This window comes from Candidatus Allofournierella merdipullorum, assembly GCF_048426865.1.
Taxonomy (GTDB): Bacteria; Bacillota; Clostridia; order Oscillospirales; family Ruminococcaceae; genus Allofournierella_A; species Allofournierella_A merdipullorum.
This window is the reverse complement of the sequence record NZ_DBFNWJ010000047.1, coordinates 1-55851: the sequence shown is the minus strand read 5'-3', so window position 1 is coordinate 55851 and position 55851 is coordinate 1. Positions and strand designations below refer to the sequence as shown.

Here is a 55851-nt window from a genome sequence, read left to right as displayed (position 1 = left end):
GGCACCGCGGCAAAAATGACGTCCACGTCCTTGGCCAGCAGCTTGTTGGTCACGCCGGGGAAGGCGTTCTGCTCGTGGATGGCGGTGCGGATGTCCATTTTCGCGGCACAGCGCACCACCGGCCCGCTGACATAGCCGCCGCAGCCGATGACCAGGTCGGGCTTGAGCTCCCGCAGCATCTTTTTCGCCCGGGGCCCCGCCAGCGCCAGATGATACACCGCCTGCACGTTGCGGGCGATGTTCTTGGGGGTGAGTTTTCGCTGGATGCCGTTGACCTCGATGTGGTGGAAGGGATAGCCCGCCTTGGTGACCAGGCGGTATTCCATGCCTTCCCTGCGGCCGGCAAAGTGGATCTCGGCGTCCGGCCGGTGGGCCTTGATGGCACCCGCGATGGCAAGCGCCGGGTTGATGTGGCCGGCGGTGCCGCCGGCGGCAATGAGCACGCGCATGACTTTCTCTCCTTTGGGGTCAGGTTTTGTCCGCCCGGAACACATGAGCCTCCTGGCGGGCCTTCTCTTCGGCTTCGCGCGCCTTGCGCTCGGCCCTGGCCTGGTTTGCCGCCCGGCTCACACTGAAGACCACGCCCATTTCGCCCAGCAGCAGCAAAAGGCTGGTGCCGCCGGAGGAGAAGAAGGGCAGGCTGATGCCGGTGTTGGGAATGGTGTTGGTGACCACCGCGATGTTGAAGAAGAACTGGAAGCCGATTTGGGCCATGATGCCCACCACCAGCAGGCTGCCCGCCCGGTCGGGAGCGTTCACGGCCACATAGATGCCCTGGGCAACGAGCAGCGCGAAGAGGGCGATGCACAAAAGCGCGCCCACAAAGCCCAGCTCCTCGCCCAGAATGGCGAAGATAAAGTCGTTCTGCGCCTCCGAGAGCCACAGGTGCTTCTGGGTGGAGTTGCCCAGCCCCACGCCGAACCAGCCGCCGGAGCCGATGGTGTAAAGGCCCTGGGCGGTCTGCATGGTGGAATCCAGCACGTCGGAGAAGGGGTCCAGCCAACCGGAGAGGCGCTCCTGCACATAGCCCTTACTGGTGATGAGCAGCAGAGCGATACCGCCCGCCGCCGCGCCGCCGCCGATGGCGAACCACATGAGGTTCGCGCCGCCCACGAACATCAGCGTGGCCGTGATGCAGCACATCAGGATCATGGCGCTGTTGTGAGGCTCCAGGCGCAGAAGCACAAGCATGGGCACCAGCAGCACGCCGGGCAGCAAAATGCCCTGGCGGAAATTGTGCATGCGGCTGCGGTTTTTCTCGAACAGCGTCGCCAGCAGCAGCACGATGGAAAACTTGGCGATCTCGCCCACCTGCACGGTGGGCAGGCCCTTGATGTTGATCCAGCGGTGCACGTTGTTGATGGGAGGCATGAACAACACTGCCACCAGCAGGATGAGCGTTACCCAGTAGAGCGGCCAGGCAAAGCGCAGCAGCAGGCGGTAATCCACCCGGCTGATGACGAGCATCGCCGCAAAGCCCACCAGCGCGTAGAGGGCCTGGCTGCGGATGTAGTGATAGCTGTCGCCGAATTTGTAGTAGGCGATGGCGTAGCTGGCGCTGAACAGCACGATCAGCCCGAAGGCCAGCAGCACCACCAGGTTCGCCAAAAGGCCCATGCTGATGGGGCCCTGGCGCTTGAACAGCGACTGGATCAGCGCTTTGAGCAGCGGTTCCTTTTTGGCCTGGTTCGCTACAGGGCGCATACGGCCGCTGCGCGGCGCAGGCCGAGGCGCGGGCACAGGCTCAGGCCGCACCGGCACGGAACGGGCCGTGCCGGAAACGGGCGGGCGGCGCAGCGGCCGTCCGGACATATCTCTTGTGGACACGGCGGCACCGCCCCCTTTCAAAAGTTATCTCTCACAGGTAATAAACGTAGGCAAACAGAACGCCCAGCGCGGCAACGGAAAAAGCGATGAAGCTGAAGACGCAGTCGATCTTCACTTCGCTCCAGCCGCGCATCTCAAAAGAGTGATGGATGGGAGTCATCTTGAACAGGCGCTTGCCGTGGGTCAGCTTGAAGTAGGTGACCTGAACGACCACCGTGGTGGCCTCCCAGATGTACACCGCGCCGAAGAAGAAAATCAGTTCCGGCCGGCCCATGGCGTAGGCGATGCCCGCCACCGCGCCGCCCAGGAACATGCTGCCGGTGTCGCCCATGAAGGTCTTGGCCGGGTAGAAGTTCCAAAACAGGAAACCGGTGAGCGCGCCCGCCATGGCGGCGGCAAAGATGCTGAGGTTGAACTCGCCCAACAGGCTGGTGAGGGTCAGAAAGCCCAGCATGGCCACAAAGGTGACGCAGCTGCACAGGCCGTCGATGCCGTCGGTGAGGTTCACCGCGTTGACGATGCCGATGATGAGGCCGTAGGACAGCGGGTAGTACAAAAGCCCCAGATCCACATAGCCCACCATGGGCAGCGTGACCCAGGTGGTGAGGGTGCCGTTCATGTGCAGCGCGAAGAGCAGCGCGGTGGTGATGAGCAGCTGCGCCACGATCTTCTGCATGGCGCGCAGGCCCAGATTGCGCTTTTTGACCACCTTGATGAAGTCATCCAGAAAGCCCACCATGCCAAAGGCGAAAGCCGAGAACATGGCAATGTACAGGCTGCGGGCGGTGGGGCCGCCCAGCATGTCCGGCGCGCCGTTCAGCAGGCTCAGCGTGGCCAGAGCCACCGCCACCGTGCCCGCGAAGATGAAGCACAGGCCGCCCATGGTGGGCGTGCCCTGTTTTTTGTTGTGCCAGGTGGGGCCGATCTCCTTGATGGTCTGCCCGAAGTGCAGCTTGTGCAAAAAGGGTACGATCACAAAGCCGGAAACCTCCGACAGGACGAATCCGGCAAAAGCCGCAAGGATCAGCGCATAGCGTGCCATAGTTTGAAAACTCCCTCTCACTCTGGCCGGCTCCCGGCCGGCGTGATGACGCTCCGCAAAGAGCGCCGCAAAAGATCCGCTTTGACGCAGCGCCGCCCGGGCCGTAAACCCAGGCCGCGCGCCGCCGCCCCCTTATTTTATTGCAAAGTTTCCTCGCCGTAAAGAGCTTTCAGGATATTTTCCAGCTTCATGCCCCGGCTGGCCTTGGCCAAAAGCGCGTCTCCGGGCTTCAAGAGGCTTTTCAGAGCCTCCAGCGCGGCGGCGGGGGTGTCGCAGTGCACCGCCGCAAGGCCCGCCTTTTCCGCTTCCTCGGCCATCACTTTGCTCTCGGCACCGAGGGCCACCAGACCCGCAAGGTGCGCTTCGGCGGCCCAGCGGCCCACCTGGCGGTGGGCTTCTTCGGAAATGGCGCCGAGCTCCAGCATATCTCCCAGCAGGGCGTATTTTTTGCCGGAACCTGCGTCGAAGGCGCTGAACATGGACAGGCTGGCCTTCATGCTGTCCGGGCTGGCGTTGTAGCAGTCCTCCACCACGGTGAGGCCCGCTTTCTTCACCACATGCTGGCGCATGCCGGTGGCCTCGTAGTTCGCCAGGGCCGCGGCGCATTTCGCCTTGTCCAGCCCCAGCCGGCTGGCGGCGGCGTAGGCCGCCAGCGCGTTGTAGACATTGTGCCGCCCCATGGCGGGGATGCAGACTTCAAAGCGCTCATCGCCGTCCGCCAGGGTGAACCGCTCGCCCTCGGAGCTGCTCTCGATGGCCTCGGCCCGCACGTCGGCCCAGGGAGCCTCGACGCCGTACCACACCGGGCGCAGGCGGGCGGGGATGAGGCCCTGCTCCTTCGCTTTGCACAGGTACTCGTCGTCGGCGTTCAGCGCCAGCGGCGCGCCGTCCGGCAGGCCGGCGCAAATTTCCAGTTTCGCTTTGAGGATGTTCTCCCGGCTGCCCAGGCTCTCCATGTGGGACACACCGATGCAGGTGATGAGGCCCGCCGACGGCCGTGCAGCCCGGCTGAGCCGCTCGATCTCGCCCAGGGCGCTCATGCCCATCTCCACCACAGCGTACTGGGTGGTGGGCGCAAGGCGGAAGAGGGTGTTGGGCATGCCGATCTCGTTGTTCTGGTTTCCCTCGGTCTTGATTGCCTCGCCAAAGGCGGAAAGGACGGCATAGCAGAACTCCTTGGTGGTGGTCTTGCCCACGCTGCCGGTGACGCCGATCATTTTGGGCGCAAAGAGCATGCGGTAGTTTGCCCCCATGCGCACCATGGCCTTGTGGCTGCTGGGCGTCAGCACCAGTTTTTCCGCCGGAACGCCCTCCACCGGGTGCTCCGCCACCACGCAGAGCGCACCGCCCTCGATGGCGGCGGCAGCGTAGTCATGGCCGTCCACCCGCTGGCCGGGAAAGCAAACGAACACGCAGCCCGGCTGTACCTTGCGGCTGTCGGTGACGACGGCGGTGACCGCTTCGCCGCCCAGACTGCCCGCCTGAGCAAGGCCCGCAAGAAGCTGATTCAGTGGGATGGGATACATGGCAAAAACCTCCCTCACAGGGCGCCGCAGCGCCCTTCTTGTCCTTTTTTACTACTGTATGCGGCCGTCGGCCGGAGAATGTGTACAGGCCTTTACCCTTCCGCGCCGGTGACGGTGAGGGTGATGACCGAGCCCATCTTGACCTCGGTGTTCTCCGCCGCGCTCTGGGCCGTCACGGTGCCCTCCTCTGCCGACAGCGAAGCGTTCAGCCCCGCCGCGGTGAGGATCTGTTTTGCCAGCGCGGCGCTCTTGCCCACCACGTTGGGCACAGGCACGTTGGGAATGTCGGCGCTGTCGGTGAACAGGTAGACGGTGGAGCCGGCCGGCACCTTTTCGCCCGCCGCGGGGCTCTGGGCCAGCACCAGATCACCGGTGCCCACTCTGCGGTGGGCAAAGCCCTTCTTGTTCAGTTCCACCTGGGCCATATCCCACTGCTGGTAGCTGGGGTTCGCCGGGCTGACCAGATTGGGAACGGTCACGTTGCCGGTGGGCAGCAGGGCGGGGTCGGTCTCGATGCCCAGATAGGGGGCCACTTCGCTGATGATGTTGCCCACCAGGGGAGCGCTCAGCATGGAGCCGAACTCCGTCTCGGCGTGAGGCTCGTCCACGAACGCCAGCACCAGGATCTCCGGGTCGTCGATGGGCACCACGCCCACGAAGCTGGAGACCTTCTCGTAGCTGGTGGGGTCGTCGGCCTTGGGGCGGTCCAGCTTTTCACTGGTGCCGGACTTGCCGCCAATGTGATAGCCCGCCACATAGGCGTTGCGGCCGGCTGCGCCGTCGGCGCCGTTGTCCACCACGCCCTCCATCATCACCCGCAGAGCGGCGCTGGTCTCCTCACTGATGACCTGGCGCTTGGCGGAGGGCTCAAATTCCTCCACCACGTTGCCGTCGTTGTCCACGATCTTGCTCACGATGTGGGGCTGCACAAGATAGCCGCCGTTCACCACTGCGCAGACGGCGGTGGCCATCTGGATGGGGGTGACCTTCTGGGCCTGGCCGAAGCTGGTGGAGGCCAGGTCGATGAGCGACATATCCTCCTCGGGATAGTAGGAAATGCCCTCATAGGGATACTGCTCCGCCGGCAGGTCGATGCCCGTGGTCTCGGTGAAGCCGAAGGCGGTGTAGTAGTCGGAAAAGACCTCCTTGCCCATGAGCAGGGCTTCCTGGATGGTAGCCTGGTTGCAGCTGTTGGCCAGAACGTCGGCGGGGGTCTGCCAGCCATGGACGCCGAGGACGCCGTAGCCGTTGTCAGCACACTGATAAGGCTTTGTGCCGGGCAGCACGGTGTAGCCGCCGGCGACGCAGTTGAAGCTGGAATTCACGGTGCCCGCGCCGGAGTCCAGCAGAGCGCTGGTGGTGACGAGTTTGAACACCGAGCCGGGGGTGTACAGGTCGGTGATGGTCTTATTCTTCCACTGGCGCTGGCGTTCCTCGCCCTGCACCCGGGTGTATTCCTCCCCTTCCAGGCCTTCCAGCAACGCGGCCCGTTCGGGGTCGTAGATGGTCATGGGGTCGTTGGGGTCGAAGTCCGGCTTGGTGGCCATGGCCAGAATGGCGCCGGTGTTCACGTCCATCACGATCACCACGCCGCGCTCGGTCACGTTGTTCACCTTGACCGAGTTCTCCAGGTATTTTTCCGCGATGGCCTGGATCTCCGCGTCCAGCGTGAGGACGAGGTTGTCGCCGTCCTTGGCCTCATAGAGCACGCGGTCGTCGTTGGCCACCTCGCCGCCGTTGGGGGTGCGCTGGCTCACCAGACGGCCCGGCGTGCCGGCCAGCACATCCTCATAGTATTGTTCCAGGCCGTAGAAGCCGTATCCATCGGCGTGCATGAAGCCCAGCACGCTGGCCGCAAAGGCGCCAAAGGGGTATTCCCGCTTGGTGTCCTGGGAAACGATGATGGTGAGTTTGTTCTCCGAGGCGTACTGGGAGATCTGGTCCGCCACAGGCTTGTCTACCTGTTTTGCCAGCAGAACGTACTGCTTGGAGTCGTCAATGAGCTTGTCGTAGATCTCCTGGGCGTCCATGCTCAGAATCGACGCCAGGTCCTGGCTGATGGTCTGCACCCGGGCAGCCCGGCGCTGGGCCTTGGATTCATCGCTCTCCGTGCCGCCCATGGCTTCCAGCTCCGCCTTGGTGAGGCTGGGCGCCTTGATCTGGCTGGGGTCGGCGGTGATGGTCCACACGATGCTGCTCTTTGCCAGCACCTTGCCGGTGGCGTCGTAGATCTGGCCCCGCTGGGGGGTGATGGTCATGTCCTTCATCTGCTGGCTGGCAGCGGCGTTCAGCATCTCGTCGTGGCGGACGATCTGCCAGGTGTACAGCCGCCAGACGAGCAGCCCGCACCCCAGGACCAGGAACAGCCCCAGCAGCACGAAGCTGCGGATCTTCAGCGAGCGGCTGGGCCCGCCCTGCGGCTCGTTTGTCTGTTTGTTCATGCTTTATGTTCCCTCTTGCGGAGCCCGCGGCCCCGGGTAAAATGCAAACTCGTGAGCCCTCCCCCGCCGCCCGCTGGGGGCGACGCGCAGGGGCTGGCTCACGGGTTCAGATACTCCATCAGGCTGAGCAGGCTGGTGCTCAGAAATTCGGTCAATTTTTGGGCGGTGGTCTCGGGCCGGTTGATGACGCTCTCGCTTTCCAGCGAGAAGTAGGTCACCTGGCTGCGGTCCACCTTGACCAGGCCCAGCTCTCCGGCGGCGACCTGTTCCACATTCCGCAGGCTGGTCTTGGAGTCCAGCACGCCGGACAGGTAGTTGTAGGTGCTCTGTTCGCTCACCAGATTGCTCTGGACGCTCTGAATGTCCACCGTGAGCTCAGTGATGGTGGCCTGGCTGTAGAGGAAGCCCACCACGAGGGCAGCCATCACCACCGTGAGCGCCACCGTTTTCACGGTTTGCAGGTTCAGGCGGGAGGCCTTCTTTTTGCCCTTGACGGCCCGGACTTTCGGGCGGGGCCGCTGGGCGCGGTTTTCAAACAGTTCAAGATCGTATGCGGGCTGGGCCACGGCAGCCACCTCCTTTCCGGGCAGGAAGGGCGGCGGCCCTGCCTGCGTTGTTTACAGTTTTTCGATGACCCGCAGCTTTGCGGAGCGGCTGCGGCGGTTATTCTCCAATTCATCGGGCGCGGCCTCGATGGGCTTGCGGGTGATGAGCTTGGCTTTTGCTTTGCCGCCGCACACGCACACCGGATATTCCGGGGGGCAGGTGCAGGCGGTGGCCCACTGGCGGAAACGGTTCTTCACCAGCCGGTCTTCCAGGGAGTGGAAGGTGATGATGGCGAAGCGTCCGCCGGGGGCCAGCAGATCGAAAATCTCGTCCAGGCCTTCGCTCAAAGCGTCCATCTCGCCGTTCACCGCGATGCGGATGGCCTGGAAGCTTCGGCGGGAGGGGTTTTTGTCCTTGCGGCGCACCGCCGGGGGCAGCGCCGAGGCGATGGCGTCGGCCAGTTCCAGGGTGGTGGCGAAGGGTTTCTGTTCCCGCTGGCGGACGATGCGGCCGGCGATGGCCCAGGCGTAAGGTTCCTCGCCATACTCCCGCAGGATGCGGGCCAGTTCCTCCCGGTTTTCGCTGTTCACCAGGTCCGCGGCGGTGGGACCCGACTGGCTCATGCGCATGTCCAGCGGCGCGTCCTGCCGGTAGGAGAAGCCCCGCTCGCCGTCGTCCAGCTGGTGGGAAGAGACCCCCAGGTCCAGCAGCGCGCCGTTGATGGCGGTCACACCCAGGTCGGCCAGCGCGCGGCGGGCGAAACGGAAGTTCGTCCTCACCACCGTGGCGGGCAGGCCCTTAAGTCTCTCGGTGGCGGCTGCCACCGCATCCGGGTCCTGGTCCAGGCTGATGAGGCGCCCGGTGGTCAGGCGCCGGGCGATCTCGCTGGAGTGCCCGCCGCCGCCGGCCGTGCCGTCAAGATAAGTTCCCGCGGGGTCGATGGCAAGGCCCTCCAGGCACTCGTTCAAAAGCACCGGCACATGACTGAATTCCATGCCTGCCATCCCCCTTTCGGTCGTGTTTCAAAGAATCAGAAGTCCAGTTCCTCCATGGCTGCCTCGATGTCGGCGCCGGAGAGGCTCTGCTGTTTGCGCTGCCAGGCGGCGGTGTCCCAGATCTCGGCGTAATTGCCCACGCCGATGACCGTGACCTCCTTCTGCAGCCCCGCGTGGGTGCGCAGCGCGGATTCCAAGAGGATGCGGCCCTGCTTGTCCGGCGTGACTTCCTGGGCCGCGGCGAAGAGGAAGCGCTGGATGTCCCGCGTTTTGACCATGCTCTTGGAGCGCAGGATGTCGGTGATGCGCTGCCATTCCGCCTCGGGGAAGGCCACCAGGCAGTCGTCCAGCCAGCGGGTGACCACGAACTGCCCGCCCATCTTCTCGCGGAACTTTGCGGGGAAGTTCAGACGGCCCTTTTCGTCGATGGTGTAGTTGTATTCGCCCATCAGCATTTTGGCCGCCCCCTTCCGGGAAGAACAGGCGGCGGAGAGCCGTTCCCCACTTTGACCCACTCTTACCCACTTTTGATTACAATTATACGGGATAAGGCCCCAAAATGCAAGATGCGGGACGTATAAATACAGGGCGTTTGCGCCGGATTTTTTGGCGTTGTTTTGGCGAAAGGTACAAAAAAACGGGCCGTGAACAAAGGTTCACGGCCCGTTGGACGATATGGGAGAAAAACGGCGGAAAATCAGCCGTTTTTGGCGCTCTGGCGCAGGTTGGCGCGCACGGTCTTGACCTCGGCGGCGCTGCGGGCCAGCTGCTCCTCGGTGGTGCGCAGCATGTTCTCGCAGTAGTCAGTGACGGTGGTGCGCATGGTGCGCGCCTGGGTCTGGGCGGAGGAGACGATCTCGGCGGCGCGCTGCTGGGCGGCCTTGACCACTTCCTGCTCGCTCACCAGCACCCGGGCGCGGTCCTCGGCCTTCTTCACGATGGCCTCGGCCTCGCGCTTTGCGTCGGCCACGATCTCGGCCCGGTCGTTCACGATGGCCTTGGCCTGGCGGATCTCGGTGGGCAGATTGAGGCGCACCTCGTCGATGATGTCCTGCATGCGGTCGGCGTCCACCACCCGCTTGCCGCCCGCGAAGGGCAGGCCGGTGGCTTCCTCCAGCATCTCTTCCATCATATTCAGCAATTCATCGATGTTCATTCCGCTCGCTCCTTTTCATAACGGGTCACCAGCACCTTGCCGTACCGGTATTGTTTTTTCTTGTGCAGACCGCCGCACTCGTCCGGCAGGTCGGCAGCCAGCTCGCTCTCGCAGAGCACGGTGCCGCCGGGGGCGACCACCTTCGCCACCGCCGGCAGGATGGCCGCCAGCGTGCCTTGGTGATAAGGCGGGTCCAGCAGCACGATGTGGAAGGTGTCCTTGGTGGCAGAAAGGAAGCTCTCCGCCTCGCCCTGGGCCACACGGCACCGGTCAAACACGCCCGCCGCCTTGCAGTTGTGGGTGATGATCTCCACCGCGCGGCGGTTACGGTCCAGAAAGACGCAGCCGGCGGCGCCGCGGCTGATGGCCTCGATGCCCAGCTGGCCGCTGCCGGCGAACAGGTCCAGCACCCGCGCGCCGGGCAGGCTGAACTGCAATGCGCTGAACATGGCCTCCTTCACCCGGTCAATGGTGGGCCGGGTGACTTCCTCCCCGGGCAGCGTTTCCAATTTTGTGCCCCGGGCATCTCCGGCGATCACGCGCATATCCTTCCCTGCCTTTCACGGTGCGGCCGCTGGGCCGCGCTTGAGTTTATGGTTCATTATCCCCTGTTCCGTGGGCTTTGTCAAGGGCCGCGCCGCCGTGGAACCAGTCGAAGATACGCCGGGCGGCGGCCGCGCCCACGCCCTTTGCCTGCTCCAGTTCCTCGGCGGAAGCTTCCCGCACCGCCGTCACCGTTTTGAAGTGGGCCAGCAGCGCCTTTGCGGTGGCCGGGCCCACGCCGGGAATGGCGGTGAGGCTGGAAGCGTAGGACTTTTTCTTCTGGCTGGCCCGCTGGTACTCAATGGAGAAACGGTGCACTTCCTCCTGGATGTTGGACAGGAAGGTGAACACGCCCCGGTGCATGCTGACGGCGATCTCGCCGCCGTCGGCGGTGACGATGGCCCGGGTGCGGTGGTGGTCGTCCTTGACCATGCCGAAGAGGGGCACCGCCGCCAAAGCCGTGCCCGCCAGGGCGGCTTTCACCGCGCTCACCTGGCCCTTGCCGCCGTCCAGCAGGATGAGGTCCGGCAGCACGCCGAACTGGCCCGCCGCCCCCTTCTCATACTCGCCCGCCCGCCGGGAGAGGGCCTCGGCCATGCTGGCGAAGTCGTCGGTGCCAAAGACCGTGCGCATCTTGAAGCGCCGGTAGCCGCTTTTCAGGGGCCGGCCGTCCTGGAACACCACCATGCCGCAGACGCTGGTGCCCTCGCCCCAGTTGGAGATATCGTAGCTTTCGATGACGTGGGGCGGTTTTTCCAGGCCCAGCAGGGCGGCGGTCTCGTCCAGCAGGCGCTGGCCCCGGTCGGTGCGGCCGCTCTCCCGGGCAAGACGCTCCACGGCGTTGGTGTAGGCCATGGTCACCAGCTGGGCCACGTCCCCCCGCTGGGGCACATAGAGCTGCGCCTTGGCCCCCCTCGTCTCGCCCAGCAGCTGTTCCAGGGCCTCGGCGGCCTCGGGCAGCGCGTCCACCGCGATGCGGCGGGGAATCTCGCCGCCGTAGAGATAGTAGCGGGGCAAGAATTCCTCCCGCAGGGCGTCCAGGTCGGTGCTGCCCTTGAACACGAACTCCCGTTTGTCCGCAAGGCGGCCTTTGCGGTAACGCAGGATGGCGGCGCAGCTGGAGGAGCCGGAGGCGGCGAAGGCCATCACGTCCATCTCCACCGTCTCGTCCACCACCACTTTCTGGCCGGCGGAGACCTTTTCCACCGCGGCGATCTGGTCCCGCAGGAGGGCGGCCTGTTCGAAGTCCAGCCGTTCGGCGGCTTCCTCCATCCGGCGGCGCAGGACGGTCAGAATGTCCTTTTTGCCATGGCGGATGAGCTGGATGGCCCCTTTCACCGCCTCGTTATAGACCTCTTTGCTGATTTTGCCGCTGCAAAGCGCCATACACTTGCCGATGTGGGCGTTGAGGCAGGGGCGGCCCTTGCCGATGTCCTCGGGGAAGCGACGGTTGCACCGGGGCAGCAGGAAGGAGTCCTGGGCGGTCTCCACCATCTGCCGCACCGCGAAGCTGCTGGTGAAGGGGCCGATGTAGTCGGCCCCGTCGTCGTCCTTTTGCAGCGCCGCCGAGATGCGGGGGTACTCCCCTTTCGTTATCTTGACATAGCTGTAACCCTTGTCGTCCTTGAGCAGAATGTTATATTTGGGGGTGTGAGCCTTGATCTGGCTGGCCTCCAGCACCAGGGCCTCAAACTCGCTCTGGCAGACGATGACGTCAAAGGTGAAGGCGTGCTCGATCATCTGGGTGACCTTGGCGTCGTGGGGCACGCCCTCCCGGAAATACTGGCTGACACGGGTGCGCAGCCGCTTGGCCTTGCCGATATAAATGATTTCGTCCCGCTTGTCCCGGATGATGTAAACTCCCGGCAGCAGCGGCAGCATTTTTGCCTTTTCGTACAGTTCGGCCTTGGTCACGGCGTTGCGCCCCCTTTCGTCCGGCCTTATTATATCCCGCCTTTGCGCCCTTTACAAGGTGCGCAGGGAAAGGAAAAAGGGCGGAACGCTCCGCCCTTTTTTTGTTTATGAATGAAAAAAGAAATTACTCGGCAAAACCGGAGTTCACCAGAGCGATCAGGCCTTCCACAGCGTCCTGCTCGTCGGCGCCGTCGGCGATGATGCGGATGGTGGTGCCGCCCACGATGCCCAGGCTCAGAACGCCCAGCAGGCTCTTCGCATTGACGCGGCGCTCCTCCTTCTCGACCCAGATGGAGGACTTGTACTCGTTGGCCTTTTGAATGAAGAAAGTAGCCGGACGGGCATGCAGGCCAACCTGATTCTCAACGGTAACTTCTTTCACAAACATGGTTCATACACTCCTACTCAAAAAAGTTTGAACGGGTTTGATACTATAATATCCCATTCATTGGCGCTTGTCGATAGCGTTCGGGAATTTTTGTCAGTTTGGCAAAAGGCGAAAATACCGGAAACGTTTCTTTGTGCATTTCATCCATTTAGTTTCCAACAATATGATGGGTTTGTTCCAAAAGTTTTAAACATAAATGGCAACGATTCCCAAATCAACCTTTTTTGAACTCCTCGGGCAGCTTTTCGTACAAATCCGGGCGGCGCTGTTTTGTGCGCTCCAGACTCATCTTTGCCCGCCACGCGTCGATGTTGCCGTGGTGGCCGCTGAGCAGCACCTCGGGCACCTTGCGCCCCCGCCATTCCTCCGGGCGGGTGTACTGGGGATATTCCAGCAGGCCGTTCCAGTGGCTCTCTTCCTGATAGCCCTGGGGCTCGGCCAGAACGCCGGGCTGCAGGCGCAGCACGCTGTCCGCCACCACAAGGGCCGCCAGCTCGCCGCCGGTGAGCACATAGTCGCCGATGGAGATTTCCCGGTCGGCCAGTTCCTCGATGACCCGCTCGTCCATGCCCTCGTAGTGGCCGCAGACCAGCACAAGGCCGTCCTGCTGCGCCAGCTCCTTGGCCACCTGCTCGGTGTAGGGCTGGCCGGCGGCGGTCATGAACACGATATGCGGCCGGGGGCGGCCCTGCTCCTCGAACTGAGCCAGAATGGCCTGGCAGCAGTCGTAGATGGGCTGGGCGTTCATCACCATGCCGCAGCCGCCGCCGTAGGGGTAGTCGTCCACCTGTTTCTGGCGGTTGAGGGTGTAGTCCCGGATCTGGTGGCAGTGGGTCTCAATGAGGCCCTTGCGGGCCGCCCGGCCCAGGATGCTCTCGTCCAGCACCTGCTGGCACATATCCGGGAAGAGGGTGGCAATGTCGATGCGCATGCTCATGGGCGGTCTCCGTTCTCGGCCTCGGTGAACATGCCGGGGATGGGCTCCACCAGCACACGGCCGTTTTCCAAATCCACCTGCTTCAAAAAGGGCTTCACCGCCGGGAACAGGGTCTCGGCGCCGTTTTCGTCCCGCACGGTGTAGATGTCCTGGGCGGCGGGATGGGTGACGGAAGTGATGGTGCCGTAGACCCGGCCGCTGGCGGCGTCCACCACCGGCAGGCCCAGCAGGTCGGCTTTGAAGTAATGCCCCTTGGGCAGTTTTGCCTCGGCGCGGGCGATGTAGAACACAGTGCCCACCAGCTCACGGGCGGTCTCGGGGCCATGGACGCCTTCCAGCGTGAGCAGGGCCATGTTCTTGTGGGGACGCACTTTCACAAGGCCGATGGGGTTTTGCCCCTGCGGCCCGCGGTACAGGCGGGAAAAACCCGCCAGAAAGGCGGCGCTGTCGCACCAGAGCTCCACCTTCACCTCGCCGGCGATGCCGTGGGTGGTGACCGCCTTGCAGGCTTCGAGATATTCTTGCATGAGGATACCCCCTTAAAACTGAAAAACAGGGCCCTTCGAGACAAAGGGCCCTGTCGGTTTTGTGCCTGGGTGCAGCCGGTCAGTCGATCTCGACCAGGACCTTCTGCCCCTTGCGGACAGCGGCGGCGCGCATCACAACGCGGATCGCCTTTGCAATACGCCCCTGTTTGCCGATCACACGGCCCATGTCGCCTTCCGCCACGCTCAGGTGGTAGACGACGGTGCCGTCCTCACGGGGATCGTCCACGGTGACGGTCACCGCGTCGGGCTCATCCACCAGTCCCCGGGCCACAGCAAGCAGCAACTCCTGCATTTTGACGTCCTCCATTGCCTGTTACAGAATCTCGGACTTCTTCAGCAGAACGCGCACCGTGTCGGTGGGCTGAGCGCCGTTGGCGATCCACTTCTTGGCCTTCTCAGCGTCGATGTTGATCACAGAGGGCTCTTTGGTGGGATCGTAGTAGCCGATCTCCTCGATAAAGCGGCCATCGCGGGGGAAGCGGCTATCCGCCACCACAACACGATAGAACGGAGCCTTCTTGGCGCCCATGCGGCGCAGTCTGATTTTGACAGCCATTCCTGTCACCTCCTGTTAAAATTGGGGCCCATTGGCTGGGCGTTTATTCTATAAAACCCCGGCCCCGGGCAAACGCCCGACGAGCCCCAGAGGTTTTATCAAGTTGGGAAGGGCCTTTTAAAAGCCCAGATTCATGCGCCGGCCAAAGGCGCGGGGGTTCTTCTTGACCTGCTTCATCAGCTTCTGCATGGCCTCGAACTGGCGCAGCAGCCGGTTGACCTCCTCCACGGAAGTGCCGCTGCCGGCGGCGATGCGCCGCTTGCGCTTGGGGTTGATGATGGAGGGCTTTGCCCGTTCGGCGGGGGTCATGCTGAGGATGATGGCCTCCACCCGGACGAAGGCTTTTTCGTCCACGTCGTCGGGGTTGACCTTTGCGCCGCCCGGCAGCATGGAGAGCATGGCGGAAACGCCGCCCATCTTTTTCATCTGGGCAAGCTGGTCCAGCATGTCGTTCATGTCGAACTTGCTGTCCATCATGCGCTTGGCGGTCTCAGCGGCCTTTTTCTGATCCTGGGTCTCCTGCGCCTTCTCGATGAGGGTGAGCACGTCGCCCATGCCCAGGATGCGGCTGGCCATGCGGCCGGGATGGAAGACCTCAAGGTCGTCCAGCTTTTCGCCGGTGCCCTGGAACTTGATGGGCTTGCCAGTGACCGCCTTCACGCTGAGGGCCGCGCCGCCGCGGGTGTCGCCGTCGGTCTTGGTGAGGATGATGCCGTCCACGGCCACCGCCTCGTTGAAGGCCTTGGCCACGTTCACCGCGTCCTGACCGGCCATGGCGTCCACCACCAGCAGAACTTCATCCACCGTCACCGCCTCGCGGATGCGGCCAAGTTCCGCCATCAGGGCTTTGTCCACATGCAGACGGCCGGCGGTATCCAGAATGACGATGTCGTTGCCGTGGTCCTTGGCGTGGGCCACCGCCGCTTTGGCGATGACTTCGGGCTTTTCGGTGCCCATGGTGAACACCGGCACGCCCGCCTGCTTGCCCACCACCTGCAGCTGTTCAATGGCCGCGGGGCGGTAAACGTCGCAGGCCACCAGCAGAGGCCGGTGCCCGGCCTTCAAAAACCACTTGCCCAGCTTTGCGGCGTGGGTGGTTTTGCCGTTGCCCTGCAGGCCGCAGAGCATGAGCACCGTGGGGGGCTTGGACTTGATGTGGATGCGGGCCGCCTCGTCGCCGCCCATGAGAGCGGTGAGCTCCTCGTTGACGATCTTGATGACCTGCTGGGCGGGGGTGAGGCTTTCCATCACCTCGTGGCCCATGGCGCGCTCGGTGACCTGAGCGATGAAGCTCTTGGCCACCGTGTAGTTGACGTCGGCTTCCAGAAGGGCCATGCGCACTTCCCGCATGGCGGCTTTGATGTCCGCCTCCGAGAGCTTGCCTTTGCCCCGCAGCCGCTTGAACACGCCGCCCAGTCGCTGGGAAAGGGATTCAAATGCCATTGTGTTTCAAGACCCCCTTCTCAGTCGGTGATGCGCCGGATCTCCTCCAGCATCTGGTCCACGTCCCGCTCGATCTCCGCGCTGGGCGAGTAGGAGTTGGAGTTGGCAAAGCGGATGGAGCGGGCCAGGCTTTCCAGCTGAGCCACGCCCTGCTGCACCGCCCGGTAGCGGGCCGCGAAGCCCACCTTCTGCTCCAGGTCAAGGATGATGCCCTCGCCGCGCTTGATGGAGTCCCGCACGCCCTGACGGGTGATGCCGAAGTTGTCGGCAATTTCCGCCAGCGACAGATCGTCGTTGTAGTACTGCTCCATCACCTCGCGCTGGCGCTCGGTGAGCACGTCGCCGTAAAAATCCAGCAGAAACGAGATCTCAAGATTTTTTGCCACGGTGCAGCCCATCCTTTCGCGAGGTTTGTAAAGGCATTTGCTTTACAGTGCACATTATAACAAAAGAACCGCCTTCTGTCAAGAGGCATTGCCCAAAAAACAGGCCCGGATTTTGTGAAAAAGTGCAGAAAGCGCAGGTGCGAAGCCGGTCGGCGGATTGACGGCCCGGTCGCATTTGGTATAATTGAAGTAATTTATGGAAAAAGGGGGGGCGGCGGGCCGTGGCAGTGTTCAAAAACTACTACCAGTACCTCTACGCCTGCCCGGTGGTGGAACTCACCGGCTATGCCGCCCGCTTCGAAGTGCCGGGGCGCATCTTCGCCTATCTGGACTTCGCCGGTCCCACCGGCAGCGCCAAGGACGGCCTGGCGGAAGGGATGCTGGCGCTGGCGGCCCAGCGAGGCGATTTGAAAAAGGGCCAGCCGGTGGTGGAGGCCAGCGGCGGCACCTTTGCGGCGGCGCTGTGCATCGCGGCGCGGCGCAGCGGCCACCCGGTGTATCTGGTGGTGTCCCCCACTTTGCCGGGCGAGCGGCAGAAGCTGCTGCAGCGGCTGGGGGCCCAGCTGGTGTTCTGTGCGGAGGGCATGTCCCGACGCAAGGCCGCCCGAGAAATGGCCCTGCGCACCGCCGAGGAGAAGGGCGGCTATTATCTGGACTACTTCAACAACGACGACAACCCGGAATACCACCGGCGCATCACCGGCCCGGCCATTCTGAAGGCCACCCACGGCGGCGAGGACATCGACACCATCGTAGCGGGGGTGGGCAGCGGCGGCACGGTGACCGGCGTGGGCGAGCACGTGAAGGCCTGGACCAACCACATCCGCATGGTGGCGGTGGAGCCCTACGAAAGCCAGGCCATCGGCGGCGGCTTCATCGGCCGCCACGGCATTCCGGGCCTCGGGGTGGGGTTTGTGCCCCAGAACTACAACCCTTACATCGTGGACCGGGTGGTGGCGGTGGCCAGCGGCGAAGCGCTGCGGGCCGCACGGGACGTGCTGCGCACCGACGCCATCCCCGCCGCGCCCAGCGCGGGGGCTGCGCTCTATGCCGCCCGGACGCTGCTGGAGCAGGGCAAGGCCAAAAGCGCCCTGTGCGTATTCAGCGGCAGGCAGATCTACGAATGACAAAAGGCCGTCCCCTCTGGGACGGCCTTTTTGCGTTTAGTAGTACATATACACCTGGCAGGGAATCATGCCGTTGTAGAGCTTGCGGCGGCGGGCGGCCTTTTTGCCGAAGTGCTTTTCAAAGTCGGCGTCGGCGGTGATGACGTAGGCGCCCTTCACCGGGTTCGCGGCAAGGCGCGCGCCCAGCGTACCCGCCAGACGGGCGGCCTCGGCCAGATCGCCCAACCGCTCGCCGTAAGGAGGGTTGGTAAGCACCGTCTGCTCGGGGGCGGGGGCAAAGTCCGCCACATCGGCCACGGCGAAGCGGCAGCGCTCGCCCACGCCGGCCAGCTTTGCGTTGTGGGCCGCCAGCTCCACGGCGGCGGGGTCGATGTCAAAGCCGCAGCCCTCGAAGGCAGCGTCCTTGCGAATTTCCGAAAGGGCTTTCTCCCGCTGGGCGGCCCAGACCGCCGGCGGGCAGAAGCTGTACTGCTCGGCGGCAAAGCGGCGGCGCAGGCCCGGGGCGATGTTCATCGCCTTCTGGGCAGCCTCAATGACCAGGGTGCCGCTGCCGCAGAAGGGGTCGGCCACCAGGGTGTCACGCCGCACGCGGCCCAGGTCCGCGATGGCGGCGGCCAGCGTCTCCTTGATGGGCGCTCCGGTGGCGTTGCGCCGGTAGCCCCGCTTGTGCAGGCCGTCGCCGCTGGTGTCCAGCATCAGCTCCGCCTGGTCCTTGCGGATGGAAAATCGAATTTTATACTGCACGCCGGTCTCGGGCAGGAACAGGGTCTTGTGGCCCTTTTTCAGCCGCTCCACCACCGCCTTTTTCACGATGCTCTGGCAGGCGGGCACACTGGACAGGGTGCTGGACAGGCTGGACCCCTTCACCGGGAAGGCAGCGTCGGCGGGCAGCAGCTCCTCCCAGGGCACGGAGAACACCCCGTCGAACAGCTCGTCGAAGGTGCGGGCGGGAAAGCGTTTGAGCAAAATCAGCACCCGCTCGGCGCAGCGCAGGTTGAGGTTTGCGGCGGCGATCATGCTCTCGTCGCCCGAAAAGGCGATGCGCCCGTCGGTGACCTGCACGTTCTCCGCCCCCAGGCGGCGCAACTCAAAGGCGGCGGTGCTCTCGGTGCCGAAGTAGCAGGGCGCGATCAATTCAAATTCCATAAAGGCAGCTCCTTTTTCTGCGGCCCGCCCCAGAACGGCGGGTCGGTGTTTGGCGGTTTTCGCCGGGATATTATCATAGCATCCCCCGCCCCGGCGCGCAAGGGAATTTTTCGCCCGACCAGCAAAAAGCCGCCCCGGGGCGAGCCCGGAGCGACGTTTGTGGGTCAATTCAGCGGGATCAGCACGCCGTAGCCGCCATCGGCGCGGCGGTAGACCACCTGGATCTGGTCGTTCTCCATGCTGCGATACATGAAGAAGCTGTGGCCCAGCAGATTCATCTGCAGGATGGCCTCGTCGGTGGAGCAGGGCTTGACCGCGAAGCGTTTTTCACGGATGACCTCAAAGGTCTCTTCCGGTTCGGGGTCAACGGGCCATTCCTCGGCGCGGGTCATCTTGGTGCTCAGGCGCTTGCGGTTCTTCACCAGGCGGCGGGTCAGCAGGTCCGCCGCATCCTCCAGCGCGGCTTCCATCTGGTCGGCGGTCTTTTCGGCCCGCACGGTGATGCCGTTGTCATAGACGGTGATCTCCACCGTCTGGCGGCTCTTTTCCACCGTGACCGTGACCTGCGCCTGGGTCTCCTCGGGGAAGAACTTATCCAGCTTTGCCAGGCGCTTCTCCGCTTTCTCGATGAACGAGGGTTTCAGGGAAACTCTGCGACCGGTGCATGTGACCTTCATAAACCTATGCCTCCTTTTGGCGGTCAGCCGCCGCAGGGCCTTTGCCCTTTGCACAGCCTCCGCCGCTTTGATATTATTATTATAGCAATTTTGCACAAAAAACGCCAGAGAAAAGGCGTGTACAGTCTGTAAAGTTTTTGTGGCAAAGGTGTGTGAAAATGCACAAAACCCGCCGCCCCGAAAAGGGCGGCGGGCAGGAAGATTCACTCCGGGTCGCGCACGTTGATGATGAGCGCCAGAAAGCGCAGAGGCTTGTCGGTGCGGTTCTCAATGGAATGAGAAGAACCGTCCCGGCACTGCATCATGTCGCCGGCGGCCAGGTCGTACTCCACGCCGTCCTCCGTCACATGGCCCACGCCCTCCAGGATGTAGTAGACCTCATACTCGCCCTGGTGCTTGTGATAGCCCACGGAACAGCCGGGCTGAAGGGTGTTCACGGCGAACAGCCGCCCGGAGCCGTAGGCACAGTCAGCGGGCAGGATGTGGTGCACGGTGCATTCCCCTTCGCCCCCCGCCATCTTGGGACGAATTTCTTCCAGCTGGTCTTTGCAGAGAATTTTCATGGTTTTCCCCTCGTTTCAGTTGAAGTTATAGGCCGTGACGATGGGCTCCCGGCCCAGGGTGCGGTCGTTGAAATACTCATACAGGCAGATGCCCAGGAAAGAGCCGCTGATGTTATAGGCATTGGTGTAGCCGTTGCCCAGCAGCTCGCACAGAGCGTAGTAGCTGCGCTGGCTGGAGCGGCAGTGGAGGTAGACCGGCACATCTTTGGGCACCTCGTTCATCCGCTCCCGGAACCGGGACAGGGGGATGTTCACCGCGCCCTTGAGGTGGCCGGCGGCGTACTCCCGCTCCTCCCGCACGTCGATGATGTACGCGCCCTGCTCCACAAGGCCGCGCACGGCGCTCACCGGCACCTGCTTTACCCGGCCTTCCAGCACGTTCAGCGCCACCAGCGCCGCTTGATTCACCACGTCCTTGGCGGTGCCGTAGACCGGCGAATAGCACAGTTCCAGTTCCTTGAGGTCCGCCAGGGTGCCGTTCATGGAGATGAGGGTGGCGATGACGTCCACACGGCGCACCGTGTCGCCTCGGCCGATGGCCTGGGCGCCCAGCACGCGGCCGGTGGGCGTTTCGAACACCAGTTTAAAGGCCATCCAGGCCGCGTCGGGCATGAGGCCCACCTTGTCAGAGGAATAAAGGAGCACTGAGTCGCAGGGGATGCCCGCCTTGCGGGCGGCCTTTTCGGAAAGGCCGGTGGCAGCGGCGTTCAAATCGAACACCCGCACGCAGGCGGAACCGATAAAGCCCCGGGTGTCCGCCGGGCGGCCGCAGATGTGGTCCGCCGCCGCGCGGGCCTGCCGCTGGGCCGGGCCCGCCAGCGCCAGACGGCCGGGCCGTCGGGCAAGCCGGTCAAAGCTCTCCACTGCGTCGCCCACGGCATAGACGTCCTCGTCCTCGGTGCGCCAGTTGGTGTCCACCTTGATGCCCCGGGTCTCGCCAATGGCAAGGCCGGCGTCCTTTGCAAGGGCTGTTTCGGGCGAAACGCCGATGGCCAGCACCACCATCTGGGCGGGCAGGTCAAAGGCCTCGCCGTCCCGGGTGACGGTGATGCCATCCGGGTGCACAGCGGTGAGCAGGCTGTTCAGTTCCACCTGCACACCGTTGTCCATCAGCTCCTTGTGCAGCAGCTGGGCCATGTCGTAGTCAAAGGGGGCCAGCACCTGGTCCGCCCCTTCCACCAGCGTCACCAGCAGGCCGGCGGCGGCCAGGTTCTCCGCCACCTCCACGCCAATGAAGCCGCCGCCCACCACTGCCGCGCGGGTCACGCCCTGCTCGTCGATGTAGGACTTGATGGCTTTCACGTCGGTGACGTTGCGCAGGGTGAACACATGGGGGCTGCGCACGCCGGGGATGGAGCCGGGCACGATGGGCGCGGCGCCGGGGGCAAGGATGAGCTTGTCATAGCTCTCGGTGTATTCCGGGCCTTCTTTGGGCTGCACCGTCACGGTCTTGGCTGCCCGGTCGATGGACACCACCCGGCTGTTCACCCGCACCTCGATGTTGTGGCGCATTTTAAAGGCGCGGGGCGTCATCAGCACCAGGTCGTCGGCGTTGGGGATGGTGCCGCCCAGATGATAGGGCAGGCCGCAGTTGGAGAAGGAGACGTGCTCGCCCTGCTCAAACATGATGATCTCGGTTTTTTCGTCCAGCCGGCGCAGCCGGGCAGCCGCGCTGGCGCCGGCGGCCACGCCGCCCACCACGATCACTTTCATGGGTTCAACTTCCTTTCATCGGCGGGCAGGCCCGCCGTTCATTTCAAAAAATGCAAAAAGCGGGCTGCCGCTTGCCGACAGTCCGCCCTTTCGCCTTGTATTTCGGCCGCGATTCAGCGCCGGCGGGAATAGCCGCCTCCGCGGCGGTTCTCGGTGACCCGCTTGAGGTCGGAGATCTTCTCCTCGCTCTGGCTCTTGAACTTGGCCATCATGTCCTCAAAACTCATCTCGCCCTGGGGCGCGGCCGCCTTGGGCTGCCACACACGGGGCGCGTCGGAACGGCCGCCGCGCTGACCGCTGCGGGGCCCGCCCCGGTTCGGACGGGGTTCGGGAGGCAGGGTGCGCTTGATGGAGAGGGCGATCTTGCCGTCCTCCGCGATGCTGAGCACCTTGACCTTGACCTCCTGCCCTTCACTGAGCACGGTGGACAGGTCCTCGATAAAACTGTTGGACACCTCGGAGATGTGCACCATGCCGGTCTTTCCGCCGGGCAGCGCAACAAAGGCGCCGAATTTTTTGACGCCGGTGATCTTGCCTTCCAGAATGGCCCCTACCTCTAACTGCAACGCGATATAACCCCTTTATGTTTATTCTTGCAAAAGGCCCGCAACGCGGCGGTGAGCCGCAGCCTTTGTGCCGTGTTTATTGGCCGGTGACGTCGATGAACACCCGCTCGTTGGGCTTGGCGTAGCCCAGTTTGTCCCGCGCGACCCGCTCGATGATCTCCAGGTCGCTGCCGGATTCCAGCACCCGCTCCAGCTCGTCGTTCTGCTGACGCTGCTGTTCCAGCTGATTCTCCAGGTCCTGCAGCTCTTTTTGTTTCGCGGCGATGTCCACCTGGTTGAACACGAGGCCCGCCACCAGATAGCCGCCGATCAGCACGAGGCCCGCCCGCAGGAGAACGCGGGGCAGAAGCGGAGCACGCTTTTGCTTTTTTTCCATGCTGCCGGCCTCCTTCGCCGAAAAATGAGCGCATTATCCCCGGGGAAAGCCCGACGGGTTATCTGAATTATACAACACACACCCTTTGTTTTTCAACTGTTTTTTGCGGCGTTTTTTGGCTGCTGCGCGCAATTTGTCCCTTGCCGCGCCCGCCGCGCGGCCGCAAAGGCGCGCGAGGGGCCGCAACGCCAGCAGCCAGACGAAAACAAAGGGCCGGGCGATGGTCCATTTTACCAGCCGCTGGGCGGCGGCGCACCCCGGCGCCAGCACAAAAAAATACCCTGCCAGCCCCAGCGCCAGGCCCGCCGCCATGTACCAGCGCACCACGCCGCTGTAGCTGCGGGAGGCGGCGAAGCTGCAGGCCAGCACGGCGGCGGCGAAGGCGGCGGCCACATCCAGCACAAAGCACACCGGCCGGCTGCCGCCGAACACAAAGCGGGACATGTCGTAACACACCGCCAGAAAAAAGCCCAGCCCCAGGCAGCACAGGGTGTCCGCCAGGACATAGGGCGGCGGCGCCAACGCCACCATGGGCCTTCAGCGCAGCAGACGGCGCCACAGGCCGCCCGCCGCCGGCGCGGGTTCGGTGTACTGCATGGACTCGATGCGCCCGAAGATCTTTACCTCGCCCGTTTGAATGGAGAGTTCGCTCACCGAGAGCCCCTCGCCGCCCACCAGCAGGGTGCCCTGCTGAGTCTCCAGGGTGGCGCCGGTCTCGTCGCAGCTCACCACCCGCGTCACGCCGGTGGCGGTGAGGACGCCCCGGTCCTCCACGATGAGGTGATGGGGAAGCTTTGCCGCCGGGCTTTCAGCGGGCCGGGCGGCGGGGGTCTTTTTTTCCTGCATGGTCTGCACCTGCCTTTTCGCCAATGTATATGCTGCGGCGGAAGGCGGTTATGACCGGCACAAAAAAACCGCCCCGAAAGCACTGCCTTCGGGGCGATCATTCTCAAAAAAGCGAAATCACCCTTCGATGACTTCGTACATTTCCCGGGCCACGTCCTTGCCGGCGGGGGCGAGGGTGGACAGCACCCGCACCTTGATCGGCTTGTTGCCGAAGGTGATCTCGATGACGTCCCCTTCCTTGACGGCATAGCTGGCCTTGGCGGGCTTGCCGTTCACCAGGATGCGGCCCGCGTCGGCCACCTCGTTGGCCACGGTGCGCCGCTTGATGAGGCGGCTGACCTTCAGGTATTTGTCGATGCGCATAAAGCTCGCTCCTTTCCCGCCGGGCGCCCGGCGAAAGAGAAAACGGCCCTGCCCCGCGGCGCGGCGGCAGAGCCGTTGAAGATCGGGTCCGCTGTGATTACTTGGACACCGCGTCCTTCAGGGCCTTGCCGGCCTTGAAAGCGGGGGCGGTGGTAGCAGCGATCTGGATGGTCTCCTTGGTGCGGGGGTTGATGCCGGTGCGGGCAGCACGCTTGTGGGTCTCGAAGGTGCCGAAGCCAACCAGAGAGACCTTATCGCCGTCGGCCAGGGCCTTGGTGATGACTTCCACAGTGGCGTTGACAGCCTTCTCGGCGTCCTTCTTGGTCAGCTCGGCAGCCTCAGCGACAGCCGCGATCAGTTCAACTTTGGTCATGATGTTTTACCTCCAAAAATTTATGCCAGCACAAAGGGGATCATCCCTTTGGTGTCTGTTCGGTCTGCTTGGCCGCTTTCCAATAGCGGTCAAGGTCGTCGGGAGAGACCTTTTCCAGCGCCATGCCTTCGGCGGCGGCCTGCTCCTCGCAGGAGATGACCCGGTTCTGGAACCGGGTGGTGGCCTGGCTCAAAGCCAGCTCGCTGTCCTGCCCGAGCATGCGGCCCAGGTTGGCGGCGGCAAAGAGCACATCGCCCAGCTCCCACTGAACGCCCTCGCCAGAGGCCATGGCCTCTTTCAGCTCGGCCAGTTCGCTTTCAAGGTCAGCCAGCGCGGCGGCGGCGTCCGGATAGGCAAAGCCGTAGGCTCCGGCACGCTTTTGCACCTTGGCCGCCCGCATCAGTGCGGGGAAGGCCGCGGGCACGCTCTCCAGCCGGCTCTTGGCGGTGGTGCGCTCCTTCTCGGCGTTTTTCAGCGCCTCCCAGTTGGAGAGCACCTCGCCGGTGGTCTCGGCCACCGTGTCGCCAAAGACGTGGGGGTGGCGGTAGATGAGCTTTTTGCAGATGCCGTCGCACACCGAGTCGAAGTCAAAGACGTTCTTCTCGGCCTCCATCTGGCAGTGGAGGGCCACCTGCAAAAGCACGTCGCCCAGTTCCTCTTCCAGAAGGTGGGCGTCATTCAGGTCGATGGCTTCCACCGCTTCGTAGGTCTCCTCGATGAAGTTGGCGCGGATGGACTGGTGGGTCTGTTCCTTGTCCCAGGGGCAGCCGTTCACGGGGTCGCGCAGGAGAGACACGATGCGCACCAGATCCTGGGCGGTATAGTGCTCTTTTTGCTCAAAGTCCACCAAACGGCTCACCTCCTTAATCGCTTTCTAATTTTACTCCACGGAAAATGGCTTTTCAAGCCCCTTTTTCCCTATTTTTGCCCTGCCGGTGCGGTTTTCATACTTCTGAACAAAATTCGAGCGAAATAGAACGGCGGAATGTGTGCAAACACCCATCCGCCGTTCGTTTTTTCATTTTATTGCTGTTTTGTGCCGCGGCTCACTGTGAGCACCACCGCGCTGCCGCTTCCCTTTTGCCCCAGCTTACAGCTGTGCCCCGCACCCAGGACAAAACAGGGCATCCTCTTCCACCTCGCAGCCGCACTGAGGGCAGGTCTTGGTGGCGGGCTCGGGCATATCGATGGGCGCCTCGCCCTCGGGGGCGGGCTGGCTCTTCAGCTCGCGGATCTTGTCGTCCAGCGCGCCGATGGCGGCGATGTACTTTTCCACCAGGGGGCGGTTCTCCTCGCCGTTTTTGGCCAGGCTGTAGACCAGGGCGCCCAGCTGACGCTCGGCCTTGGACTTCTTGCCCTGCAGCGCCAGCAGGTCGGTCTGACGCTTGCCCTCGCGGGCCAGGTCGGCGGCGGTCTTTTTGGCAGTGTCCACGGCTTTGGCGCCGGCCTCCAGAATGCGGTCGATATCAATGTTCACGTTCATTGCAGTGCACCTCTTTCTGCCGGCAGACGCCGGATGTTTCTGTGTTCATTATACTGCGCCGCCCTTCGCGGCGCAACCGTTCAGCCCAAAAACTCCCGAAGCATGGAGTTCTCGGGAACGAGGCTCTCGTCCAGCGCATCCACCAGCGCAAAGCGCCCGGCCAGGCTGTTCAGCGTCTCGCACAGGGGGTGCTCCGGGGGCAGGCTGCCCGCCAGCGACGCCGCGAAGGGCGCCAGCAGGCAAATTTCGTAGCTGAAGGAGGTATCCATCAGCAGGTCCGCCTCGGGCTTGAACACCTTGATGAATTTGTCCTCGCCGGCACACACGCCGCCCCACATGCCCAGGGTCTTTTCGATGCTGTGGCCGCGGAACTTGCAGTCCCGCATCATGCGGCGGGCGAGACGGATGTCCCGGGTGGGCAGCACGCGCTGGCCCCGGTAGCTGTATTCCTCCCGCAGGCCGGCGTAGATTTTATAGGCGCTGCCGGCGGGCAGCGGGGCGGTGAGCTCCGGGTTCAAGGCGTGGATGCCCTCGATGATGCACACCCCGCCGGGCACCGACAGGGGCACCCGTTCCGCCTTGCGGGTCTCGGTGACGAAGTCGAACTCCGGCAGGAGGGTCTCGCCGGTAGCCAGGATCTCCTTGAGGCACCGGTGGATCTCTTCCATGTCCAGGGCGGTGACGTTCTCATAGTCCTTGCTGCCGTCGGGCAGGCGGGGGTATTCGTCCAGATTTTTATAGAAATTGTCCAGGCTGACCACCTGGGCGGGGCAGCCCCGCACCCGCAGCGCCGCCGCCAGCTTGTTGGCTGTGGTGGTCTTGCCGGAGGCGGAGGGCCCGGTGAGCATGACGATGGGGCAGCCGCTGGCCAGCACCTCGCTGGCCGCCGCGTGGATGCGGCCCTCGTACTCCATCTCGCAATGGCGCACAAAGCTCTGGGCGCTCTCGGCGGCGGTGTTGATGAGGCTGATCTCAACCAATCGTTTGGGGATCCAGATAGCGGGCATAGAATTCGCTCACTCCTTCCTTGCGCTGTAGGATGGTGTCAAACCCGTTGATGTACTCGGCGGGGTACTTGTAGTTGAAGATGCGCTGGATTTTGTCGCCGCCGGGCTGCACCAGCTTGGTGGAGCCGCCCGCGCCCGCCGACAGGATGGAGTGCACTTCCTCCATGATATAGATATTATAGTACCCTTCTTTGCCCGGTTTGCACCAGCCGGTGTTTTCCAGATTCTGCAGGGTACCCTTCTGGCGGTAAAGATAATAGGGCCGGTAGCCCGCCTCGCTCAGCGCGCTGCATTTTTCCAGCATGGCGGCCACATCGCCGTAGTCGGCGGCGGCGCTGCCGATGACCAGGTTGGAGGCCCGCTTCAGCGTGAGGGTGTGGACGGTGATATTTTCCGGGGAAAGGGAGATGGCAGTGTAAAGGCTCTTTTCAAAACCTTCCACCGTGTCGCCGGGCAGGCCGGCGATGAGGTCCATGTTGATGTTGTCGTGGCCGGCGGCCCGGGCTTCCTCGAAGCAGCGCAGGATGTCCGCCGCCGAGTGCTTGCGGCCGATGCGGGCCAGCACCTCGTCGCTGAAGGTCTGGGGGTTGATGGAGATGCGGGTGGCGCCGTATTCTTTGAGCACCGCCAGCTTTTCGGCGTCGGTGCAGTCGGGGCGGCCTGCCTCCACGGTGTACTCTTCCAGTTTGGAAAGGTCGAAGCACTCTGCCACCGTGCCCATCAGCTTGCGCAGTCCGTCCGCCGAGAGGGCCGTGGGAGTGCCGCCGCCGATGTAAATGGTCTTGAGGTTCAGCCCGCAGCCTTCCGCCTGGTCCCGTATGGCCCGCACCTCGTTGCAAAGCGCGTCCAGATAGGGCTCCATCAGCTTGCCCTCCCGCTGGGTGGACAGAGACACGAAGCTGCAATAGCTGCACCGGGAGGGGCAGAAGGGGATGCCGATGTAAAGGCTGTAGTCCCGCGCCCCGCGGGCCGCCAGAATGGGCCGTTGCAGGTCGGCAATGGACTTTGCCAGCCGGAATTTTTCCTCGCTGCAGTCGTATTTTTCCAAAAAGAGCCGGCGGATGTCCTCTTCGGAGAGACCGGCGGCGCGGCGGTCGTGGATGATGCGCACCGGGCGCACGCCGGTGAGCTTGCCCCAGGGCGGGCGGATGCCGGTGACCTGTTTCAGAAGCTCATACACAAGGCTGGCCAGCTCGTACTCCGCCTGCTTTTCGTCGGCGGGCGCGGGGGCGTACAGCACGGTGCACTTGCCGCCCAGGCGCACGCCTGCCGCGAGGCGGCGGCCCGCCCGGGCCAGCACCGCGTCCTCTTTCTGAGGCAGGCGGCGCACCAGCCGGGCGTTTGCGAAAAAGAGCCGGGCCACGTTTTCCGGCTCATAGACCGAGGCGAGGCCCCGGACACAGATGTTCATGTCAGTTCTCCTTGACGTTGAGATAGGGGTTGGAGGCCTTTTCTTCCCCCAGAGTGGAGAAGGGGCCGTGGCCGGGCAGCACCTGGGTGTCGTCCGGCAGGGGCAGCGCCCGCAGCTTTGCAAGGCTTTGGCACAGTTCTTCCCAGCTGCCGCCGGCAAGGTCGGTGCGGCCCACGTCGCCGGCGAAGAGGGTGTCGCCGGTGAAGAGCAGCCCTTCACACAGCAGCACCCAGCTGCCCTTGCTGTGTCCTGGAGTGTGCCAGGGGGTGATGGAAAGGCCCGCCAGATTCAGCGTTTCGCCGTCTGTGTAGCCCAGGGTGCCGGGGCCGGCGGGCATCAGCTGGGTGCCGCGCGCGTCCGCCGGGTCGAGATACACCGGGCAGTTCCAGCGCTTTTGCAGCGCGGTCAGGCCGGTCATGTGGTCGTAGTGGCCGTGGGTGAGCAGGATGGCCGCCAGCGAGGCCCCCTCCCCTTCCAGCAGCTTGTCAAAGGCGGCAAGGCCGGGCGCGGGGTCGATGACCACGGCCTTGTTCCCCTCGCCCACCAGCACAAAGCTGTTGGTCTCCAAGGGGGCGGGGCCGTTGAGATGGAATACTTTCATGGGTGGCTCCTTTTTTGACGCAGGGCGTTTCACCACTGGTCGGTGTCGATGACGATGGTCACGGGGCCGTCGTTGGCGATGTTCACCAGCATATCCGCGCCGAACTCGCCGTGCTTGACCTCTTTCAGGCCCTGCTTTTCCATCTCGGCCAGGAACAGCTCGTAGGCATCAATGGAGAGGGGCGGTTTCGCCGCGGTGATGTAGCTGGGGCGTTTGCCCTTTTTGGTGTCGCCGTAGAGGGTGAAGTTGCTCACCACCAGGGCGGAATAGCCCAGGTCCACGGCGCTCTTGTTCAGCTTGCCCTCCTCGTCCGGGAAAACGCGCAGATTGGCGCATTTTTCGGCGAGTTTGGGCACAATGTCCAGCGTGTCGGTATCCTTGACGCCCAGCAGGATGACGATACCGGGGCCGATGTCTCTCGGCTCGCCCCCGTTCACCGACACGTCCGCTTTGCGCACGCATTGAATGACAGCTCGCATGGTTTCTTTCCTCCTTCGCGCCGGCCTTTAGATGCGGATGACCTGAATGACGTCCCGCACCTTGCGCAGCTTTGCCAGCACGTTGTTGAGATGTTCGGTGTTGGAGATGCCCAGGGTGATGCTCATGGCGGCGCGGCCGTTGTCCACCGCGCGGGCGCTCATGGCGTAGATGGGCACCCGCAGCTCGCCCAGAGCCACCGCCACATCGCCCACCAGGCCGTCCCGGTTCATGGAGATGAGTTCCAGGGTGGCCTGATAGTTCTCCTGCTCGCTGGCCTCCCAGTGGGCGGGCACCCAGCGGCCCCGGTTCTCGGGGTTGGACAGGCTGGCCTGCACGTTCTGGCAGCTCTTTTTGTGGATGGACACGCCGAAGCCCCGGGTGATGAAGCCCACGATCTCGTCGCCGGGCAGCGGGGTGCAGCACTTGGCGAACTTGACGGGGCAGTTGTCGATGCCCTCCACCACCACGCCGTCGGTGCTCTTGGTGGTCTTGATGGGAATGTCCGCCAGGACGGCGGCCTTGGGCTGGGCGGCCTTGAGCTTGGCGTATTCGTCCTTCACCTTGCCCATCAAACGGCTGAGCTGCAGGCCGCCGTAGCCCAGGGCGGCGTACATCTCCTCCACGGAGTTGAGCCGCTGGCGGCGGGCAATTTCGGCCATGAAATCGTCCCACTGGTCGTCGGGCACGTTGATGAGGTTGCGGCGCATCTCCTTTTCCAGTGCCTCGCGGCCTTCCTGGATGTTTTCCTCCCGCCGCTCCTTCTTGAACCAGTTGCGGATTTTGTTGCGGGCCTCGCTGGTGGTGACGATTTTAAGCCAGTCGCGGCTGGGGCCCTTGTCCGCCGGGCCGGTGAGAATTTCGATAATTTCGCCGGTGGCCACCTTGTGGTCGATGGGCACGATGCGCCCGTTCACCTTGGCGCCTACCATGCGGTTGCCCACCGCCGAATGGATGGCATAGGCAAAGTCGATGGCGGTGGCGCCGGCGGGCAGGTTGATGACGTCGCCCCGGGGGGTGAAGGCAAAGACCTCCTCGGGCAGCAGGTCGCCCTTGATGTCCTGCAAGAGGCTGCCCGCGTCGTCGCTCTCCCGCTGGCTCTCCAGCAGCTGACGCACCCAGGCCAGGCGCTCGTCCAGCCGGTCGGAGCCCTGCACGCCCGCCTTGTACTTCCAGTGGGCAGCCACACCGTACTCGGCCATCTGGTCCATCTCGCGGGTGCGGATCTGCACCTCGAAGGGGATGCCCTCGTGGCCGATAACGGTGGTGTGCAGCGACTGGTAGCCGTTGGGCTTGGGGGTGGAGATATAGTCCTTGAACCGGTTGGGGATGGGGTGGTACATATCGTGGATGATGCCCAGGGCGTTGTAGCACTCGGCCACCGTGTCCAGAATGATGCGCACCGCGTAAACATCGTAAATTTCCGCGAAGTCCCGGTCCTGAATGAACATCTTGCGGTAGATGCCGTAGACGCTCTTCACCCGGCTCTTCATGGCGGCGTTCTCCATGCCGTTCTCCGCCAGGCGCTGCTGGATGATGCGGCTGGTCTCGGCCACGAAGGTCTCGCCGCCGTTGCCCGCCAGCAGGTCTTTTATCTCCTGGTAGCCCACCGGGTCCAGATACCGCAGGCTGCGGTCTTCCAGCTCTTCCTTGATGTTGCTGATGCCAAGGCGGTGGGCGATGGGGGCGTAGACCTCCATGGTCTCCAGGGCCTTGTCCCGCCGCTTCTGCTCGGGCCAGGCGTCGCCGGTGCGCATGTTGTGCAGCCGGTCGCACAGCTTGATGATCATGACCCGCACGTCCTGGCTCATGGCAAGCAGCATCTTGCGCAGGTTTTCCGCCTGCTGCTCCTCCACGCTGGAGAACTGGATTTTGGTCAGTTTGGTGACGCCGTCCACAAGACGGGCCACGTCCGGCCCGAACTGAGACTGGATGTCCTCCAGGGCGGTGGCGGTGTCCTCCACCACGTCGTGCATCAAAGCGGCGGCCAGGCTCTCGGTGTCCATGCCCAGCTCCACCAGCAGCAGCGCCACGTTCAGCGGGTGGCAAATGTAAGGCTCGCCGGAGCGGCGGAACTGGCCCGCGTGGGCGGCGTCCGCCAGGGCGTAGGCCTTATCCAGCATTTCAAGATCGTAGGGGCGGCCGGTGTCGGTGACCGCCTTTTTTAAATCAGCGTAGGTGATGTAGTCTGCCATGGATCATGCCTCCAGAGCTTTCAGAATGGGTGCGGCAGAAAGGTCTTTTTTGCCTTCCACCGCCGCCGGGGCCAGACGCCGGGCGCCGTTTTCCCGCTGCACCTGCACCAGACCCAGCTGGCGCAGGGCCTTGAGGCCCACAAGGGTGCGGCCGGTGTTCTGCGGGCCCATGCGGGCCAGCAGGGGCAGCAGGTCATCCACCGAGACGCCGCCCTGCCGGATGAGCCGGTAGAGTGCCGCGATGTGCCCTCGGTCGGGCAACAACAGGCGCTTTTCCTCGCTTGTGAGGGATGCGCCGTTGTTGAACGCTTCGTAAAGGGTCGCCTGCCGCACTGCCTCGTCGGGCAAGCCCGCAGGCCGCAACGAGCGCACCCGGGCGGAAATTTGGGGTCCGTTTTTGCCCTCGTAGACCGAGAGGGTCAGGGCCGCGTCCACCCGGTCCCCCGGCTGATAGGCCAGCTGGGCGGGGCTGGTGCCGAAGCAGACGGCAAAGATGCTGCCGCCGCCCTGCCGCAGACGGATGCGGCTGTGCTTGCCCTCGCTCACCGGGAACACCCCGTCCACCACCGCGTCCCCCAGGAAGAAGACCGGAGCGGGGTTTTCGTGGCCGCAGGGGGCCAGGTAGGAAAGGCTGTCCACATCCGCCACGGTGAGGGCGTCCAGACGCACAGCGGCGTCCAGGCGCAGGGGCGGGGTCTGGATCACGGGGTACTCTTTGGCGGCGTAGTCGTTGATGGCCCGGCGCAGGGCGGGGATGTTCTCCTCCGTCACCGACAGGCCCGCCGCCATGGCATGGCCGCCGAAGCGGATGAGCACCGGCGCGCAGGCGCTGATGGCGCCGTGGAGGTTGAAGCCGGGCACGCTGCGTCCGGAACCTTTGCCCTCGCCGTTCTGCACACTGATGACCAGCGTGGGTTTGCCGTATTTTTCCACCAGGCGGCTGGCCACGATGCCGATGACGCCGGGGTGGAAACCCTCGCCGCAGACCAGCAGCACCCGGTCCCGCAGGCGGGAGGGGTCGGCGGCGATCTGAGCCTCAGCTTCGTTCAGAATGGCCTGTTCGGCGGCCTGACGGTCGGCGTTGGCCTGGTTCAGGCGGTCGGTGAGGGCCTGGGCTTTTTCAAAATCTTCGCAGAGCAGCAGCTGCAGCGCGGTGGAGGCGGTCTCCATCCGGCCGGCGGCGTTGAGCCGCGGGGCCAGGGCAAAGCTGATGTTTTCGGAGGTGACCGGCTTGTCGCCCAGGCCGCAGCCCTCCAGCAGCGCCACAAGGCCCGGCCGCTCGCAGTTTTCCAGCGCGGCGAGGCCGTGCTTGACGATGGTGCGGTTTTCGCCGGTGAGGGGCATCACGTCCGCCACCGTGCCGATGGCCGCCAGGTCGCCGCACTGCTCCAGCAGTTCCTCCGGCGGGCAGCCGTCCAGCGCGGCACACAGCTTGAAAGCCACCCCCGCGCCGGACAGGCACTTGAAGGGGCTTTCGTCGTCGGCGCGGGCGGGGTCCACCACCGCCACCGCCTCGGGCAGCGTTTCGCCGGGCAGGTGGTGGTCGGTGACCACCACGTCCAGCCCCAGCTCGGCGGCGCGTTTGATCTCCCCGACGGCGGAAACGCCGTTGTCCACGGTGATGATGAGCTTGAAGCCCTTTTCCGCAAGGCTCTCCACGATGGGCACGGTGAGGCCGTAACCCTCTTCGTCCCGGCTGGGCAGCTTGCAGCGCACGCTGGCGCCCATGCCCCGCAGATGCTCAAAAAGCAGGGCGGTGGCGGTGACGCCGTCCACGTCGTAATCACCGAAGATGACGATGGGCTCGCCCGCGTCCACCGCTTTTAAGATACGCGCCGCGGCCTTGTCCATATCCTTCAGCGCGAAGGGGTCGCTCAAGGGGGCATCTTCCGTGAGGAAGGCCATGGCCTTTTCGGGGGTGGAGAGGCCCCGGGTCACAAGGATGCGCGCCAGCAGGCCGGGCGCGCCGATGGCCGCGGCCAGCTTGGCCACGGTCGATTCGTCGGGCGTTGGTACCTGCCAGGTGCGGAAATTCATGGGCCAGAGCTCCTTATGGTCAAGATTGGTATTCCGCCAGCCCGTCCTGGGCCAGCATGGTCTGCATGGCGCTGATCTCGCTGGAGATGTCCAGCGCCGTGTCGGTGAGAAGGTCGTTGCGCAGGTTGTCGAAGGCGGTGTTCAGTGTGGCGAGGATGCCGCCGATCTCCTGGCGGATGTTGCCCGCGGCCTCGCCCTGCTGATCCTTCACGTCGGCGTAGGTGCGCAGCAGCTTGAGGGTGGTGGGCATATAGTAGCGGGCAAACTTGCGCACCTTGCCGGCGCTGGCCGGGTGGGCCTTCACCCAGTTCTGGATGTCGGCGGCGGTGACGCGCATATGGAGAAGGCTGTCCCGCAGTTCGGGCTGGTCGGTCATGGAGGCGATGTGCTCGCCCAGCAAAAAGTCGAAGTCGGCGCACTGCTGCATCAGTTCCGCCAGCTCATTGGCGCCGGCGGGCGCAGCCTCGGCCCGGGCGGCGGCCTCCTGCCGCCGCTGCAGCGCGCGGTACTCCGCGGCGCTGATGAAGAACACGTCGTCATCGTCATCCAGGAAAGCGTCCGGCAGCCAACCCTGGCGGATCATCCGGTCCAGGTCTTTTTTCACATAGCTCACCGGGCGGCGGACAGCCTCCGCCATGCGCTGCAGCGGCACCGAGCGGTCGCTGCCCATGGCGGCGAGGTACCGGCGCAGCCGCCCGCGGCGGGCAGGCTGGCCGAAGGCCCACCGGGCGGCGAAAGCGAAAGCGGCGGTGACGCCCAGAAAGAACACCAGGGAGATAAGGCCGATCACTTCAAAGTAAAAGGCGAGGCTGAAGACCGCGGTCAGCGCCATGAGGCCGGTGGCTACCGCGCAGCAGACGGCCAGCGTGCCGCCGAAGATGCACAGGCCGTCCCGCAGGCCGGAGGAGAGATTGGAACCCGCATGGTTCACCTTGGAAGCGAGAGCGTCCCCCGCCCGCCGGGCCGCCTGCTGGGCCTGGCTGTGCTGCGCCGGCTTGCGAGCGGCGCTTTTGCCCACTTCCCGCGCCGCGTCGCTCAGGGCGCTGCCCACTTCACGGGTGGCGTCGCCCAGCGCGCCGCCCACCTCTTTGGCGATGACCTTGCCCAGCTCATGGATGCTTTCCACCAGTTCCCGGGTAGAATCGGAGTTCTGGCCGCCGGAGGTTTTCTGTTCCGAAAACGTCTGCTGCACTTTCTGGCGCAGGATGCGCTCGTATTGATAAGGATCTCTGGGATTCTGGTTTTCGGCCATGGCGGCCACCTGCCTTTCAAAAGGAGATGTGCGCCCGCAAGGGGCGAAAAAACGAGTTTATTCCGTGGGGGCGCTGCCCTCGATGAGGGCCCGGGCCACCCGCAGGCCGTCCACCGCGGCGCTCATGATGCCGCCGGCATAGCCCGCTCCCTCGCCGCAGGGGTAAAGCCCCGGCAGAAGGGTACATTGGAAATCGGCCCCCCGCTCCAGCCTGACGGGGCTGGAGGTGCGGGTCTCAAGGCCGGTGAGCACTGCCGACGGTCCGGCGTAGCCGGGCAGCTTGCGGTCGAAGGCGGCAAGGCCGGTGCGAAGGCCCTGGGCCAGTTCCCCGGGCAGCAGGCTGCCCAGGTCAAAGGCGCGCACGCCCCGGTCGTAGGTGGGCCGCACCGCGGAGAGGCGCAGTGTCCCCTCCCCTTTCAAGAAGCTCTGCACCGTCTCGGCGGGGGCGGTATAATCGCTGCCGCCCGCCCGGAACGCCGCCTGTTCCAGCTGCCGCTGGAAGGCCACCGCCTTCATGGCGTCGCCGCCGAAGTCGGAGCCGTCCAGGCTGATGACCACCGCCGCGTTGGCGTTTTTGCCCGCCCGGGCGTGGTAGCTCATGCCGTTGGTGAGCACGCCGCCCTCCTCGCTGGCCGCGGCCACCACCTGGCCGCCGGGGCACATGCAGAAGGTGTAGACGCACCGCTTGCCCACATGGTGGCTCAGCTGGTACTCGCCGGGAGGCAGCGCCGGATGGCCGGCGGCGGCGTGGTAGAGGCCTTTGTCGATGTCGGTTTGCAGATGCTCGGCCCGGAAGCCCACCGAGAAGGGCTTGGCCGAGAGTGGCAGGCCGCTTTCGGCCAGCATGGCAAAGGTGTCCCGGGCGGAGTGGCCCACCGCCAGCACCAGGCGCTGGCAGGGAATGAGCCCCGCGGTGGTGTTCACGGCGGTCAGCCGCCCGTTTTTGGTCACAAGACCGGTGAGGGCGGTCTCAAAGAGCACCCGCCCGCCCAGGGCCTCGATCTCGGCGCGGATGGAGGAAATGACGCCCCGCAACAGGTCGGTGCCCACATGGGGCTTCTGCCGCCAGGCGATCTCGGGGGGCGCGCCGTGGGCCAGCAGGGTGTCGGTGACAAAGCCGCAAAGCTCGTCCCCGATGCGGGTGGTGAGCTTGCCGTCAGAAAAAGTGCCCGCGCCGCCCTCGCCAAACTGGATGTTGGCGTTGGGTTCCAGCGCTCCGCCGGCGGAAAAGCGCTCCACCGCGGCCACCCGTTTTTCCAGGGCCGGCCCCCGCTCCAGCACCAGCGGGCGGTAACCCGCCCTTGCCAGCGCCAGCGCGGCGAACAGGCCCGCAGGCCCGAGGCCCGCCACAACCGGCGGATCTTCCAGCGGCGCGCCGCCGGGCTGAGGGCGGTATTCGGCATGGCGGGCCAATGCAACACAAGGCGCGGAACCGGCCAGAGCCAGTTCCGCACCTTCGTCTTTGAGGCGCACGCCGATGGTATACACCAGCGAGGGCCGGCCGTGGCGGGCGTCCACCGAAAGGCGGGCCACGCCGGCGCCGGCCACGTCGCCGGGGCGTACTTTTAAGATCTTCAGCGCTCTGTCCGTCGCCTCGGCCTCGGGCCGGGGCGTGTTCAGGGACAGGCGTACTCCTCGCACCAGCAGCATCAGCCCTGCGCTCCGCTGGCGCTGACCTGGCACTCCACCGAGTAGCTGCCGGTGGCGAAGATGGTGGTGGAGGCGGGGATCTGGATGCTGGCGGCCAGCTTCTCGCGGCCCTCGGCGATCTGGATGTCAGCGGCGTCCACCACGGCCACCACGCTGTTGGGGCTCAGCGCCTCCAGCTCCTCCTCGGGGCCCACCAGCGTCACGCTGCTGATGCGGGAGTCCAGCGCGGTGATGGACATGTTGGCCGGCTGGTTGATGACCCGGATCTGGCTGACGTTGATGGTCTTGGTGGCATACCCTTGCGTGTTGAAGGTGAGGTTCACGGTGCTGATGTTGTCGCGGCTCTCCACGCCCTTGGGCAGGTTCACCTGCAGCTGGTAGACCTTGTCCAGCTGGAAGCTGGAGAGGTCGAAGTCGCTGACGGTGATCTCGGTGAGGTTCTGGATGACCGACGAGCGGCCGGAGACCACCATGGTCTCCTGGCTGAGGGTGTAGTCCAGAGAGTTCAGATCAAAGTTGGGCGGGTAGTTGATGAAGTTGACGCTCAGGGGCAGCTCCGCGTTCTGGTAGACGGTGAGGTTCACGTCCACGATGGAGTTGTCCAGGCTGGAGAATTCCAGGTCCATGGGCTGGTTGTTCACGTCCCGCACCTCCAGGGTAACGGTGGCGATCTTGCTGGTGGACAGGTTCTCCAGATCGGTGCTGCCGGGCACCTTGGCCACGATGCTGCCGATCTTTTCCACTTCGCTCTCCGGCCCGCGCACTGTCACGATGGAGGGCGCGGCGGTGGTGCTGTGGAGCACATAGCCGTCGGCGATGGTGATCTGGCTGTCCATCTCCACCTGAACGGTGAATTCCTTGCTCTCGATGGTGTCGAACACAACGGTCACGGTATCGGTGGTGGAGGCGCTGACCCGGGAGGCGCTGTTGCCCAGCACCCGCACCAGCAGGTTCAGTTCCCAGGTGCCCGGGCCCTTGACGATGGAGTAATCCGGATAGACCAGCACGTTCTCCGCGGTGAGGCCGTAGACGTCGGTGCCGTTGCCCGCCAGGTCCACGGTGACCTGGGCCATGGGGTCATTGATGATGTCCAGCCCGAGGCTGGTGTACATCTGGCTGTCCTGTTCAAAGTTCACCGGCACGCCTTTGAGCTTGGTGTCCTGGTTGGGGTCGATGAAAACGGTGACGATGGTCCAGATGAGCAGGGCGATGACCAGCGAAAGCAGGATATTCACGCCCCGGTTGTTCAAAAAAGAACGATCAATTTTTCTTCTTTTCATGTTTTCCTCTCCAGAACAGCGCCTTCTTGGATTCCTTCTCCTCGGGGGGCACCAGTTCTTCCTGCAGCAGGTTGAACAGGTTCTGCCGGTCCAGCCGGCGGATGAGCACTCCGTTCTTGGCCATGGAGATGATGCCGGTCTCTTCGCTGACCACCACCACCACCGCGTCGGAGTTTTCGCTCATGCCCAAAGCCGCCCGGTGGCGGGTGCCCATGTCCTTGCCGATCTCCAGATTGTCCGACAGGGGCAGAACGCATCCCGCCGCCTTGAGGGCGCCGTCCCGCACCACCACCGCGCCGTCGTGCAGGGGGGTGCCTTCGTAGAAGATGGTGCCCAGGATCTCCGGGTTCACGTCGGCGTTGATGGGCGTGCCGGTGCGGATGATCTCCGAGAGGTTGGACCCGCGCTCCAGCACGATCAGCGCACCGGTGCTGGTATCGCTCAGCTGCTCGGCGGCGTCACAGATGGCAAGGCAGGCGTTCTGCCACTTGCCCCGCAGGCTGGGGTCGGAGCGGCGGCTGTGGAACAAGTTCGACGCCCACTTATCCGTGCGGCCCACCTGCTCCAGCGCCCGGCGAAGCTCCGGCTGGAACAGCACGATCAGGGCCAGAAAGCCGATCTGCAGCACCGCGTTCATCAAATAGGTCACGGTGCGCAGCTCCAGCGCGTAGGCAACGGCATAGCCCACCAGCAGCACCACGGCGCCCTTGGCCACCTGCGCCGCCCGGGTCTTGCGCACCAGAGCGATCACCTCGTACACCACAAAGGCGACGATCAGAATGTCCAGGATGTTGCGCGGGTCCTGGGTGATGGCGCGGAAATTGTTGAATACCATGGTCAGCGTTCCGCTTTGAAACCAGTCTGCCAAACCAAGCCCTCCCTGTCAGGCGCCGCGGACGGGCCGGGCGCCGAAAATCTCAACTTTCAGTATAGCATACCGCCGTTTGCTTGCAAATATTTTTTCGCGGTATCCCCACACATTTTACACATTCGCCTTTTCCAGCAGCGCCACCGCGTGGGCGGCGATGCCCAGGCCCTGGCCGGTGAAGCCCAGATGCTCCTCGGTGGTGGCCTTCACGCTCACCGCGCCCGCCTCCACGCCCAGCGCCGCCGCCAGATTTGCCGCCATAGCGGGGATGTGGGGCGCCAGTTTCGGCGCCTGGCAGAGGATGGTGGAGTCCACATTCACCGGCCGCCAGCCTTTTTCTGCCAGCAGCGCCGCCACATGGCGGGCGAGGGCTAGGCTGTCCGCCCCTTTGTAGGCGGGGTCCGAGTCCGGGAAGTGCTTGCCGATGTCCCCCAGGGCCGCCGCACCCAGCAGGGCGTCCATCACCGCATGGGTGAGCACGTCCGCGTCGGAGTGGCCCAGCAGACCCTTTTCATAGGGGATCTTCACCCCGCCCAGGATGAGGTCCCGGCCTTCCACCAGTTTATGTACGTCGTAGCCGTGGCCGATGCGCATGGCTTTTTCTCCTTTCAGATCGTCGGGTGTGGTGATTTTATAGTTCTCGTACTCCCCCGCCACCAGCTGCACCGGCCGGCCCGCCTGTTCAAAGAGCTGGCAGTCGTCGGTGACCGTCTCGTCGCCGGCAAGCGCAAGATACGCCGCCCGGTCAAAGCACTGGGGCGTCTGCATGGCAAAGAGTTTTTCCCGGGGCGGAGTGCTCTCCACAAGGCCCGCTTCGTCCGCCATTTTGACGGTGTCCTTCACCGGCACCGCCGGGGCCGCCGCGCCGGTTTTTTCCGCCGCTTCCAGCACCCGGGTGATCACTTCTTCGCTCACGAAGGGCCGGGCCGCGTCGTGGATGGCCACCAGCTCCCCTTTCGCCGCCTGTACGCCCGCCAGAGCACTGAGGGCGCGGGTCGCCCCGCCCTTCACCAGCGTCACCGGCTTTTGGCAGCGGGCCGCCGCAGCCCGGGCATTGGCCTCGTCCGCCCCGGTGACGATCACCAGGTCAGTGACGAGGGGGTGGCGGTCGAAGGCCGCCACGCTGGCGGAGAGCACCGTGCCGCCGCCCAGCGGAGCCGAAAGCTTATCGAATCCCATCCGGCGGGACGAACCCGCCGCCACCAGCACCGCCGTGACTGTTTTTCCCATTGCGCAGCCCTCCGTTTTTTGGCGCACCGCCTTTTTGTATATTATTATAAAGGATATACACAAAAAAATCCACCGGCGGGGCCGGTGGATGAAATGCCGCCCGTTTCAGGCGCGGCGCTGTTTTTTGTCCAGACGCATCTTGTCGGCGATCATGGCGATGAACTCCGAGTTGGTAGGTTTTCCCCGCAGATTGTGGATGGTATAGCCGAAGTAGCTGTTCAGCACCTCCACGTCGCCTCGGTCCCAGGCTACCTCAATGGCGTGGCGGATGGCCCGCTCCACCCGGCTGGCGGTGGTGCCGTTCTGCTTGGCGATCTGGGGATACAGGCGCTTGGTCACCGCATTGATATAGTCCGGGTCTGCGGCGGTGAGCAGGATGGCGTCCCGCAAAAACTGGTAACCTTTAATGTGGGCGGGCACCCCGATCTGATGCAAAATCTCGGTGACCACCAGCTCGTCGCTTCCTCCCTGCCCCTGGGCCGGTGCGGAGGCGGTGCGGGTGACCCGGCTGACCAGGCTGGCCTCGTCAAAGGGTTTGAGGAAATAAAAGGCAAAGCCGCTGTCCAGCAGTTCCTGCTCCAGCTGCTCGTTCTGGAACGCACCCGTGACGTAGAACTGGGCCTTGCCGCCCTCCTGCTCGTAGCGCTGCTTCACCGAGATGGCGTCCAGCCCGGGCATGAAGGCGTCCAGCAGCACCGCCTGGGGCCGCTGAGTGCGCAGCGCTTCCAGCGCCGCCGCGCCGTTCTTTTCACACACCAGCACTTCCACGCCCTTGGCCTCCAGCGCTGTTTTGCAGGCGGCGGTGCACCCCGCTCCGGTATCCGTCATCAGGAATTTGATCGGTTCCATTTTTCTTCTCCTCCAAAATCGTTATTTCCCTTAACGAAACCAATTTTACCATATATTACCAATTTATGCAAGACTTTTTTCGTCTCTGCGCCACCATACGCGCCCCTTTGCGGGCCAAAAGCGCTGGAAAGCGGCTTTTTATGCGGCTTTGCGCGCGGCCGCCGCGTCGGCGCTGGCCAGCATGTTCTCGGCGAAAATGCCAAATCCCCGGGTGGGATCGTTCACCAGAACGTGAGTCACCGCCCCCACCAGCCGGTCGTTCTGCACGATGGGGCTGCCGCTCATGCCCTGCACGATGCCGCCGGTGGCGGCCAACAGTTCCGGGTCGGTGATGCGGATGACCATGTTGCGGTTGGGGTCCTCCTCGGTGAGGGAGATCTGCTCGATCACCGCGTCGTACCATTCGGGCTCGTCGCCCCCGATGGTGGTGAGGATGCGGGCGGGGCCTTCGCAGACCTCTTGGGCCTGGGCCACCACCATATCCTGCCCGTCCATCACACGGCGGATGGAACCGTAAACGCCGGTGGCGCCGTTGATAAGGATGTCACCCATGGCCAGTTCACCGGTGAAGCGGCCCTTCAGCTCGCCCGGTGCGCCCGCCGCCCCCGCCACATAGCCTGTGATGGTGACGGGCGCCACCTCGCCGCTGAGCAGGGCGATGGACTGGCCGGTATCGGCGTCGCTGATGGAATGGCCCAGGCCCCCGTAGATGCCGGTGGAATTATCCACAAAGGTGAGGGTGCCGATGCCGGCGGAGGAATCCCGCACCCACATGCCCGCCCGCCATCGTTCGAAGTCGGCATCCTGCACAGGCTGGAGCGAGGTGGTATGCTCGACGCCGTCACGGGTATAGACCAGCTGCACCGGGCGGCCTTCCGCGGCCTGGATGGCGGCGCTGACGTCGTCGTTGTCCACGGTCTTTTGTCCGTCGATGCTGACGATGACGTCCCCCATCTTCAGGCCCGCCGCCTTGGCGGGATTGGCAGAGCCGGAGGCGGTGCGGATGTCGGTGAAGGCCACCACCATCGCGCCGTCGGAGAACATTTTGATGCCAAAGGGCGTTCCGCAGACGGTGACGGCCCGCCGGTCCACCACCACGACCCGCACCGTCTTGACCGGGATGCCTCCCAGCACCGACAGGGTCACGTTATAGCTTCCGCCGATGGGCACCGCCTGGGCGGCGGCGGCCCCTTTGGGTGTCTGCGGCACCAGCCAGGGCATCTGCGCCAGGGCAAGGGTCTGCCCCTGAGGCACCATGAAAGTGTCCGGGATCTGGGAATAAAGATAGGTAAGGCAGCCCAGCGCCAGCGCGGCGGCTCCCGCGGCAAGCGTCAGGCAGCGCCTGATGAATGTGAGCATACAAATCGACCTCCCCGCCGGGGCGCAAACCGCCCCGGGTGCTCTGCCCAGCTGCCGCCGGGCCCTGGTGATTAGTATGCTCCGCTGTTTCGGGATTATAGCCTCTGCCCTCTTGCCGATTGACAAACCCGCCGGGGGCTGGTACACTGAGTTCGTATGCGGGTATGGCGGAATTGGCAGACGCGCCAGACTTAGGATCTGGTACCTCCGGTGTGCAGGTTCGACCCCTGTTACCCGCACCACGTCGGAATGGACTGCGCTCCATTCAAAAAGCCCGGCCGTTTGGCCGGGCTTTTCTCATACCGCTCCGTCATTCCTCCTTCTCCCCACAAAACTTTGCTGCGCAAACTTTCGTGGGGGCCCCGGCCGCCCTCCGGGCGTTTTATGGACTGCGCTCCATTCAAAAAGCCCGGTCGTTTGGCCGGGCTTTTCTCTTTCCCTCTTTTGCTCCAAAGCACAATCCTTCAACCCTGCCCCGTGTCATCCACGCCACTGTATTTAAAGGCGCTTTTCGTGAATATATATGCAAAAATTCACAAAGGGCGGGCACCGCTTTGGTATTTTGCAGTGCAATTTGATAAAGCGATAAAATTTTTCTTTGATTTTACCCAGAATAATATTGACATCCGTTTTTAAGAGTGGTATATTTGACGAAATTGAATATGAAGGCTGTGACGAAGAGTGGCCGGGGATGGCCCGCTGCAGAGAGCCGGTGGTTGGTGTAAACCGGCGTGGAACGCCCCAGAGCCTGTCCCTTCCGAGCCGGAGCCTGAACCGCCCTTTCGGGCCAGTAGGGTCTCCCGCGTATGCTGCGTTAACGCATAGAGGTTGTTTGACTTCGAACAAAAGCAAAGGCTGTGACGAAGACGGACCCGCAACGAATTTCCCAGAGAGCCGGGGGTGGTGTGATTCCGGTAAAGGACTGCGGCGTTCCCATCCCTTCCGAGCCGGAGGCCCCAAAGGCGAAAGCCGAGTAGGCGCCCCCCGAGAATGTTGCGTCAGTGCATAGAAGTTTGTGGACTTCGAAGAGGTGGCGGGCCAGTGCGTCCGCAATTTGAGTGGTACCGCGAGTGTAAAATTTTACACCCGTCTCAAAGCAAAAATCGCTTTGAGACGGGTGTTTTTCGTTTCAGGGCAGTGCGGAAAGGGGAAAAAACATGTTATCTCTCGACAAGGTATTCGACGCCCAGCGGGTGCTGAAAAGCATCGTGCGGGAAACAGCGGTGGTAAGGGCCTACGGCATCGCGCCGGAGTGCGAACTGTACCTAAAACCGGAAAACCTGCAGATCACCGGCTCCTTCAAGGTGCGGGGCGCGGGCTACAAGATCGCAATGCTCACCGAAGAGGAAAAGGCCCGGGGCGTCATCGCCTGCTCGGCGGGCAACCACGCCCAGGGCGTGGCGCTGGCGGCCTCCAAAAACGGCATCAAGTCCCTCATCTGCCTGCCGGACACCGCCCCCATCTCCAAGGTGGAAGCCACCAAGGGCTTCGGCGCAGAGGTCTGCCTGGTGGAAGGCTGCTACGACGACGCCTACAAGAAGGCGCTGGAACTGAAAGACGAGATGGGCTACACCTTCGTGCATCCCTTCGACGACGAGAACGTCATCGCCGGCCAGGGCACCATCGCTCTGGAAATCCTCTCCCAGCTGGACAACATCGACGCCATCATCGTGCCGGTGGGCGGCGGCGGCCTCATTTCCGGCATCGCCTACACCGCCAAGCAGATTCGTCCGTCGGTAAAAGTATACGGCGTGCAGGCGGCGGGCGCGCCCAGCATGTTCAACTCCATCCACGACGGCGCCATCGAGTGTCTGGACAGCGTGCAGACCATCGCCGACGGCATCGCGGTGAAGCAGCCGGGCGAAAACACCTTTGCACTGGTTCGGGACTATGTGGACGACATCGCCCTGGTGACCGACGACGAGGTGGCCTCGGCCATTCTGGCGCTCATCGAAAAGCAGAAGATGATCGCCGAGGGCGCGGGCGCGGTGGCGGTGGCCGCCGCCATGTTCGGCAAGTTCCCCCTGGCGGGCAAGCGGGTGGTGAGCGTCGTATCCGGCGGCAACATCGACGTGACCAGCCTCTCCCGGGTCATTGACCGGGGCCTGCTCAACAGCGGCCGGTCCTCCAGCCTGCTCATCGAGCTCATCGACAAGCCCGGCCAGCTGAAGGACATCTCCCGCATCATCGCCGACTGCGGCGGCAACGTCACCGGCGTGCATTACGAGAAGGGCGCCACCGAAAGCGTGCACGGCGTGTTCCTTCGCATCGACATGGAGACCCGCGACTTCGACCATGTGAAACTCATCACCGACTCTCTCAAGGCCGAGCACTTCAAACTCGTGTGACGGCCCCCACATTACCAAAAAGGAGGAAAACACCATGATGCTTTCCGGCGCAGACATCCTCGTGAGGACCCTCATCGAGCAGGGTGTGGACACCGTCTTCGGCTACCCCGGCGGCCAGATCCTGAACGTCTACGACAGCCTCTATAAATACCAGAACGAGATCACCCACGTTCTCACCGCCCACGAACAGGGCGCTACCCATGCGGCGGACGGTTACGCCCGCACCACCGGCAAGGTGGGCGTGGTCATCTCCACCTCCGGCCCCGGCGCCACCAACCTGGTCACCGGCATCGCCACAGCGTATCTGGACTCCATCCCCATGGTGGCGCTGTGCGGCAACGTGCCCACCACCCAGATCGGCACCGACAGCTTCCAGGAAATTGACATCACCGGCGTGACGCTGCCCATCACCAAGCACAACTACTTCGTAGGCTCGGTGGACGAACTGGCGGACACCATCCGCGAGGCCTTCCGGCTGGCCCAGTCCGGCCGGCCGGGCCCGGTGCTCATCGACGTGCCCAAGGACGTGCAGACCGCCCTGTGCGAGTACGAGGCCCAGCCCCCGGTGACAGCGGACCCGCCCATGGCAGCCAAGGAGCTGCGGGTGGAGCAGGCGGCGGCCCTTATCAACGCCGCCCGCCGTCCCTTCGTCTACTTCGGCGGCGGCCTGGTGGCCGCCGGGGCGCAGGCCGAAATGCTGGAACTGGCAGAAAAGCTGGACGCCCCCATCGGCTGCTCCCTCACCGGCATCTCCGGCATCCCCACCGACCACCCCCGTTTTCTGGGCATGCAGGGCATGCACGGTCACTACGCCAGCAGCCTTGCGATGCACAACGCCGACCTCATCATCTCCCTGGGCGTGCGGTTCAACGACCGGGTCACCGGCAATCGGGCCCGCTTCGCCCCCGGCGCGCGCATCGTGCAAATTGACGTGGACGGCTCGGAGCTTTCCAAAAACGTGCCCGCCGCGGTGGGCCTGCGGGGCGACGTGAAACAGACTTTGCAGCGGCTGCTGCCTCTGGTGAACGAGGTCAAGAACCCCGAGTGGCAGGAAAAACTTGCCCAGCTGCGGGCGGAGGAAGCCGCCAGCACCGACCATCGTCCGGGCCTGACCCCCCGCAACGCCATTCAGACGCTGAACAACTTCCTGGGCGAAGCCACCCCGGTGGTCACCGACGTAGGCCAGCACCAGATGTGGGCGGCCCAGAACCTGGCCTTCAAAAAGCCCCGGCGCTTCGCCTCCAGCAGCGGTCTCGGCACCATGGGCTACGGCATGGGCGCGGCCATCGGCGCTGCTTACGGCACCGGCGAGCGCAGCGTGCTGGTGACCGGCGACGGCTCCTTCGGCATGTGCCTGAACGAGCTGGCCACCGCCGTAACCTACCGGGTGCCGATGGTCATCCTGCTGATGAACAACGGTGTGCTGGGCATGGTTCGCCAGTGGCAGACGCTGTTCTACGGCAAACGCTATTCCAACACCATCCTGGGCCGCAAGACCGATTTCGTGGCGCTGGCCAAGGCCTTCGGGGCCGAGGGCGAGGCGGTGGACACGCTGGAAGGCCTGGAGGCCGCCTTTGGCCGGGCCTTCGCCGCCGAGGGCCCCTACCTCATCGACTGCGCCATCGAAAAGGACGAATTCGTGCTTCCCATGCTGCCCCCGGGCGGCAGCGTGGACGACATCATTGTAAAGGTGGGTGACGACAGATGAACCGATACACCATCGCGGTGCTGGTGCGCAACCAGTTCGGCGTTCTGAACCGGGTGACCAGCATGTTCCGCCGCCGTCAGTTCAACATCAGCGCGCTGACGGTGAGCGAGACCGAGTCCAATGAGCTCTCCCGCATCACCGTTGTGTTCAGCGGCGAGGAGAACAAAAAACAGCAGCTGGTCAACCAGCTCTACAAACTGCCGGACGTGGAATTCATCGAGGAGTTCACCGACGACGACTCCATCAGCTGCGAGCTGCTGCTCATCAAGATGGTCAACGAGCCGGACACCCGGGAAGAGATACGCGCCGCCGCCTCGGCTTTCGGTGCGGACACGGTGGACTACGCCAAGGACTCGATGATCTTCCGCCTGGCGGACACCACCCGCCGCATCGACGACTTCCTCAACTTTATGAAGGACTACACCATCCTCGAAATTTGCCGCACCGGCTGCGTCTCGCTGCACAAGGGCAGCACCACCATTCGTCAGGCCATCAATTTCTGATGCGTTTTATACTATTTAAAATAAAAGAAAAGGGGTAAGACATCATGGCAAGGATCTTCTATCAGCAGGACTGCGACCTTCAGAAACTGGCGGGCAAGACCGTGGCGATCATCGGCTACGGCTCTCAGGGCCACGCCCACGCGCTGAACCTGAAAGAGAGCGGCGTGGACGTTGTGGTTGGCCTGTACGAGGGCTCCAAGAGCTGGGCCAAGGCCGAGGCCCAGGGCATGAAGGTGATGACCAGCGCCGAGGCCGCCAAGGCCGCCGACCTCATCATGATCCTCATCAACGACGAAAAGCAGGCCGCCCTCTACAAAGAGAGCATCGAGCCTTATCTGACCGAGGGCAAGACCCTGGCCTTCGCCCACGGCTTCAACATCCACTTTGGCTGCATCAAGCCCCCGAAGAACGTGAACGTCATCATGGTGGCCCCCAAGGGCCCCGGCCACACTGTGCGCAGCGAGTACCTGGCGGGCAAGGGTGTGCCCTGCCTCGTAGCCGTGGAGCAGGACGCCACCGGCGACGCGCTGGACATTGCCCTGGCCTACGCCCTGGGCATCGGCGGCGCCCGCGCCGGCGTTCTGGAGACCACCTTCCGCACCGAGACCGAGACCGACCTGTTCGGCGAACAGGCGGTTCTGTGCGGCGGTGTGTGCGCCCTGATGCAGGCGGGCTACGAGACGCTGGTGGAGGCCGGCTACGACGAGCGCAACGCCTACTTCGAGTGCATCCATGAGATGAAGCTCATCGTGGACCTCATCTACCAGAGCGGCTTTGCGGGCATGCGCTACTCCATCTCCAACACCGCCGAATACGGCGACTACATCACCGGCCCGAAGATCATCACCGAGGACACCAAGAAGGCCATGCGCAAGATCCTGAAGGACATCCAGGACGGCACCTTCGCCAAGGACTTTTTGCTGGATATGTCCAGCGCGGGCGGCCAGGTGCACTTCAACGCCATGCGCAAGCTGGCGGCCGAGCATCCCAGCGAAGTTGTGGGCCGCGACATCCGCAAGCTCTACAGCTGGAGCGACGAGGATAAGCTCATCAACAACTGACCCCGCGCCGTGCCCCCGCCCCGCGCCGGGCGGGGGCACTTTTTTGAAAGGAGACCGAACCGATGAAAAGCGATTCTTTGAAATGCGGCGCCCAGAACGCGCCGCACCGCGCCCTCTATCATGCGCTGGGCCTCACCGAGGAGGAGATCAGCCGCCCGCTGGTGGGCATCGTGAGCAGCTACAATGAGATCGTGCCCGGCCACATGAATCTGGATAAGATCGTGGACGCGGTGAAGCTGGGCGTGGCCATGGCCGGCGGCACCCCCATCGTCTTCCCCGCCATCGCCGTGTGCGACGGCATCGCCATGGGCCACACCGGCATGAAGTATTCGCTGGTCACCCGGGACCTCATTGCCGACTCCACCGAGGCCATGGCCATGGCCCACGGCTTTGACGCGCTGGTGATGGTGCCCAACTGCGACAAAAACGTGCCCGGCCTCTTGATGGCCGCCGCGCGGCTGGACCTGCCCACCGTGTTCGTCAGCGGCGGGCCGATGCTGGCGGGCCATGTGGACGGCCAGCGCACCAGCTTCTCCACCCTGTCGGAGGCGGTGGGCCAGTACAACGCCGGCGCCATCGACGAGGCAAAACTGCACGAGTACGAGTGCAAGACCTGCCCCACCTGCGGTTCCTGCTCCGGCATGTACACCGCCAACTCCATGAACTGCCTCACCGAGGCCATGGGCATGGGCCTGCGGGGCAACGGCACCATTCCCGCCGTCTACTCCGCCCGCATCGAGCTGGCCAAGCGCGCGGGCATGGCGGTGATGGACATGGTACGCAAGGGCATCACCGCCCGCCAGATCATGACCAAAGAGGCGCTGATGAACGCCCTCACGGTGGACATGGCCCTGGGCTGCTCCACCAACAGCATGCTGCACCTGCCGGCCATCGCCCACGAGTGCGGCGTGGAGCTGAATCTGGACGTGGCCAACGCCATCAGCGAGAAAACGCCCAACCTGTGCCATCTGGCCCCCGCCGGCCGCACCTACATCGAGCAGCTGGACGAGGCCGGCGGCGTGTACGCGGTGATGAACGAGCTGAACAAAAAGGGGCTTTTGAACACCGGCTGCATGACCGTTTCCGGCCGCACCATCGGCGAGTGCATCGCCGAATGCCCCAATCTGGACCACGCGGTCATCCGTCCCATCGAAAACCCCTACAGTGAGACCGGCGGCATCGCGGTGCTGCGGGGCAACCTGGCCCCCGAAGGCAGCGTGGTCAAGCGCAGCGCCGTTCTGCCCGAGATGCTGGTGCACGAGGGCCCGGCCCGGGTGTTCGACGGCGAAGAAGAGGCCCAGAAGGCCATCAACGCCGGCCTCATCAAGCCCGGCGACGTGGTGGTCATCCGCTACGAAGGCCCCAAGGGCGGCCCCGGCATGCGGGAGATGCTCAACCCCACCTCCGCCATCATGGGCATGGGCCTGGGGAACAGCGTGGCCCTCATCACCGACGGCCGTTTTAGCGGCGCCACCCGCGGCGCCTGCGTGGGCCACATCACCCCCGAGGCGGCCTCCGGCGGCCTCATCGGCGTGGTGGAGGAAGGCGACCGCATCCGCATCGACATCCCCGGCCACTCCATCGAACTGCTGGTGGATCAGGCGGTGCTGGAGGAGCGTATGAAGCACTTTGTGCCCAAGAAAAAGGAGGTCACGGGTTACCTCAAGCGGTACGCCGCCCTGGTCTCCGGCGGCGCCTACGGGGCGATCCTGAACGGATGATGGAAACAAAGGAACTGAAAAACCTGGCTGCCGGGCTGGACGCTCTGGCGGTGTTCCGGCCGCTGCTGGCGGACCCGGTGCTGGCGGCGCTGAAGGAATATCTGGACTCCCCTTCCGCCGGGCGCTATGCTGCCTTTGTGGCGGCGCTCTACGAAGCGAATGGCGGCAATCTGGGCCGGTATGTCCTGCGCCTTTGCGAGGACAGCGCCAACGTCTATGTGCGCACGGTGGGCGCGGGCCAAACGCCGCCGGCCTACATGGCACAGGCGCTGGCCGCCGAACTGGACTGCCTGCAGCGGGTGGCGGACCTTGGCCCCGACGCGCTGCTGGCGGCGCTGCCCGGCTCCGCCGCTTCCCTGCCCCGCTATGAGGCGGGTGGGGTGGACCTGTCGGGCAGCTACACCCACCGGGTGCAGAACATCCACCGCTACGGCTACGGCGTGTGGGCGGCCAACCGGATGTTTTATCTGGACGAGGCGGGCCGCATCACCCCAGTGAGCCACCCGGACGCCACCTGCCTTGACGATCTGGTGGACTACGAGGCTCAGCGGGCCATTATCCTGCGCAACACCCGGGCGTTGCTGGCGGGCAAACCGGCGGCGAACATCCTGCTCACCGGCGACGCGGGCACCGGCAAATCCTCGGCGGTAAAGGCCATCGGCAACGCTTTGTTCAGCGAGGGCCTGCGCATCATCGAGGTACGCAAGGACCAGCTGCGGGCCATCCCCCACGTGCTGGACGAGCTGGCGGCGAACCCCCTCAAGTTCGTGCTGTTCATCGACGATCTCTCCTTTTTGAAGGATGACGACAACTACAGCGCCCTCAAGGCAGTGCTGGAAGGCTCGGTGACGGCCAAATCGAACAACGTGGTGATTTATGCCACCAGCAACCGGCGGCACATCATCAAGGAGAAATTCAGCGACCGGGAGGGCGACGAGGTGCACCGCAACGACACCATGCAGGAGCTGGTGAGCCTTTCGGAGCGCTTCGGCATCCACATCACCTTCTCCAAGCCCGACAAAGCCACCTTCCTGCACATCGTGCGACATCTGGCCGCGGCGGGCGGGGTACAGCTGCCCGCCGACGAGCTGGAGCGCCACGCCGAGCGCTATGCGCTGGAGCGGGGCGGGCGCAGCGCCCGTCTGGCCCGGCAGTTCGTGGATGGCCTGCTGGCCGAGATGTGACAACACGCAATAAGAGGTTTGTTTTGTGCCCCATTGCACAAAACAAACCTCTTTTCTTCTCCGCGCAGAACGAAACAAAATGCCCTGTCTGCGCCGTATAAAGGATGTACGATCATCATGCGGCCGCTGTCAAAGGAGGTCATCTCATGAAACGCATCCTCACCGCCGCACTGGCCTGCGCCGTGCTTCTGGCGGGCTGCGCCGCCCCCGCCCCAACGTCCGAAGCGCCGGGCAGCACGCCCGCCGCTTCTCTTCCGGAGTCAACGCCCGATCCCGCCCCTGCCCCGGCCCCCAAAGAGGTGAGCCTGGAGGAGTGGCAGACTGCCATGCCCGCGGATGCTCCGTCTTTTTTGTTCAACAGCGCGGAACTTGCGCTGGACGAAGACGTGCTCTGGCCCGACCAGGTAGAACTTTTTATCCCGCGCTGGGAGGGCACACTGGAAGAGGCGGACAAAGCCTTCGGCCTGCCGGCAGGCTCTTTCTCCAAGTTGGCTGACCCGGACTATCCCCCGCCTGAAGGCACCATATCCATCCACGCCGAAGAGTATGTTCTGCCCAAGATCCCGGTGCAGCAGGTCACGGTGAAGGTTCCCTGGGTGGAATTCACCTTCAACCGGTCCGCCACCTATGTCGTACCCGCCGCCCTGGACAGGCAGGCAGCCGGCGCGTTGGCCGGCGCTCAGTATTTTCTGTCCCGCCATCACGGGGCGCACCACGGCCTTGATCCCTGTACATACGATGAGGCCACCTGGAGCTACACCGCCACGGAAGGCGCGATGTACGTCCGTTACAGCGAGCTGGAGCAGTTTCTGGGCTGTGTCTTCACCCCCGAAGCGTCCGGTGAAATGCTGGGCGGCCCCCTTGCCGCCGACGCCCGCCCCGAGCCTTCCCTGTTTTATGAGGGCGAGAACGACACCATCCGCTTTATGATGAGCGACCGAGGCGGCGACATCTCTTACTGCGGCGCGTTGTACACTGAACCCACCCTTCAGGCGGACGGCAGCTTGTTGTTCTGGCAGCTGTCGCTTCACCTCGACGAAGAAGACGAAAACTTTGCCGGCTGGGGCGAAGGCAGACAGTACACCCCGACAGAAGCATATGCCACGCCGGTGCGGCTTGTGCTGAGCGAAACCGGCTGGCGTGTGGCGGAATACAGCCTGCCCAATTGAATGCCGCCAAAAACGAACGCAACGCCGTCCTTTGGGGCGGTGGCAGATGGACTCTCAGCCGCTGGCGCGGCCCCGCGTGCCTCGGGTCAAAAAGCCCCGCCTTTACCAAAGAAAAAAGGTGCCGCGCGAACGCGGCACCTTTTTTCTTTGGCAGGGGCAGAAGGATTCGAACCCTCGGCACGCGGTTTTGGAGACCGCTGCTCTACCAGCTGAGCTATACCCCTAAAGTGAGCACTTCATTACTATACAAAAAATTGCCGTGAAAGTCAAGCCCTCGGCGCTGTTTTTCGTGCTCTTTTTTTCTTTTACATTTTTTGAAAAAATAAACTGTGATTTTTGAAAAAGCCTGTAATCATGCGGTTTTCGCCTGTTTTCGGGCTTTCTTTTATGCTCAAACACTGCGAAAAATCAACAGAAAATCAACAGACTTTCTAAAATCAACAGCCCCACAAATTGAACCGGGTATATATTCCGGCTGATCGGTGAAGCTGTTCCCATGTAAAAATATATGTGTATGTGTTGCGTGTATTTGCAGTACCAACAGTACCAAAAACAAAACGGATTATATAATAATCTCATTTGTGTTATTGGTTCATCATTTCGGGATTGCTTTTTATCTTCGATATGGTACACGGGGCAAGTACCGCCGTAGTACCTTTGGTACTATTTCAGTACCGAAACGGCATTTTGTAAAGAGGTGGAGCGGTTCACGATCAGAACCGAAGACCGGGAAAACAACGCAATAAAATAATTGTGTGTTGATCGGTTCGCGCTCTTTGGGTGTGAGTGTTCAAAATTCCGCTTTGCGATCTGATACCACAGAACAACGAAAGAGCCGCCAACGGTGACAAGCTCCCCCGGACATGATACCGGGACAGCGTACCGCAAAACATACCCGAAAAGCCCCAAAAGCGAAAGCAAACCGAAAAATAAAAATCCTTTTTAGGTGTAAACACGGCTTTCAAAACGCTACAAAAAGCAGAAAACCACCCGGACGAATCCGGGCGGCTATTGAAATAATATTCTGTTTATCATTCCTTTATTTTGTGAGCTTCAACAGCTCCACCAGCACAACAAACGGAAAGAGCAAAATACAAATGATAATCAACATTTATTCCACCTCCATTTCTACAGCTTCCACGATGGTACAATAGACTTTTTCCGCCATGTCTGCGGCGATCTTCATAACGTGCGGCACTTCTCGCATTGCTTCCACGTTGTCACCATCGGCGGCACTGAGTACCGTTAAAAGGGCTTTGAGCTGTAAAGCGGTGTTTTCTAATTCGGTTTTGTTGTTCATCATGATAAAATCCTCTCTTTCTTATGTTAAGCGAAAATAAAACGCTTTGTTTCTGTGGTTTTGGTATATTGTGCGGCGATCTCCGGTGCATTCTTTTTTAATGCTGTGGTATCAATCCGGGAAGCCGTAACGGTTTTATAGCTTGCTTTGTGTTCTGAGCCTGTCAACGTATCAAGCCCATTTTCTACCATGTAATTTTTAATTTGATCTTTCAACCCTTCCACAGTGGCGGCGATCTCCTCCGCCATACGGTTATATTGTGCAAGCTCCGCCATAATTGCGTTAATATCCATAATTGCACCCCCCCTGTTAAAATTCCGTGTCTGTAATGGTTAGAATAGTAACCCACAGATCAATATATTGACTGCTCCATTTATAATTGTCCCTGTCTTCAAAATCCGTTTTCCCGGTGATAACATAGCCGACTTGCTTACATTCACCGCTTGCCGTGTCAATGTACATAGGGGACTTGCATTTAATAGCATTGTCGGAAATTTCAATATAAAATTTTTCGCTTACGATCTCCCGGTATTGCTTCAACGCTTCCCGGACGTTTTCGGCGGCTATGCGGATTTCTCGAACAATGCCCGAATCAATCCACCATTTTTTATTGTTGTATTCCTTCATCGTTGCCGTTGTCTTAAAAATAAATTCTTTCATTGTTGTTACCTCCCACAAATATTTTTAACAGCTTCCATAACTGAACCGGGTACACCTTCCAGCGTTTTAACCTTGCGCCAACCAAAAGCATATTTATCCGTGAAAAGCTCCCCATTTTCAAAACGGAATGTATAATCACGGCGGCAATTATAAAGCCTGTATGCTCGAATGCCTGTTGCTTTTCCGTTTTCATAAGAAAGTAAAGCGGTCAATGTATAAGAACCGATTTTTTTATAATACTGAGCATTTAACAAGCGATCATCAACCATAAAACCACGGCTTGACAGCTTGTCAACCTCCGGGATAGAATCAAAACCGTTTGGATATTTCAAAAAGAAAGTGTTTTCCGGGGTGAACCAGTCAATACCCATTCGGCGGCATTCTTTATGCGTACATTCGCCATGCTTTTCTTTATAGGTACATACTTTTTCATACTGTGATACCGTTGTAACGGTTTTCCGGGTAACTGTTTCGCCGTTTTCGTTCGTTGTGCGCTCGACTGTCGGCGGCTGTTTGGTGGAGCTTATAAGGCGATCTTGATACCAAAAGCAACCCGAACAAGTTTTATTTTCCTGTTCTTCAAAATGCTTGTGTTCTTCTCCACGCTTCACCATTGCGCCACAATAACGGCATTTTCCCAACCCTAACCGCACATCATCAACAATGCGGACAATATCTTGATCGAAAATGCGCTTGTCTTTTGTGTTGTACTGATCGTGAAACAAATATGTTGTTTCGATTTCTACCCATTCACCATTTTTCAACAAAGCCTTCATGCTCGTTACCTCCTTTTATTTATGCGCTGATCGTCTGAGCGTCCCACCATGCTTTACCGCCGCCGGAAATTCCGAAGAAATTCAAGAAGCTATTAACGTGTCTCATTGTGGTTACACTGTAGCCGCTCCACAGGCGGACAAATTCGCCGCCGCTGGTGATCTTGCAAACCTCTGTGTTATAGCTCTGCAAAACCTTTTCGCCGTTGTCCTTTTCAATTACTGTTGCTTTTCCGTAAAAGCTCTTTGCTCTCTCGTAGCCCATCGGGGACAGATAATATTTTTTCATTTTGAAAGCTCCTTTCAAGTATGTTTCGTTTTATTATGGTTTCATTATACACTATAGTGCAACGATTGTCAATACTCTAATGCAAATTTTTATTCGCTACAGTGTAGAACGAAATTATAATAAATAGGAAGAAACACCGCCAGCCGCCGCAGATCAGCCCGGACAGCTTTACCAGCTCCGCCGCCGGAGGTGCGCCAGCCGCCCGGACACCCTCGGACGCTTTACCACGCTAAATTGTTAATACCGCCGGGGTCAGATCAGCAAAAATCGTCCAAAAATCCGCACAAAAAGACCGCCCATCACACCGCCGGGAAGACCCGGAGCGTGAGAGCGGTTTTTTCATAGTCGATAGTCGTTTGAGAGTCGATAGTCGTTTGTTGCTGGCATAGTCGAAGACCGTACAACCCATTCTTTCATGCGTTAGGCTTGTTTGTATAGTGCTTCGGCAAAAATCTCTGTAGCCTTGCGCTGTGCGTCCTCGTTTGCGTGACTGTATATGTTCAGTGTAACAGAGGGGTTACAATGCCCCAGCTTCTTAGAGACTGTTACAACGTCAATACCCAGCGCAATGCTATTCGTTGCCATTGTATGACGGAACGTGTGAGGGTGAAGACCGGGTACGTTGTACCGTTTACCGAAGTCTCGTATATAACCAGTTATCGTGTTCGGGTTCATAATCTCGCCCTCATTCTGAGTGAAACAATAGCCGTTTGTCGATTTGCCTTGACCGAAATACAAAAGAGTCTGTTGTCTTTTCCACTCCTTGAGGATTTGTAAAACAGGAGAGCTTATGATTATGTCTCTGCTCTCGTGGCTTTTGGGAGTGGTAATATATACCCCTTTTTCTTTGGTGTACTGAGCATTTTGACAGATAATGGCTTTGCCTGTTTTCAAGTCGATATGCTCCCATTTCAGCCCGGCAACCTCACCACGGCGGCAACCACTGTCAATCATAAAACGAATCATTGCTCGCCACTTCAACGGTTCTTTGTCGGCGCATTCTATGATATAGTTTACTTCGCTTATCGACAGGGCTTTTTGTTCCTTTGTTTTATCGTCCTTTCGTGGTTTGGGCTTTTTCATTCTCTGCATAGGGTTAATCGGTATCACGTCATTTTCGACAGCACTTTGAAAAAGCGTGTGCAATACGGTGTAGTAGCTCACAACTGTTCCATGCGCAAGGGGCTTTTTGCTCTTGCCTTTGCGCTTTCCTGTTTGTAGATCGGTTATATATTTCTTAACCATCAGATAGTCAATGTCTTCGAGCTTCATTTCCCCGAACACCTCCGCCGGACGTTTCAATGACTGTTTATAGCCTTGTACGGTCATGGCGGAAAGAGTAGCAGATTTCTCCTGTAAGAAAATCTCAACATATTTGTTGAAAGTCGGCTTACGTTCTTCCTCTACCTGTTGACGTCTGATCTGCTCGGCTTTTTCC

Annotated in this window: 57 protein-coding genes and 2 tRNA genes (1 of these 59 only partly in view); 9 read left to right on the top strand and 50 right to left on the bottom strand. The window is 62.5% G+C overall.

Translation table 11 applies throughout. The annotated features are described in order from the left end of the window. The 18 genes from murG to ylxM all read right to left on the bottom strand — a co-directional run. Positions 1 to 449: the beginning of an undecaprenyldiphospho-muramoylpentapeptide beta-N-acetylglucosaminyltransferase gene (gene murG, locus ACMNAY_RS08700; RefSeq protein WP_418719121.1), read on the bottom strand. It extends 670 nt beyond the left edge of the window; the window shows 449 of its 1119 coding nt (coding positions 1-449); it begins with the start codon at positions 447 to 449; the stop codon falls past the left edge of the window. A gap of 19 nt (positions 450 to 468) precedes the next feature. Further along, positions 469 to 1704: an FtsW/RodA/SpoVE family cell cycle protein gene (locus tag ACMNAY_RS08695; protein WP_418719120.1), complete on the bottom strand. Its 1236-nt coding sequence runs from the start codon at positions 1702 to 1704 to the stop codon at positions 469 to 471. 154 nt (positions 1705 to 1858) lie between these two features. Further along, the gene (gene mraY, locus ACMNAY_RS08690; protein WP_418719119.1) at positions 1859 to 2869 is read right to left on the bottom strand and encodes a phospho-N-acetylmuramoyl-pentapeptide-transferase; all 1011 of its coding nucleotides are present in this window, start codon (positions 2867 to 2869) and stop codon (positions 1859 to 1861) included. 137 nt (positions 2870 to 3006) lie between these two features. Next, on the bottom strand, positions 3007 to 4395 hold the full coding sequence (locus tag ACMNAY_RS08685; protein WP_418719118.1) for a UDP-N-acetylmuramoyl-tripeptide--D-alanyl-D-alanine ligase: 1389 nt from the start codon (positions 4393 to 4395) through the stop codon (positions 3007 to 3009). A gap of 92 nt (positions 4396 to 4487) precedes the next feature. Further along, positions 4488 to 6836 carry a penicillin-binding transpeptidase domain-containing protein gene (locus tag ACMNAY_RS08680; protein WP_418719117.1) on the bottom strand — a complete coding sequence of 783 codons (2349 nt, stop codon included), beginning with the start codon at positions 6834 to 6836 and terminating at the stop codon, positions 4488 to 4490. Positions 6837 to 6934: 98 nt separating this feature from the next. Continuing rightward, the gene (locus ACMNAY_RS08675) at positions 6935 to 7402 is read right to left on the bottom strand and encodes a cell division protein FtsL (RefSeq protein ID WP_418719116.1); all 468 of its coding nucleotides are present in this window, start codon (positions 7400 to 7402) and stop codon (positions 6935 to 6937) included. Positions 7403 to 7453: 51 nt separating this feature from the next. Next, positions 7454 to 8377 carry a 16S rRNA (cytosine(1402)-N(4))-methyltransferase RsmH gene (rsmH, locus tag ACMNAY_RS08670; RefSeq protein ID WP_418719115.1) on the bottom strand — a complete coding sequence of 308 codons (924 nt, stop codon included), beginning with the start codon at positions 8375 to 8377 and terminating at the stop codon, positions 7454 to 7456. 35 nt (positions 8378 to 8412) lie between these two features. Then, a complete protein-coding gene (gene mraZ / locus ACMNAY_RS08665) occupies positions 8413 to 8832 on the bottom strand; it encodes a division/cell wall cluster transcriptional repressor MraZ (protein ID WP_394968819.1) in 420 nt (139 codons plus the stop codon). A gap of 242 nt (positions 8833 to 9074) precedes the next feature. Then, positions 9075 to 9533, bottom strand: coding sequence for an ATPase (locus ACMNAY_RS08660; protein ID WP_394968817.1), 459 nt, complete (start codon positions 9531 to 9533; stop codon positions 9075 to 9077). Continuing rightward, positions 9530 to 10078 carry a 16S rRNA (guanine(966)-N(2))-methyltransferase RsmD gene (gene rsmD, locus ACMNAY_RS08655; RefSeq protein ID WP_418719114.1) on the bottom strand — a complete coding sequence of 183 codons (549 nt, stop codon included), beginning with the start codon at positions 10076 to 10078 and terminating at the stop codon, positions 9530 to 9532. Before rsmD ends, ACMNAY_RS08660 begins: the two co-directional genes overlap by 4 nt. Before the next feature lie 46 nt (positions 10079 to 10124). After that, the gene (gene uvrC / locus ACMNAY_RS08650) at positions 10125 to 11990 is read right to left on the bottom strand and encodes an excinuclease ABC subunit UvrC (protein ID WP_418719113.1); all 1866 of its coding nucleotides are present in this window, start codon (positions 11988 to 11990) and stop codon (positions 10125 to 10127) included. Positions 11991 to 12114: 124 nt separating this feature from the next. Then, positions 12115 to 12378: an HPr family phosphocarrier protein gene (locus tag ACMNAY_RS08645; protein WP_177522168.1), complete on the bottom strand. Its 264-nt coding sequence runs from the start codon at positions 12376 to 12378 to the stop codon at positions 12115 to 12117. Positions 12379 to 12592: 214 nt separating this feature from the next. Then, the gene (gene trmD / locus ACMNAY_RS08640) at positions 12593 to 13315 is read right to left on the bottom strand and encodes a tRNA (guanosine(37)-N1)-methyltransferase TrmD (RefSeq protein ID WP_394975904.1); all 723 of its coding nucleotides are present in this window, start codon (positions 13313 to 13315) and stop codon (positions 12593 to 12595) included. Further along, positions 13312 to 13842 carry a ribosome maturation factor RimM gene (gene rimM, locus ACMNAY_RS08635; protein WP_418719112.1) on the bottom strand — a complete coding sequence of 177 codons (531 nt, stop codon included), beginning with the start codon at positions 13840 to 13842 and terminating at the stop codon, positions 13312 to 13314. Before rimM ends, trmD begins: the two co-directional genes overlap by 4 nt. 79 nt (positions 13843 to 13921) lie before the next feature. Beyond that, the gene (locus tag ACMNAY_RS08630) at positions 13922 to 14155 is read right to left on the bottom strand and encodes a KH domain-containing protein (protein WP_394961293.1); all 234 of its coding nucleotides are present in this window, start codon (positions 14153 to 14155) and stop codon (positions 13922 to 13924) included. Between the two features lie 21 nt (positions 14156 to 14176). Continuing rightward, positions 14177 to 14419 (bottom strand): 30S ribosomal protein S16, encoded by a 243-nt coding sequence (gene rpsP / locus ACMNAY_RS08625; protein WP_177522171.1) that lies wholly within the window; start codon positions 14417 to 14419, stop codon positions 14177 to 14179. A 117-nt stretch (positions 14420 to 14536) separates the two neighbouring features. Continuing rightward, complete coding sequence (gene ffh, locus ACMNAY_RS08620) at positions 14537 to 15862, bottom strand: signal recognition particle protein (RefSeq protein ID WP_418719111.1); 1326 nt, start codon at positions 15860 to 15862, stop codon at positions 14537 to 14539. Positions 15863 to 15882: 20 nt separating this feature from the next. After that, positions 15883 to 16248 (bottom strand): YlxM family DNA-binding protein, encoded by a 366-nt coding sequence (gene ylxM, locus ACMNAY_RS08615; RefSeq protein WP_394967525.1) that lies wholly within the window; start codon positions 16246 to 16248, stop codon positions 15883 to 15885. Between the two features lie 221 nt (positions 16249 to 16469). On the opposite strand from ylxM, the gene ACMNAY_RS08610 reads away from it, so the two are divergent. Beyond that, positions 16470 to 17375 (top strand): PLP-dependent cysteine synthase family protein, encoded by a 906-nt coding sequence (locus ACMNAY_RS08610; protein ID WP_394967523.1) that lies wholly within the window; start codon positions 16470 to 16472, stop codon positions 17373 to 17375. Positions 17376 to 17411: 36 nt separating this feature from the next. On the opposite strand, the gene ACMNAY_RS08605 is transcribed toward ACMNAY_RS08610, so the two are convergent. The 25 genes from ACMNAY_RS08605 to spoIVB all read right to left on the bottom strand — a co-directional run bounded on the left by ACMNAY_RS08605 (position 17412) and on the right by spoIVB (position 41697). Next, on the bottom strand, positions 17412 to 18521 hold the full coding sequence (locus tag ACMNAY_RS08605) for a THUMP domain-containing class I SAM-dependent RNA methyltransferase (protein WP_418719110.1): 1110 nt from the start codon (positions 18519 to 18521) through the stop codon (positions 17412 to 17414). A gap of 164 nt (positions 18522 to 18685) precedes the next feature. Continuing rightward, the gene (gene hpf, locus ACMNAY_RS08600; RefSeq protein ID WP_394967519.1) at positions 18686 to 19198 is read right to left on the bottom strand and encodes a ribosome hibernation-promoting factor, HPF/YfiA family; all 513 of its coding nucleotides are present in this window, start codon (positions 19196 to 19198) and stop codon (positions 18686 to 18688) included. A gap of 203 nt (positions 19199 to 19401) precedes the next feature. Then, positions 19402 to 19761 (bottom strand): cupin domain-containing protein, encoded by a 360-nt coding sequence (locus ACMNAY_RS08595; protein ID WP_394975896.1) that lies wholly within the window; start codon positions 19759 to 19761, stop codon positions 19402 to 19404. Positions 19762 to 19776: 15 nt separating this feature from the next. Next, positions 19777 to 21474, bottom strand: coding sequence for an FAD-dependent oxidoreductase (locus ACMNAY_RS08590; RefSeq protein WP_418719109.1), 1698 nt, complete (start codon positions 21472 to 21474; stop codon positions 19777 to 19779). 113 nt (positions 21475 to 21587) lie between these two features. Beyond that, positions 21588 to 22040, bottom strand: a complete 453-nt coding sequence (locus tag ACMNAY_RS08585) for a S1 RNA-binding domain-containing protein (protein WP_418719108.1) — start codon at positions 22038 to 22040, stop codon at positions 21588 to 21590. A gap of 76 nt (positions 22041 to 22116) precedes the next feature. Further along, a complete protein-coding gene (locus tag ACMNAY_RS08580) occupies positions 22117 to 22416 on the bottom strand; it encodes an FtsB family cell division protein (protein WP_394975891.1) in 300 nt (99 codons plus the stop codon). Positions 22417 to 22449: 33 nt separating this feature from the next. Then, entirely contained in the window at positions 22450 to 22947 is a 498-nt protein-coding gene (locus ACMNAY_RS08575; RefSeq protein WP_418719107.1) for a hypothetical protein, read from the bottom strand. Positions 22948 to 22953: 6 nt separating this feature from the next. Next, positions 22954 to 23262: a YabP/YqfC family sporulation protein gene (locus tag ACMNAY_RS08570; RefSeq protein ID WP_418719106.1), complete on the bottom strand. Its 309-nt coding sequence runs from the start codon at positions 23260 to 23262 to the stop codon at positions 22954 to 22956. Positions 23263 to 23379: 117 nt separating this feature from the next. Continuing rightward, positions 23380 to 23625 (bottom strand): RNA-binding S4 domain-containing protein, encoded by a 246-nt coding sequence (locus ACMNAY_RS08565; protein WP_394975885.1) that lies wholly within the window; start codon positions 23623 to 23625, stop codon positions 23380 to 23382. A 97-nt stretch (positions 23626 to 23722) separates the two neighbouring features. Further along, entirely contained in the window at positions 23723 to 23998 is a 276-nt protein-coding gene (locus ACMNAY_RS08560; protein WP_177522596.1) for an HU family DNA-binding protein, read from the bottom strand. A gap of 40 nt (positions 23999 to 24038) precedes the next feature. Further along, complete coding sequence (gene mazG, locus ACMNAY_RS08555; RefSeq protein WP_394975991.1) at positions 24039 to 24845, bottom strand: nucleoside triphosphate pyrophosphohydrolase; 807 nt, start codon at positions 24843 to 24845, stop codon at positions 24039 to 24041. Positions 24846 to 25088: 243 nt separating this feature from the next. Beyond that, on the bottom strand, positions 25089 to 25481 hold the full coding sequence (locus ACMNAY_RS08550) for a zinc-ribbon domain-containing protein (protein ID WP_394967509.1): 393 nt from the start codon (positions 25479 to 25481) through the stop codon (positions 25089 to 25091). A gap of 80 nt (positions 25482 to 25561) precedes the next feature. Next, positions 25562 to 26488, bottom strand: coding sequence for an AAA family ATPase (locus tag ACMNAY_RS08545; protein ID WP_394975881.1), 927 nt, complete (start codon positions 26486 to 26488; stop codon positions 25562 to 25564). Continuing rightward, positions 26454 to 27899, bottom strand: a complete 1446-nt coding sequence (hemZ, locus tag ACMNAY_RS08540; protein WP_418719105.1) for a coproporphyrinogen dehydrogenase HemZ — start codon at positions 27897 to 27899, stop codon at positions 26454 to 26456. Before hemZ ends, ACMNAY_RS08545 begins: the two co-directional genes overlap by 35 nt. Position 27900: 1 nt before the next feature. Beyond that, on the bottom strand, positions 27901 to 28500 hold the full coding sequence (locus tag ACMNAY_RS08535; protein ID WP_418719104.1) for an MBL fold metallo-hydrolase: 600 nt from the start codon (positions 28498 to 28500) through the stop codon (positions 27901 to 27903). Between the two features lie 29 nt (positions 28501 to 28529). Next, positions 28530 to 28979, bottom strand: coding sequence for a D-aminoacyl-tRNA deacylase (gene dtd, locus ACMNAY_RS08530; RefSeq protein ID WP_394975876.1), 450 nt, complete (start codon positions 28977 to 28979; stop codon positions 28530 to 28532). Between the two features lie 27 nt (positions 28980 to 29006). After that, positions 29007 to 31172, bottom strand: a complete 2166-nt coding sequence (locus ACMNAY_RS08525; RefSeq protein WP_394967500.1) for a RelA/SpoT family protein — start codon at positions 31170 to 31172, stop codon at positions 29007 to 29009. Positions 31173 to 31175: 3 nt separating this feature from the next. Further along, positions 31176 to 33209, bottom strand: a complete 2034-nt coding sequence (gene recJ, locus ACMNAY_RS08520; protein ID WP_394975875.1) for a single-stranded-DNA-specific exonuclease RecJ — start codon at positions 33207 to 33209, stop codon at positions 31176 to 31178. 19 nt (positions 33210 to 33228) lie between these two features. Beyond that, positions 33229 to 34461 (bottom strand): hypothetical protein, encoded by a 1233-nt coding sequence (locus ACMNAY_RS08515; RefSeq protein ID WP_418719103.1) that lies wholly within the window; start codon positions 34459 to 34461, stop codon positions 33229 to 33231. Between the two features lie 57 nt (positions 34462 to 34518). Further along, the gene (locus ACMNAY_RS08510; protein ID WP_418719102.1) at positions 34519 to 36111 is read right to left on the bottom strand and encodes an NAD(P)/FAD-dependent oxidoreductase; all 1593 of its coding nucleotides are present in this window, start codon (positions 36109 to 36111) and stop codon (positions 34519 to 34521) included. Then, complete coding sequence (locus ACMNAY_RS08505; RefSeq protein WP_418719101.1) at positions 36111 to 37391, bottom strand: YbbR-like domain-containing protein; 1281 nt, start codon at positions 37389 to 37391, stop codon at positions 36111 to 36113. Before ACMNAY_RS08505 ends, ACMNAY_RS08510 begins: the two co-directional genes overlap by 1 nt. After that, complete coding sequence (gene cdaA, locus ACMNAY_RS08500; RefSeq protein ID WP_394967491.1) at positions 37372 to 38259, bottom strand: diadenylate cyclase CdaA; 888 nt, start codon at positions 38257 to 38259, stop codon at positions 37372 to 37374. Before cdaA ends, ACMNAY_RS08505 begins: the two co-directional genes overlap by 20 nt. Positions 38260 to 38373: 114 nt before the next feature. Next, positions 38374 to 39489: a 2-C-methyl-D-erythritol 2,4-cyclodiphosphate synthase gene (gene ispF / locus ACMNAY_RS08495; RefSeq protein WP_418719100.1), complete on the bottom strand. Its 1116-nt coding sequence runs from the start codon at positions 39487 to 39489 to the stop codon at positions 38374 to 38376. Positions 39490 to 39594: 105 nt separating this feature from the next. Further along, positions 39595 to 40338 (bottom strand): sporulation transcription factor Spo0A, encoded by a 744-nt coding sequence (gene spo0A, locus ACMNAY_RS08490; RefSeq protein WP_394967488.1) that lies wholly within the window; start codon positions 40336 to 40338, stop codon positions 39595 to 39597. 138 nt (positions 40339 to 40476) lie between these two features. Continuing rightward, positions 40477 to 41697 carry a SpoIVB peptidase gene (gene spoIVB / locus ACMNAY_RS08485; RefSeq protein ID WP_418719099.1) on the bottom strand — a complete coding sequence of 407 codons (1221 nt, stop codon included), beginning with the start codon at positions 41695 to 41697 and terminating at the stop codon, positions 40477 to 40479. Between the two features lie 158 nt (positions 41698 to 41855). Here spoIVB and ACMNAY_RS08480 point away from each other — a divergent pair. The 8 genes from ACMNAY_RS08480 to ACMNAY_RS08445 all read left to right on the top strand — a co-directional run bounded on the left by ACMNAY_RS08480 (position 41856) and on the right by ACMNAY_RS08445 (position 51391). After that, a tRNA-Leu gene (locus ACMNAY_RS08480) sits at positions 41856 to 41939 on the top strand. Between the two features lie 915 nt (positions 41940 to 42854). Next, positions 42855 to 44045: a threonine ammonia-lyase gene (gene ilvA, locus ACMNAY_RS08475; protein WP_394967485.1), complete on the top strand. Its 1191-nt coding sequence runs from the start codon at positions 42855 to 42857 to the stop codon at positions 44043 to 44045. A gap of 34 nt (positions 44046 to 44079) precedes the next feature. After that, positions 44080 to 45753: a biosynthetic-type acetolactate synthase large subunit gene (gene ilvB, locus ACMNAY_RS08470; RefSeq protein WP_418719098.1), complete on the top strand. Its 1674-nt coding sequence runs from the start codon at positions 44080 to 44082 to the stop codon at positions 45751 to 45753. Beyond that, on the top strand, positions 45750 to 46256 hold the full coding sequence (gene ilvN, locus ACMNAY_RS08465) for an acetolactate synthase small subunit (RefSeq protein WP_394967482.1): 507 nt from the start codon (positions 45750 to 45752) through the stop codon (positions 46254 to 46256). The genes ilvB and ilvN overlap by 4 nt, the downstream gene beginning before the upstream one ends. A 41-nt stretch (positions 46257 to 46297) precedes the next feature. Continuing rightward, positions 46298 to 47317 (top strand): ketol-acid reductoisomerase, encoded by a 1020-nt coding sequence (gene ilvC / locus ACMNAY_RS08460; protein ID WP_394975990.1) that lies wholly within the window; start codon positions 46298 to 46300, stop codon positions 47315 to 47317. Between the two features lie 62 nt (positions 47318 to 47379). Beyond that, complete coding sequence (gene ilvD, locus ACMNAY_RS08455) at positions 47380 to 49038, top strand: dihydroxy-acid dehydratase (protein ID WP_418719097.1); 1659 nt, start codon at positions 47380 to 47382, stop codon at positions 49036 to 49038. Next, positions 49035 to 50222, top strand: coding sequence for an ATP-binding protein (locus ACMNAY_RS08450; RefSeq protein ID WP_418719096.1), 1188 nt, complete (start codon positions 49035 to 49037; stop codon positions 50220 to 50222). Before ilvD ends, ACMNAY_RS08450 begins: the two co-directional genes overlap by 4 nt. 146 nt (positions 50223 to 50368) lie before the next feature. Continuing rightward, on the top strand, positions 50369 to 51391 hold the full coding sequence (locus ACMNAY_RS08445; protein ID WP_418719095.1) for a hypothetical protein: 1023 nt from the start codon (positions 50369 to 50371) through the stop codon (positions 51389 to 51391). 148 nt (positions 51392 to 51539) lie between these two features. Here the strand turns inward: ACMNAY_RS08445 and ACMNAY_RS08440 are convergent. The 7 genes from ACMNAY_RS08440 to ACMNAY_RS08410 all read right to left on the bottom strand — a co-directional run. After that, positions 51540 to 51615 (bottom strand) — tRNA-Trp (locus ACMNAY_RS08440). Between the two features lie 887 nt (positions 51616 to 52502). Then, entirely contained in the window at positions 52503 to 52694 is a 192-nt protein-coding gene (locus ACMNAY_RS08435) for a hypothetical protein (protein ID WP_418719094.1), read from the bottom strand. Positions 52695 to 52717: 23 nt separating this feature from the next. After that, the gene (locus ACMNAY_RS08430) at positions 52718 to 52984 is read right to left on the bottom strand and encodes a hypothetical protein (RefSeq protein WP_418719093.1); all 267 of its coding nucleotides are present in this window, start codon (positions 52982 to 52984) and stop codon (positions 52718 to 52720) included. A gap of 16 nt (positions 52985 to 53000) precedes the next feature. Continuing rightward, positions 53001 to 53351: a hypothetical protein gene (locus ACMNAY_RS08425; RefSeq protein ID WP_418719092.1), complete on the bottom strand. Its 351-nt coding sequence runs from the start codon at positions 53349 to 53351 to the stop codon at positions 53001 to 53003. 5 nt (positions 53352 to 53356) lie between these two features. Further along, positions 53357 to 54127 carry a hypothetical protein gene (locus ACMNAY_RS08420; protein WP_418719091.1) on the bottom strand — a complete coding sequence of 257 codons (771 nt, stop codon included), beginning with the start codon at positions 54125 to 54127 and terminating at the stop codon, positions 53357 to 53359. Positions 54128 to 54146: 19 nt separating this feature from the next. Further along, positions 54147 to 54413 carry a hypothetical protein gene (locus ACMNAY_RS08415; RefSeq protein WP_418719090.1) on the bottom strand — a complete coding sequence of 89 codons (267 nt, stop codon included), beginning with the start codon at positions 54411 to 54413 and terminating at the stop codon, positions 54147 to 54149. 420 nt (positions 54414 to 54833) lie between these two features. Further along, a partial coding sequence (locus ACMNAY_RS08410; protein ID WP_418719089.1) for a tyrosine-type recombinase/integrase occupies positions 54834 to 55851 on the bottom strand: 1018 nt, incomplete at its 5' end.

Coding starts and splice junctions, on each gene's coding strand:
- ACMNAY_RS08695 (WP_418719120.1), bottom strand. CDS start 1,704: ATGCGCCCTGTAGCGAACCAGGCCAAAAAGGAACCGCTGCTCAAAGCG.
- mraY (WP_418719119.1), bottom strand. CDS start 2,869: ATGGCACGCTATGCGCTGATCCTTGCGGCTTTTGCCGGATTCGTCCTG.
- ACMNAY_RS08685 (WP_418719118.1), bottom strand. CDS start 4,395: ATGTATCCCATCCCACTGAATCAGCTTCTTGCGGGCCTTGCTCAGGCG.
- ACMNAY_RS08680 (WP_418719117.1), bottom strand. CDS start 6,836: ATGAACAAACAGACAAACGAGCCGCAGGGCGGGCCCAGCCGCTCGCTG.
- rsmH (WP_418719115.1), bottom strand. CDS start 8,377: ATGGAATTCAGTCATGTGCCGGTGCTTTTGAACGAGTGCCTGGAGGGC.
- mraZ (WP_394968819.1), bottom strand. CDS start 8,832: ATGCTGATGGGCGAATACAACTACACCATCGACGAAAAGGGCCGTCTG.
- ACMNAY_RS08660 (WP_394968817.1), bottom strand. CDS start 9,533: ATGAACATCGATGAATTGCTGAATATGATGGAAGAGATGCTGGAGGAA.
- rsmD (WP_418719114.1), bottom strand. CDS start 10,078: ATGCGCGTGATCGCCGGAGATGCCCGGGGCACAAAATTGGAAACGCTG.
- ACMNAY_RS08645 (WP_177522168.1), bottom strand. CDS start 12,378: ATGTTTGTGAAAGAAGTTACCGTTGAGAATCAGGTTGGCCTGCATGCC.
- trmD (WP_394975904.1), bottom strand. CDS start 13,315: ATGAGCATGCGCATCGACATTGCCACCCTCTTCCCGGATATGTGCCAG.
- rimM (WP_418719112.1), bottom strand. CDS start 13,842: ATGCAAGAATATCTCGAAGCCTGCAAGGCGGTCACCACCCACGGCATC.
- ACMNAY_RS08630 (WP_394961293.1), bottom strand. CDS start 14,155: ATGCAGGAGTTGCTGCTTGCTGTGGCCCGGGGACTGGTGGATGAGCCC.
- rpsP (WP_177522171.1), bottom strand. CDS start 14,419: ATGGCTGTCAAAATCAGACTGCGCCGCATGGGCGCCAAGAAGGCTCCG.
- ffh (WP_418719111.1), bottom strand. CDS start 15,862: ATGGCATTTGAATCCCTTTCCCAGCGACTGGGCGGCGTGTTCAAGCGG.
- ACMNAY_RS08605 (WP_418719110.1), bottom strand. CDS start 18,521: ATGGAATTTGAATTGATCGCGCCCTGCTACTTCGGCACCGAGAGCACC.
- hpf (WP_394967519.1), bottom strand. CDS start 19,198: ATGAAGGTCACATGCACCGGTCGCAGAGTTTCCCTGAAACCCTCGTTC.
- ACMNAY_RS08595 (WP_394975896.1), bottom strand. CDS start 19,761: ATGAAAATTCTCTGCAAAGACCAGCTGGAAGAAATTCGTCCCAAGATG.
- ACMNAY_RS08590 (WP_418719109.1), bottom strand. CDS start 21,474: ATGAAAGTGATCGTGGTGGGCGGCGTGGCCGCCGGCGCCAGCGCGGCT.
- ACMNAY_RS08580 (WP_394975891.1), bottom strand. CDS start 22,416: ATGGAAAAAAAGCAAAAGCGTGCTCCGCTTCTGCCCCGCGTTCTCCTG.
- ACMNAY_RS08575 (WP_418719107.1), bottom strand. CDS start 22,947: ATGGTGGCGTTGGCGCCGCCGCCCTATGTCCTGGCGGACACCCTGTGC.
- ACMNAY_RS08570 (WP_418719106.1), bottom strand. CDS start 23,262: ATGCAGGAAAAAAAGACCCCCGCCGCCCGGCCCGCTGAAAGCCCGGCG.
- ACMNAY_RS08565 (WP_394975885.1), bottom strand. CDS start 23,625: ATGCGCATCGACAAATACCTGAAGGTCAGCCGCCTCATCAAGCGGCGC.
- ACMNAY_RS08560 (WP_177522596.1), bottom strand. CDS start 23,998: ATGACCAAAGTTGAACTGATCGCGGCTGTCGCTGAGGCTGCCGAGCTG.
- ACMNAY_RS08550 (WP_394967509.1), bottom strand. CDS start 25,481: ATGAACGTGAACATTGATATCGACCGCATTCTGGAGGCCGGCGCCAAA.
- ACMNAY_RS08545 (WP_394975881.1), bottom strand. CDS start 26,488: ATGCCCGCTATCTGGATCCCCAAACGATTGGTTGAGATCAGCCTCATC.
- hemZ (WP_418719105.1), bottom strand. CDS start 27,899: ATGAACATCTGTGTCCGGGGCCTCGCCTCGGTCTATGAGCCGGAAAAC.
- ACMNAY_RS08535 (WP_418719104.1), bottom strand. CDS start 28,500: ATGAAAGTATTCCATCTCAACGGCCCCGCCCCCTTGGAGACCAACAGC.
- dtd (WP_394975876.1), bottom strand. CDS start 28,979: ATGCGAGCTGTCATTCAATGCGTGCGCAAAGCGGACGTGTCGGTGAAC.
- ACMNAY_RS08525 (WP_394967500.1), bottom strand. CDS start 31,172: ATGGCAGACTACATCACCTACGCTGATTTAAAAAAGGCGGTCACCGAC.
- recJ (WP_394975875.1), bottom strand. CDS start 33,209: ATGAATTTCCGCACCTGGCAGGTACCAACGCCCGACGAATCGACCGTG.
- ACMNAY_RS08515 (WP_418719103.1), bottom strand. CDS start 34,461: ATGGCCGAAAACCAGAATCCCAGAGATCCTTATCAATACGAGCGCATC.
- ACMNAY_RS08510 (WP_418719102.1), bottom strand. CDS start 36,111: ATGCTGCTGGTGCGAGGAGTACGCCTGTCCCTGAACACGCCCCGGCCC.
- ACMNAY_RS08505 (WP_418719101.1), bottom strand. CDS start 37,391: ATGAAAAGAAGAAAAATTGATCGTTCTTTTTTGAACAACCGGGGCGTG.
- ispF (WP_418719100.1), bottom strand. CDS start 39,489: ATGGGAAAAACAGTCACGGCGGTGCTGGTGGCGGCGGGTTCGTCCCGC.
- spo0A (WP_394967488.1), bottom strand. CDS start 40,338: ATGGAACCGATCAAATTCCTGATGACGGATACCGGAGCGGGGTGCACC.
- spoIVB (WP_418719099.1), bottom strand. CDS start 41,697: ATGCTCACATTCATCAGGCGCTGCCTGACGCTTGCCGCGGGAGCCGCC.
- ilvA (WP_394967485.1), top strand. CDS start 42,855: ATGTTATCTCTCGACAAGGTATTCGACGCCCAGCGGGTGCTGAAAAGC.
- ilvB (WP_418719098.1), top strand. CDS start 44,080: ATGATGCTTTCCGGCGCAGACATCCTCGTGAGGACCCTCATCGAGCAG.
- ilvN (WP_394967482.1), top strand. CDS start 45,750: ATGAACCGATACACCATCGCGGTGCTGGTGCGCAACCAGTTCGGCGTT.
- ilvD (WP_418719097.1), top strand. CDS start 47,380: ATGAAAAGCGATTCTTTGAAATGCGGCGCCCAGAACGCGCCGCACCGC.
- ACMNAY_RS08450 (WP_418719096.1), top strand. CDS start 49,035: ATGATGGAAACAAAGGAACTGAAAAACCTGGCTGCCGGGCTGGACGCT.
- ACMNAY_RS08445 (WP_418719095.1), top strand. CDS start 50,369: ATGAAACGCATCCTCACCGCCGCACTGGCCTGCGCCGTGCTTCTGGCG.
- ACMNAY_RS08435 (WP_418719094.1), bottom strand. CDS start 52,694: ATGATGAACAACAAAACCGAATTAGAAAACACCGCTTTACAGCTCAAA.
- ACMNAY_RS08430 (WP_418719093.1), bottom strand. CDS start 52,984: ATGGATATTAACGCAATTATGGCGGAGCTTGCACAATATAACCGTATG.
- ACMNAY_RS08425 (WP_418719092.1), bottom strand. CDS start 53,351: ATGAAAGAATTTATTTTTAAGACAACGGCAACGATGAAGGAATACAAC.
- ACMNAY_RS08420 (WP_418719091.1), bottom strand. CDS start 54,127: ATGAAGGCTTTGTTGAAAAATGGTGAATGGGTAGAAATCGAAACAACA.
- ACMNAY_RS08415 (WP_418719090.1), bottom strand. CDS start 54,413: ATGAAAAAATATTATCTGTCCCCGATGGGCTACGAGAGAGCAAAGAGC.